Origin of the sequence: Taklimakanibacter albus, from assembly GCF_016595235.1 — a bacterium.
GTDB lineage: Bacteria > Pseudomonadota > Alphaproteobacteria > Rhizobiales > Aestuariivirgaceae > Taklimakanibacter > Taklimakanibacter albus.
The window spans coordinates 1-47,243 of the sequence record NZ_JAENHL010000009.1 but is presented as its reverse complement, the minus strand read 5'-3'; the positions used below and the strand labels follow the sequence as shown (position 1 = coordinate 47,243).

The window sequence follows — 47,243 nt, the reverse complement described above, 5'->3', positions numbered from 1 at the left end:
CAGATTTTGAGTCTTCTAGTTTAGGGGTCATTCTCCTTGAATTTCAGAGGGTTAGTCCGCCACGTGGCGAACGCCACGCCACACTCTATTGGGACGCAGCCAGGCGGTCGGCCGCATCGGTGAGAAGCTTGCAGTCCTGCGCTGTGACGCCGGCACACTGGTCAACGCCAGAGATCCACCCGAGGCCAAGCACCTGGTCCATGCGATACGCCGACCACGAGAACGCCACTGCCATGATGAGCAGCATTCCGAGGATCTTGAGAGGGCTTCGCTTCTGGGGCATTGCCCTTTATGTAGCATTCGGCTAGTCACCCGGCTAGACCCCATGGCGAGCCCCATTGGCGGAATTGGTAGACGCGCTTGACTCAAAATCAAGTGTCCAAAAGGCGTGCTGGTTCGAGTCCGGCATGGGGCACCATCAAACATGGTTGAACCTCGCACGGTAGCGCTGGAAGGTAGCGTCCGCGCAAAGCCTCTCCCACGACGCACCGTAGCTAGCGGCCAGGCGGTATTTCTTAAGGCGGCGGCTCTCCGATACCAGGAGGCGAAACATCAAGCGCTCGCGCATAGCCCAGGCCTGGGGGAAGTACCGATCGGGAAGCTTCGTGTTGAGGGCCATTAGCCGTCGCGCCTCACGAGAGGTATGACCCCGTCGAAGTACTTGTGGACGGGCGCCAGCATGTGTTGGCCGCAGATGTCGCAGTATGTCGGGTCCTTCCCCCACTCGCTGAAGGTGTGCGCCGGCATCGGGTTAACCCACTCGATCTCCACCTCGGGCTCTTCGCCGCTCTTAGTGGGCTCCTTTACGGGCCACGGTATGACGGGTTCTGGCATGTTGCCGAGGAGGGGATGATCGTTGGTGCCGCGTGGGCCGAACATCTCGTTCATCGTGGCGGCGATCTGGTCGAAGTCAAAGGTTCCGTCGAGCACCACCTTTGCGTGGCTCTCATAGGAGACGAACGCTGTGCCCTGGTTCTTGAAGAAGGCTTCGAGAAGCTGCTTGGCGGTGATCACAGGTACCTCCTCGCAGCATCCTCATCATTCGTGCCCACCAAGTCAAGGTAGCCTTGCGTTGTAGTAATGCTCTGGTGCCGCAGGATCCTCTGGAGCATGCTCGTGGGCATCCCGCGAAGCTCAGTGATCTTGGCGAACGTCCGGCGAAGGGCCTTGAGTGTCGCCGTGGGGACATCCGAGAAGCCAAGGTGGGACCGCACGTCATTCCAGGCGCCAGCCAGTTGGCCGTAGCTGATAGGGAACAGGACGTCACAGCTCCTGAGCCGGCGCCTGGCGATGGCCGCAGCGGTCTCGTTGAGGGCGATCCACTTGCGGGCGCCTTCCGTCTTCGTGCCGTCCACCAGCATCTTGGTGTGATTAACCTTGCCGAGGTTCTCAAAGTCATCCTTGCGGGCGCGGAGGGCTTCCTCGACGCGGATCCCGGAGTTGCAGATGAACTCGATGTAGTCCCCGAGGATCATGAGGCCGGCCTCCTTGCGGCAATACGCTAGGGCCTTCTCAAGGTTCTCCAGGTTGAGCCACCACTTCTTGGCCCTCGAAGCTGGAACTCTCTTGATGGTGATCGAGCGGGAGCAGAGCGGCGGCGTCCTTCCGGCTGCTACCTTGAAGATGACTCGCAGTGCCGACAGCTTGGCGTTGATGGTCGAGGCGCTGTTCTTATCGGCGCGGCACTTCGCGACCAAGTCGTCAATGTCCTTCGTGATGAGGTCGTCCAGGTTGCGCTTTCCGCAGGACTGAGTGAGGAAGGTCACCACGTAGTCCACATAGCTGGGGACCTTGGCGGCGTAGCGCTTGCCGGCCCAATGTGTCTTGAGGGCGAGCGTCGCGGCTTCCTTGATGGTGCCGTCTATGGTGTTCGGTATGTCTGTGGCGAGGGAAGTCTTCTTGCTGGAGAGAGGAGTGGGGAGTGGTTTCGCGTCCTTCTTGACGGGCCAATGTCCGAAGGTTTCAACGGCCTTCGTTATCTCTGCCTCTTTGGCGACCGCTTCGGCTTCGTCTCGATACGACTTACGGATGCGCTTGAAGCCTTGCATCGCGTTGGCGTTCTCAACGGTAACCTGAAAGCTATTGTCCCGCCGTCTGATGGGCACGATTAACCACTCCCCAAGTCTCGATCTACTCTAGGCCCACTGTGGCCTTGAAGGTGCTGAGCACCCTCTTACCCTTCGGTGTCAGAAAGGCGGTCTTCTGGCGGCGATCTTGCTGGACTATGTCCGTGTCGATCCACCCTAGTCCCCGCTTATCGGGCGAGAACATGTCTCCCAGGTAGCGGATATGGCGGGAGGTTGATGAATAAGGCAGTCCGATCTTCTCGGCCAACTCGCGGATCGAGATGGGATCTTGTTCTGAGCGCTCTGCTGCATACTCGCCGATCCCGAAGAAAGTCACGAGAACGGCTATAGGCATGTCAGGTGCTTCGTCCCTTAGTTTATGCAAGCCACTGAGTAAGCGTGTCATGTTCGCCTTACCCTCTGACATCTGGAATTCCCCTTGGTTTGTAACCACAAAGTCAATTAAACACGATGTGGTAGCATAGGGGCGGCTTACTCCTCCTGCAAGTAGCGCTCTATTTAAGAGGGCATACCGCGAAGTGAAGCTTGCCGATCCAGGCCAGAAAGTCTCCTCTTCTTGTTGTTTCCACTCCCAGGCAATACTCGGGCCACCATTCTACTCCTACTTCATAGAGGCCGAATATCCTGAGCGTATACATAGTGTCGATCCTACCGTTTGTCTAGTAGTTAAAGATGTGAGAGGGATTTGCTGGTCCCTCCCACACACCATGCGGACGCTTAGGCGCCGGTCGCAGTGCGCTTCTGCTCGCCGTCCTTCTGGTCGCTGGAAACGCCGAAGCCCTGCTTGTCGGCCTCGGACATTTCGGCCAGCTCGGCGTCGGTGCGTTGGGGCTGGTGCGCGACAGAAACATCCGCGAGGACCTTCCCGAAGTCCGCGTCCTTCTCGGCCGCTTCGAGGTCGATCCCGAGGAGTTCGCCGAGGCACTGCATGCGGAAGTCGTTGTCCGCTTCGATCTCCACCTCGGTCTGCTCATCATCGAGCCCCACCCACGTGAGGTCCTGGAAGGCGATGGGGCCGTCCGTGGTGAGGTGCTCGGCGGCCTTCGTCTTGCCGACACGCTGTTCGTACCACCCGATGCGCTCAGCCAGGGAGGCCGCCGCGAGCTTGTCCGCCCATTCGGGCCGGTCGTCCACAGGGGTGACCAACTGGCCCGTCATGGCGTCGATCTCGATGGTGCCCTCTTCGCCGACCTTGTGGATGAGGAGGGTCTTGCCGTCTTTCGGTGTGTGCATTTCTTTCAGTCTCTCATTGAGTGGGTCATTGCGGGGTTGAGAGAGTGGAGTGCACCGAGTGACCCACTAAGCCCCTCGGTGCCTTCCTACACGAGGGCCGGCAGAGTGCCGACCGTCCGTATGCCGATATTTAGTTAAAGTGATTAGTTCGTCAAGTGGTAGGAATTTGCCTTTTGCAACTGGTGACTAACTGACTCTTATGCAAGGGGGCTCAATTCGCCTAGAAAGTCGTGGCGTTTTCAGGGTTTATTGTTGCTCGTCCGTTCCCCCAGACCCCGAACCACCACTTGAGGCCCACCAGGACGATGCCGGCGAGGATGTTCCCGAGACGCGGGAAGGGGAGCCTCATGGCTATTCCCCCGAGTCGTGCTTGCGCACCAGTCCGTCAATCACGCTCTTATGCTTCACGGACCCTGTGATGCTGTACTCGTTCTCCCTACCTGGACGGCAGGGGGCCAGCACAAGGTCCGTGTACTTGTCGACTTGGGCCTTGAGTGCGTTCAGATCACGCACCGTGAAGATGCGCCGATACATTGTGTCTGCCATTATCGTCCCTCCAACTCGCCGACCATCATTGAGTGATCCATCAGGATATTCGTCAAGGCCTCCTTCGAGACCGTCACCGTCTTCGAGGTGGAGCGGGTCTTGGCGTTGGCCGCGTGGAGCGCCTCGAATTGTTCCATGGTGGTCTTCACTCGTTGGTCAATTGGTTTCTTCATGAGGAGGTTCCCCCCGTTGTGCGCGGGATGTCAACAGGCCTCCTGCGGTTGCGTAGGGTCGCATCATCCGGCCCATGCAGGGTGTTCGGATAGCGGTCGCATAGGTCCTTTCTGATCCTCGCGTCGTCCACCTCGAAGAGATCAGCCACCAATGCCGCCGTGACGCTTATGGGACCGTCCGGTAGCCATGAGCAGTCGTCATTGCGCGTGATCCAGAACAAGGCGTCTCGATAGCTGGCGCGTCTCATTGCATGGCCCTCTCTATGCACTGCTCCAAGGTCGCGACCGTCCGATGCGCTGCCTCGACGTAGAAGCTTTCAGCCTGCTCGCCGTTGAGCACGACCGTCCGCCCATCCTTAATGTTGGTGAGCAGGTAGGTGCCCCCAAGCCTGCGGCGCACGATGTAATGGGGCGTCACGTAGAGCATCTGGTTGATCGGGTTGGTGGTGGTGGTGGTGCTCATGATGCGCTGTCCTCTTGTTCGGCCCATGCACGGAAGTTGTCACCTGTGCGGCTGTCGCCCTCGGGCGGGTACTTGTCGATCCCGAAGCCTTCTGTGGGCACGGTGTGCGAGGGTTCGCCGTCGCGGGTGCATTCGTAAAGCCTGAAGTCAGCCGGTCGGTCGCCCCATGTCCTGTCGTCTTGAAAGCAATAGAGGCGCCTGCCGTAGGTGTAATACACGCGGCAATTTCCGCTGTCGGTTTCCTTAAAGCGCATTTGCTTAAGGCCGCTCAATCGGCGTGTCATGATGCGTTGTCCTCGGAAGCGGGGATGAGGGGCAGTATTCCCGCAAGGTTGATCCTGGCGAGTGATATCGAATGCGAGACCACAATGGCTTCCGCATCGGTGCCGCCCTCTTGGGGCACAAGGCTGATCTCATCGAGGTCCGCCCCTTCCGCGTCATAGTCGATGACCATCAAATCGCGGAGCTTCACCAAGCCTGGCTTATCGCTCACCACGGCTTGCACAATGCCGCCCTCCACTACGATGGCGAGGATGGGCAAGGCCTGTTCGACGTGACACAAAGATTTGCACTTTGGGCACTCGCCAGCCGGGAAAGGCTCACCTGGATCAACTCGCTCTGGGAGGCTCAACAAAACGTCAATTCCTAGATCAGCCTCGGAGCTTGGCCCCTTCCAGCCGCAATTAGCGCACTCGCAGATTTGCGTGTTGTCCATTGGGTTGTCCCTTTCGTTCACAATGTGAGTTAGTTCATGATGTGAGAGGAATTAGGCGTGGCTGTCCGTATGAAGGTCGTCAAAGATTTCCTTGATGACGCTGTCCATCGAGACTGCCTGTCCGGTGCACGTGCGCCCCCAGATGCAAAGGCCCTCGAAGTCCGTGTCCACGCGCTGGCCCTTGGCGGCGAGCTTTTCGGCCAGCCATTGGTCCACTATCCAGTGCTCAAAGACTTCCCACTGGTAGGGCTCGATGTCCGCCGCTTCGCATGCCTCTTGCGCGTTGTCGTAAAGCGTTGTGCCGCCGTCCGGCTTGTAGCCGCCCATGGTCCAGCACGTTTCGCCGCTGCTATCCTCGCCCTCCTCGAAGCCCTCTTGCCTTGCGGCCTCCTCAAAGTCTTCAAGGGGCATAGTCAATGCGTTCGCCTTGGCGCACAGTTCCGCCAGCATGTTGGCCGATGTGGAGCGCACCACGTCAATCTCATGTCCGCCACTCGCCAACGTCGAGATGAGCCCGCTGACGCAATGGCCCGCGTTGTTGCGCCAAAACGTGTCGACGGCCGATTGATTGTCACTGGGGCGTGTCATGATGCTTTGTCCCTCTTTATCTTGCGGTTGATGCTTTGGAGATATTCGAGGATCGGCACTACGCGATAACGATCCTTGTTGATGTGCGCGGCAAGCGTGGCGCTGAAGGTCTCGCACATGGCCTTGCCGTCGCTCTTGCGCACAATGACGTAGCTTGCTGGGGGGCCATTGAGTGTGGACATTGCGCTAGGCCACCGTCACATAAAGGATGGGCTCTGAGCGCAAGGCCTCAATCATCGCCTTGACTTCCTCTTGCTGCTCTTGTTGCAATTCCGCAAAGTAGGAGGCATCACTGTCACTCTCCACGCCCCACACTCCAGGGCTGTCGATATGGAAGCTGACGCCATGACCGCCCTTAATGACGTTCACATGAGCCCGACAGACGACGCCCACGTAGCACCACGCCCCGTTGACGAAGTCATCAAGCCGCGCCTTGTGCTGGGCCTGAAAGCCCTCGTCTGGGTCTGGCATGTAGTCGGGCATTGCCGTCTCATCAGGAACCTGAAGGGCCTCGAAGCGGACGGTTACGCCCTGATGTGCTTCCGGCTTGGGATCGAAGCGCGTGAACTGCTCGACATGAATGGCCATGGCTTAAAGTCCTGCCAAAAAGTGAACTGATAACGATGTGAGAGGATTGAGGCGAGGCGAAGCGCCTAAAGGAGCTTGATGAGCGTGGCGAGAATGCCCACGGCGACAATCATCATGCTTCCGAGCCAAATGATAAGCCCTTGAGACTGGCCCTTAAGCGCTGTCTCCAAGTCCTTCCGCGTGACAAGCTCGGCCATAATGAAGTCCCTTGCGGCTTCCGCGTGGGCCTCCGCTTGTGCTTGCTTAATGCCAGCATCACGAAGCCTCTGCGAGTATCCAAGGGTATCAAAAGCAAATGCCATTGTCGAATGTCTCCCCAAGTGAGATTGATCATTAAGTGAGAGGATTACTAGATGCCGTAATGCCGGTGGACTTGATTGCTGGTGTTAGCGAGCCGAACACTGAGCTTGCGCCAGACCTTGGCCGTGGTGTCGTCCTGCCAGTTGTCTTCGATATGATCCGCCTTGTCGTCGCAGACCTCCGCCAGCATGCTCAGAATGTCCGAGACCGTGTGACCGCCATCTAGCAGGGCCTCAAGGTCGCGCTTGTAGGTTTCACGTGTGGACATGGCGCAAGGCCCCCTATTGGTTCGCTTCCGGCGTGGTCAGATCATTGAGAAGGTTCATGAGGTGCCATCTGGCCTGCTCCGAATGGTAAGCGGCATGGGTCTGCCTGTGGCGGGCTTCGGCCCTGAGTGGTAATGCCGCTTGGCCGCTCATTCGCGCCACCTCGTACCACTCAGCGGCATGGCTCTGAAACTGAATGGCGAGCTTGTATCTTTCAAACTTGGTGAGCATGACCGAATGTTCCTGCTGAATGTGTGACTGATCACTTTATGAGAGGATTAGGCCGTCAGATTGCGAGGCTTGAGGATATAGGTATGCTCGACATTAGAGGCGTAGCGCTCGGCGGCCTTCTCAGAGGAGAAGCGAATTGCAGCCATGAAACCATTAGGCGGATCAATGACGACGGTCCATTCGGTATCATGATCAAGCCGCACTGGGTTGCGTCTCTGAGCCTTCCTCTGATGCCAAGTAGCCATCGTGCAATTCCTATCGTTTAGTTGATAGATCACAATATGAGAGGATTTGCGCGGTTTGTCTACTAGGATCGCCACAATGTTTGCGCATGGGAGCTATGCACAAAACGAATAGATGCGTCCGGCTCACTTTATATATTGGCGCTTTCATCACCCCGCACCCAATGGCAGACCTAAGGCCTCAGACCTAATGCCGTGCCCTAATGATCGCGGCACATGATGGCGAGGCCTGGTGGCGAGGGCCTGAGGTTGTGGACATGGTGGCGAGGCCTGCGGCTGTACATGATGGCGGGCCTGAGGTTGGGCCTGTGGTCGTGCCCCCATGCTCTAGCCGCGCGAAGTGACCTAGCAGTGCTCAATGATGTGCCCTCTCAGGGGAGCCCTTTGCGTCTTGCCGCAACTTGAGGGCCAAACTGGCAGCTAGAGCCTAATGTGGCGCACAATCAGATTACAAATCTGTTCGGAACTACAAGGAAATCAATGGGTTAGGCGTGGCGTGGCGGCGCTGGATGTGGCGCTAGGTGCCCGCACCCCCTTGATTAGGCCCTTCCGGCGCACCTTGGGACCCCTATGGGGGGATCGCGACCGCTCGCACGTAAAGGTGACCTCTCAAATGATCGACCCCTAGGGGAGCATCCGGGTCACTTTACGCACTTAGACCAGGTGATCTGTCCTCTCATCTCCATCAGCTCGGGGGAGGCTCATTAGGGCCGGCATCAAGGAGCTACCTTAGGCCTGGACTCCTAGGTCACTTCGAGCACTACAGCTAAGTAAAGACCCTAAGCATGATGGAGATGGGCAGGGAGGACCATCCCTACCTTGAGGACAGTCCTAGAGCCCTACTCTATGTATACCCTATATGGACAACCGGGGGGGACTGGTACAGTGAGGATATTGATCACCCAATGTTATCAGTGCCTTAGGCCACCCCCTCGAAGCCCCGGCCTGAGGCCCCCAGGAGCCCGCCCAACGCCCTGGATCTCGTCGGCCTCCGCGAATAGGGCCTCAAGCTCCTCATCCATGCGGCGCTCCTCAGCGGCCTGTAGGGACTCTTCAGGGGCCACGCCGAGGGCTGGCGCATAGTGTAGGGCACCCACAGAAATCGTCTCCAGGCGGTCCTCGTGGGCCAGGCAGTCCTTCTCATTGGTGATCCGCGACATCTGGTAGAACGCCGAGTAGCTCTGCCTGTCGTTCTCGCCGTCGATCTTCGAGAGGCTCTCGTAGTCCTCGCGGATGGCATCGGTGTTGACCACGAGCTGGTGGGCCTTCACGACAGACGCGAGGGCCGAGATGATGCGCTCCTCCTTCGTGGCACGGCTTGCGGTGACCTCCTCAATGGTGGTGCCGCCGTGGAGCGCCTTCTGGACCGACTTATTGTGCTTCTCCCAGGCGGCCACGAGCTTCGGCCGGAAGAGGGCCGTCCACATGCCGTCACCGAAGTTGCTCTCGATGAGACACCTGTTGACGCGATACTCAACGCACAACTGAGCGAGTGCCTGGAGTGTCGCCGGCCCGAAGCCGTCCAGGAAGCCGCCCGTCTTGTGCAGGAACAGTCGGGCATGCAGCTCGGACATGATTGAGAAGCCCGTCTCGTCGGCGCCACCACCTGAGGGGTCGATGATCATGATGGTCGAGTTGTAGGGCGACATGGTCCGCTTCTCTTCGGACACAGGCCCATAGTAGCCATCGCCGTCCATCCCCAGAACAGGCAGCTCCTTGTGGGCATAGTAGGCGTCGTTGCTCCACGCCAGGCTCTCGGGTCCCTTCTTGGGATCCAAGGACATGACGATGAGGTTGCGTAGCTTGATGGGATACCGATCGCCGTCCGCAAGGCTTGTATCGAGCATGAACTGGAGGGCGAAGCCTGAGCGGCCCCACGACAGTTCGCGCTTGAAGAGATCCTCATCGCTGAAGCGTGTTGGCTCCGTGCTCTTCCCTACAAGCTTGATCTCCGACTGGGCGATCTTCTTGATGAATGGCGCGAGCTTGTCCCCATAGGCGGCAACCTGCTTCTCGTCGGGGTATCTCGCCGGCCAGATGCGGCAAGTGTAACCGCGAGCAATGATCGTGATGTAGATCGAGTTCTCCGTCTGCGGCGTCCCGAGGTACTTGATCTTGCCGCCCGGCTTGATGATCGCATCGAACTCCTTGACGTTGTTCTTCAAGGTGTCACGCATGACGGTCGTCTTGGAGTTGTCGTTCGTCTCGATGTCATCGGGGACGATCTCATCCGCGCGGAAGCCCACGATCTGTCCCGTGATGCCGGCCGCATGGACACTCGGTGACTGATCGGGCAGTGCTGGCCCCACGTCGAACATGACGCTCGACTGCCTCTGGTCCATCCTCGGCGCCAGGTGCTCCAGGAGCGGCCACTGGCGGATGAGCATGAGGCAGAAGTTGGTGAAGGCGATGGAGCGCTTGAGCGAGGCCGAGACCACGAGGATCTTCTTCTGGGGATCGCAGTAGAGCAGCCACAGGACGTAGGCCGCAGTGATCCACGACTTCGCCACACCACGGAACGCCATGATGATTTGGCGATCAGGGCCATGCTGCAGCCAATACGCGATGTTGTACTGGAGGCGAGTCGGCTCCGGGAGGCCGAGATGCTTCCACATCAGGTAGAGGAAGTAGCGGAAGTCCTTGCGGATCTTCGCATCGACCTCCCTGGCGCTCATCCCCGTCAGTGCGGTCTCGGACTTGATGGCGGCCTTAGCGGCGCTTGGAGAGAAGGCTTCAGGTTGGATCACTGGTCTTCTCGCCAGAACTTCTCACAGAGGGTGCACTTGCAGTCGTACCAGTACCGATCGCTGAAGGGGTCGTAGTTCCCTGTGTTTGCCCTCGCGGTACGAGTGTGGCCTGGATGAGAGCACTTATTCTGGATCTCGGCCTTCTGTCTCTCCAGCGCCTTGATCCTGAGGTTGATCTCCTGGACGATCTTCATCAGTACAGCGCAACGATGCCAGTGGCCGTGGTGTTGGTGGAGAGCACCTGGCGGATCCTGATGCGGTACTCGACGCCAGCCTTTGCGGCGATCGTCAGGGTGGTGCCGCGAGCGGTCTTGATCACGATGTTTCCGTCAGCACCCACGAGGAAGCCCTCGGCAACCTCCACGAGTTCATCGGTGTCGCTCTTGGTCACCGCTGCGGCATCGTCGTGTGGGCCGAGCTGGCGCTGTTGGTTGGGCGAGTAGTTGTCAACTGCAATGACAGGCATGGAGGTTCCTTATTCGGTGTCGTCAGGGAGATAGGTGGGGAGGCTTGCCGGCGAGCGCTGTTCGTCTTGCTGCTCCTCCTCATCGCTCTTAACGGGGAGCGCATAGCCGCGATCCTTGAGGATCTTCGCAATGACCGCATGATCCCGGTAGTCGCACTGCCCCAGCTTGAGCTTGAGGAGAATGTCCGCGAGAGAGAGCTTGCTGAGTTCCTTGAGGATGTCGTCTTCGGTCATCCGCAGGATTGTATCGCGTTCCGCCTCAGCCTGGAGGTCGCCCTCGGGATCATTGTGTCCGCTGGGCGGGGGATCGTCTTCTATTTCAGCCATACGCCGGCTCCTATTAATGCGAGGATGATGGACCAGAGGATCTCGAAGAAGTACTTGCCTAGGCCCAGCTTTGCGCTCGTCGCAACGCCGTGTTGCTCAAGGCTAACGAGCCGCGAGTCGTGGTCCTCGAAGCGCACTTCCGTCTTCTTGTCCTGGGAGATCACCACGTCCATCTTGGTCTCCAGCCTTGCGACGGCCACCTTGAGGTCCGCGATCTGGTTGGGAAGCTGGAGGTAGTGGATGATGCGATCTTCGACCGTCACATGCTGGAGGTCAGCCATCACGCCGCTCCGCGATAAGTGTCATAGCGATAGGCCATGAGGTCGACCTCGGCGGTGCGGCTCGTTGTACCCGCTGACTTCCGAAGGACCACACCAAAGCCCGTGGTCTCCGAGGCGATCGGCATGTTGGCGCCCGACTGAGAGCCCGCGAAGGTCCACGTGCGGCCGTCCTGTGAGATGAAGAAGTCGGCGCGGCTCCAGTCGGAGTTGACGAAGATACCCAGCCACACATAGTTGGTGTCCACGGCAACACCCGAAGCGGTCTTGGAGCGGGTCCCACCGCCAGCACAATTCATGGACCAGTTCACGGAGGCCGTGCGGAGATACTCCCAGTAGACGCCGTCGGTGACATCGGAGTCCGTCGCCATGTTGTCATGGAAGCCGAACCTAAGAGCGAACTCCTCGGACACAGTGGACAACAGGGGCACCGCGAGCCGGCCGACCACAAGTCCTGGACCTTGTGCCGGATTGAGCTGGCTCCCTCCGTACAGGCCGTTATGGGTGGCACCAGTATTGGTCGTGCCGGTGTCAAGCTTAAAGGTCCCCTGAGGCTTCTGCGTTGTGTCAGTCGCAAGGTAGGAGTTCAAAGCGGCGCCGCCTGCGGCCCCAGTGCCAGAGAATGAGCCGATCCAGGGGGTGCTGTTAGCCACCATGTCGCCCCAGACGGGGAAGGACTGCGTCCACGAGGCGCTGCCTGTTGGAACCCAGCGACTACCCGCGCGGACAAACGTGAAGATGTCCCCTGGCGCAAGGAAGCGCGGCATCATGTCAGGCATCGAGAACCTGTTAGCCGCCGTCGAGTTGCCGCTCTCGTGAGGAAGAACCACGAGACGCCCCGATGCGCCTGAGGTGCCGTTGATCACATTAAGCCGCCGACAGTTGCCCGGCACGACACCCGTGAGGTTGAAGCTCGCGGTCGGCGTCAAGATGAGCGTCACCTCGGATCCCAGCGCATCGACACCCGAGAGGTTGTTGGTGTCAGCACTCGGAGACGCCGTGACCTCCTGGCCGGCGAGTGCCTCCTGGACATACGCCGTGGTGGCAACGGAGGTGTCCCTGTCGCCGGGGCTTGGGGTTGGCGCCTTGGGGTCGCCCGTGAAGGTCGGCGAGTTGGTGGGAGCCTTAAGGGCGATGGCATTGAGAACGGTCGTGGCGAAGTTCGGGTCGTTGCCAATCGCGGAGGCAAGCTCACTCAGTGTGTCGAGAAGGGCCGGCGAGCTGTTGACCACATCGCTGATCTTCTGGTCCACATAGTTCTTGGGTGCCGCATGGAGGGCCAGTGTGGGGGCACCAGCGAGGGTGAGCGGCCCAAGCATCGCATCCCCAGCCTTGGCGAGAAAGCTCGTGCCAGACACATAGGCGGCTACCCAGGCCGACCCCGTGTAGATCATCATGGCCGCAGACACGGTGTTGAAATACAGGCGGCCGGCAGTCAGAGGATCTCCGTCATTGTCCACCGCAGGATCGCTCGCCTTGGCGCCCAGGTAGCGATCGTCGAAGTTGTCGTATGCCGCGAGGGTAGCATCACGGGCCGCCTCAGCCGCGATCCGAGCAGCCAGCGAATTGCTTGCATCAGCCGCCGTGAGATCCTTGTAGCCGCTGGCCGCAGTGGCACTCGCAGCGGCAAGGTTCTTCGAGGTGTTCGCCGAGCTGGCACTCGCAGCCGCAGCCGCAACGGAGGCCGCAAGCTCATCGAGGATCACACCATCATTGTCCTCCAGGATATCCATGCGGTCCTGGCCCTCCTGCTGGAGGTAGAGGAGCTGTGTGAGGGCGCTGTTGATGCTGGAGGCGTTGTAGTTGCCCGGCTGTAAGACCGCCCGCATCTCCGTGCCGAGGGTCGTGCGTTGACGCTTCACCACAGTGCCGCCACTCATCGTGGGGACGGTGATGGTTGACGGGTCGGCCCACACGGCATCAGCGCCATTAAGAGGCACCCCGCCGATCACCAGGTTGACGTCAGCCTTGAGCTGATACGGGAAGGGAATGGCAATAGTGGTGCTGGGCGCCCCTACGGTGTAGGAACTCCGCGTGTTGTACGACATCAGGTGTCCTTAGTTCTGCTGAAGGTTGAACATGTCGAGCAGCATCCCGAGGGCGCTGTCTTGCGGCTGGGCCGGCTGGTTGCCGGGGTTGCGCTTCAGGCGGGCCGCAGCGATGGTCTCGCGCTTCCTCTTGGTGACAGCATCCCTGAAGATCTTGCTCTCGCGGAGGAGCTGCTTCTTGGCGGCCTCGCGGTATCTCGAAAGCAGCCCCGCAATGGCCCGAGACTTTGTGCCCGCCAAATCGCTCTTGCCATCAGGGGCCTCCTGGTAGCGCTTGTCTTTGAAGAGCTTCGCGAGGGCTTCCCTGATGTTGGGCTGACGGGGACTCGGCTTGAAGGCCAGCTCTTGGATGCGATCGAACGCGGTGCGTCCATCCTCCAGCTCCAGGTCCCGCATGTCGAGGCCCTCCATGAGCTTCGGCGCCATCTGAGTTATCCCGCCGTCCGTCTCGTGGATGATGCGCGTGAGTTCGTCATCGACGCCATCATTGTCGGAGGTGGACCACAAGCCCTTCTGCGCGGTGATAGGCTCGCCGAGGGCATTGCGCTTTGGGGGCAGCGTGTTGGAGTAGCCAGGGGTGTTGTCCAAGACGTGGTCCATCATCGTCCGAGCTTCGCGCATGTACGGATCGGGGTTCACGCCTCGGAGCAGCGACGATGCGGGGAGCATGGCCTCGCCTACATTACCCGCCCACTTACCGAAGCTCTTATCGGGCTCCATCATGCCGCGAAGCGCCGACTGGACGGACATCAGGTAGGTGCGGTTGAGGATGTTCTGGAGGAGCGCAATGCCGGCCGCGCCGAGGACCTCGTTGCCGTTCTCGTACTTGTCAGGATGCTGCGAGATGTCGTGGAAGTCCGCGATGATGCCGAACAGCATGCCCACGGGATCCAGGCGGCCGATCGGCAGGTAGCGCTTCTTACCGTCCTCGCTAGTCCACACGAACGAATAGGGCCGCCACCCGGTGGACTTGAGCTGCTCTTGAAGCTTGGGGTCATTGGGACCACGCCCTGTGAGCATTCCCGACTGAGCGAAGCCCCCCGCAGCTCCCATGATGAGAGCCCCGAGCGACATCTGGCCGATCGCGTGGGCTTGGGCTTCAGGTCCCAGCTTACCGAAGATGCTGTTGCGGAACTCCGTTTGCGCCATGTTGAGGATCGGCGTCATCTTCCACGTGTACCGCAGAGCGTTGATTGGAGTGCGGACGTAGGTGAAGACAGTGCGGAGGAAGGGGTGTGTGGCGACATTCGTCTGGATGGTGTGGCCCAAGGTCTTGCCTTGGAGCGGCTGCGAGAAGGTCGTCGCCTGGGCCTCCCGAAGCGCCGCTATGTCGATCGCCTGGCCGGCCTCATCGAAGGAGTCATCGAGCGACTTGGAGATGTAAGCCTGTGCGGCCTGACCTTTAAGACCCTGATCGGTGGCCTCCTGTGCGGCCCGCGCCTGAATGACAGCACGATAGCGGATAACCTTGACGGTCTCATCCACAGCCCCGAGTGCTCTGGTCGGCTGACCGAGGGCAAGCTTCGAGGCCATCAGCATGTTGTGGAGCACGGAGCTGATGTCCGTGAAGGGCTTGAACATTGTGGCGATGTTGTCCCCTGAAGCCGCTAGATCCTGGAAGGCGCTCTCGTGCGGGGCGATCTTAGAGTCTCCCCGTTTGTAGGCGTCCCAGCCGGCCTCTAGGCCATCCCAGATTGCCCCGTACATGAAGCGGTACTCTTTGAGCGCCTGGTTGCGGATCTGCGACCCTGCCTTGCCCATGGCGAGGGACCCGATGATCTTCTCCGCAGGGCGAGCGTGAAGCAGGTACAGGTTGGAGATACCGTTGACGACATGCGTGGGGTACCACCACAAGGGACCGTTGATGAGCAGGAACTCGGCGCCCTTCTGGAGGCGCTGCCAGTAGCCCGGCGAGAGCGTCTTCGAGATGAGCTTCGGGTTGCCCTGCGAGTGGTAGACCGCCTCAACGAGGGCTTCGGGTCCAAGCGTCTTGAACTTCTCGATGTCTGCCGGCGTGAGCTTGAACTCTTTGCGTTGCCGCCTGAGGCCTCGCCCGAAGTTCGCCGTCATGGCCCGCGCTGAGCCGAGCATCTCGACGCCCAGAGACGTGACCTTTAGAAAGTCCTCCATGGCCTTCGCAGCGTCCCCGCCCCACTGCTCCAACGCGCCGTACTTGATCTTCTGGGCCATCTTGTAGCTGTCGGAGAGGATGGCATTGGACACCGCGTAGGAGGCCTCCATGTCGGCCACCATGCTGTTGGCGTTCTTGCCTTGCTGCTTGAGGAAGCCCATGACGAGCGCCGGGTCCTCATCGAAGAGATCCGCACGGGCCTGCACCATCTTGTTGACGCGGGCATCGGACAGAACATCACCGCCCTTCGCCTTGGTGAGCCGTTTGGCGACAACCTCGGAGAGCTTCTGCACATAGAGCTGCACCTCCGCAGGGCCGCCCACCTTGGTCCACGAGATGAGGCCTCCCGGCGAGATCCCCGAGAAGGTGGAGCCCGTCTGGTCGATCATCTTGGCGCCAGTCGCAGTGTCGGCCGCGTCGAGGATCCGCGTGACTTCGTCGTCCGTGATGTCCTTCGGCGCCGTGATGGGCTTGATGTCGGTCGCTTGGGTGGCGTCTCCCTGGACAACCTTGGGAGCGGCTTGCGGTGCGCCTGCGGGACTCACTGCCGGCGTTTTGCCTACGGGAGCTACGCCAGAGTCCGCCGCTGTGGGAGGCGCTGTGGGGGCTCCTGGGGCCTCCGTAGAGGGTGCCGCTTGCGCCGGCTGCGGGGCCACTCCGCTCTCGTCCTTGATGGTCCACCCTTGGGACTGGCGCTCTGCATCCGTGGGCACAATCTCATCGCCCTCAGTCTTGATGGTCCAGCCTTGCGAGAGGCGCTCCTTGTCGGACGCATAGGTCGCCATCTCGGTGTTAGCCTGGTCGAGGAGCTGGGCACCGGCCGTCACGTTCTTAGTTGTGCCCGTCTTGATGAGCTTCATGCCCTTGAGGCTGAGCGCGAAGATGCCCGCGAAGACCGCATCCATGCCGATGGACTCGACGGCGGACTTGAAGCGGCCCTCGGCGGCGCTGTCCGTGGGGTCGGACTGTAGGTATTCCGTGACGGGGCTGGAGATGGCAGGGAACTGCTCGACCACATCCGCGAGGCGCTGCTCGTGGGGATCGAACACCATGGCGCCGACACCCGCAGCCTTGAGAGACTCGTAGCCCCACTTAAGGGCGCGACTGCCCGTCTTGATCGGCCCGAGGATCTTTCCGGCGCCAGCAAGCCCAGTGACGAACTGAGAGATGCTGCCGGCCGCCGCGTTGATGCCCGAGGTCATCCGCAGAGAGTCGGACTTGTGCTCGATTTCCTTGCGGAGCGGCGACTTGTCCTCGAAGTTCGGCTCGCCCATCACGAAGTCTTTGACCTCAAGCCCCGCTTTGACCATGCCCGCAGCGATCGATTGGCCGATCTGAGAGGGCTTCATGCGGCGAGGATCTTCAGGCAGCGGGGCGTTGGGTCCGAACTCAGCGTCGATCTCGGTCTGGGCCTGTTGCTGCCGACCCACGGCGAGACGATCGGCCGCTTCCGTGAGGAGCTTCTCGTCAGGGTCTACATCATCCGAGAACGTGGGGTTCTGCGGCGAAGGGGAGTCAAGGCGAGGATCAGCCATTAGGGATATTCTTCTCCAGCTTGGCGAGGATGGATTGGCGATCAGCCAGGCCAGTACGACCGCCGTTGAGCTTCTCGGTGTCTTTCACAAAGTCAGGGATGGCGCCGAGCTTCATCCTCTCCGCGACCGCGAGGGCAGACGGCAAGGCCCACTCAGAGAGAGCGAGCGCCGTGGGGTCCGCAATGAAGTCGTAGTTGAGGCGCTTGGACAGGTAGGTGTACCACTCGCGGCCGGTAGCCTGGAGACCACCACGGCCGATGAACTTCCAGCCGTCACCTGAGGCCGCGTCACCATTGCCGAGGCGTCCAGCGTAGACGTTGTTGGCGAGCCGCTCAGGGTTCCGCACATAGCCCTGCGCGTTGCGGGCATTGAACCGTTTGGGCCACACCGCGATGAGCCGCTCGGCCGACTTGTAGTAGAGGCTCTCCTCGAAGCTCGTCAGGCCGCGCGACTCGTGGACGAACTGAGCGAGGAACTGGATGATCTCCTTGCGGTTGGGGAGCCCGAAGTTGGTCCAGACGTATGGCTCAAGCGTCGTGATGTCCTTGAGCACAACAGGGTTGGCCTTCGGCGCCACCGCAAGGATGGCCCGCTCTGGTATCTGCATGGGGTGATGTCCTTTAGTTATCCCAGGAGGTCGGTGGGATCATAAACACGGAGGTGCCATCTTCGCGGGCTAACCCCTCAATGACACCCTCAGGAGAGCTTGGACAGAACACGTGCCACCACACCGTCGCTGTCTCGTTGTACGGAGCGTAGACGACAAACATCATGGCGATCCCAGGTGCTCGTTGATGGCGGCCTTTGCCCACTCAGGCACAGAGCCGAGGTGGTAGTCTTGGCCCCAGGAGGCCTTCTTGCCGCGCACGTCGATGTGAATGGAGTTCTTGTAGATCCCGATGCCCTTGGCCCCCATTCGCGAGAACATGCGGATGAGCCGTATGCGGTCGGCCTTGGGGAGATCCTTCACGTCGATGTCCAGGGCCTTTCCCTTAAGATGCTGGGAGCTTTGGGCACCGCCGCGCTTCCTGTTGCTAACAGGATCACGGGCCGCTGAGTTGATCCGCAGGTTGTAGCCTGTAGCAGCCACCGCGTTCTCCCAGATGCGCTTCACCTTCGGATCCGTCCGCGCCAGTTCCTCAGGAGAGGCTCCCCGGTTGGCATAGTCAACGATGGAGAGCGGTTTGCGCTTGCCTTGGGTCACAGGGTCCAGCTCAGGGGGGCCATCCGAGTTCACATTGCGCGACACGAAGGCTCCCGCATCGGCTTCCTTCAGGTTCTTCCAGGCTTCCTTGATGATGTCCTTGGGATCGAGGCCGCGCTGCTTGGCGAGGTTCTCCAGGAGGGATCGAGTGCCGGGCGTGAGGGTGTTGATGTCAGGCGGGCTGATGCCCATCCCCTCCTTTTCGGCTCTCCACTTCCGAGTCCACGCATCGGTGAACTCCTTGGCTGTCATATTGGCCCGGCCGCCATTATCGATGACTGCGGAGCGCCCCTTCTTCTTGTTGCCCTTATAGACCTTCGTGAGGACATCCACAGCGTTACTGTCGGGGTTGTTCAACAAGGCGCCGGCACCACCAGCTCCCTGCTGGTAGGCCATGTATAGCTCCTCTTCGGTGTAGTCACGGCCGATGATGTTGCGGAGCTGCTTCCCGTGGCTCTGTGCGATCTTACCGGCCCCGTCAGCGGACTGCTCGAAGTTACTGGTGTCCGCAACGCCGAACTCCTTGGCGGTATCTGGCATGATCTGAAAGGGACCCCCGGCGCCCGCCACGGAGTCAGGTGGATCCAAGCGTCCGCCTGCCTCGATCTGGTGGAGGATGGACAGGAAGCCTTCAGGAAGATCGTATTTCTGGGTGATCTGGTCGAGGAGGTTACCGAAGGCCGTGCCCTCAATGCGCTCTTCAGGGGCCGACTGCTCGACTGCTCCCTGCTTCTGCTCGCCCTGTGGCTTGGCGGGCTGCTCCTCAACGGGCGCCTCCTCAGGCTTCTTGCCGAAGGGGTTCTGATCGGTCGGGCCTGTGGGGCTACTGTAGCCGCGCACCTCAGGGTCGGCGTTGATGTTGTCGAGGATCTGCTTGCCGATCTTGTTGATGGCCTCGGAGCGTTCCAGGGCCGACGCATCAGGGTGCGCCTGGTCCCACTGAATGAGTCCCCGCTCGAAGTCCACCACGGCAGCAAGACCATCATCGCTCCACCCCGAGGGATCCAGCATGTTGAGCCCGGTGTCCACGGCGGTGCGCTTGTAGATGGCATCGCGGATGCGCTGCGTGTTGCCGTCCTTCAGGATACCGCCCCCACGCCCTGTGGAGTCTTCAACAGCCTTCGCGAAGTTCCAGGCCTCCTTGAAGCTGCCTGTGAGCACTCCATTGTTCATTGCATCCATGACAACCTTGGTGCCACCACCTTCCGCGATCTTGCGGTAGACCTCTGCGACGGCCCGAGGATCTTCCATGCCGCCAGACTCGTTGATGGCCTTGCGGGCGTTGAGGATGTCGATGCGGAAGTTGCCGTCGAGCTTCGAGCCCTCCTTAAGGACCTCCTCGGGGATCTGCGCATCGGGATCCTTGAAGAGCTGCTCGATGGCCGCGCCCTGAAGCTCCTTCTTGCGCTTCGCATCGGCTCTCTCTTGACGAGTGTACTCCTCGCTCTGTTGCTTGACGGCCAACGCCATGAGCTGCTCCTCGGTTTGTTGCCGCACAGAGCGGAACTGCGGGTCGTCCTTGATGGCGTACTTCTTGCCGGGGAGTGCACGATCGAGGAGCTGCATGATCGCAGGGTCCTGGTGCTCGATGGCCTTAGAGGCAATCATCGCGACCAGCTCCTTGTCGAAGTCATCCGAGCGAACACCCGAAGCTATGGCATCCTGGCGCTGCTTGGTGATGTCCTCCCAGATTTGATCGTAGCTGACGCCCTCCTTGGTCTCGACGCCGAGGGTGTTCAATTCATCGAGCCGCACAGTGGCCGACGCAACGTGGGCCTTCACGCCATCCGAGTAGGTCTTGTCGGCGATGCCCTTGAGGTTGGCGTTGTGCAGGTTCTCGGCTGACACGCGGAGCTGCGGAAGGATGCCGGCGAGGACCTCCTCATCGGTCTCCTTGAGGTTGGTGCTCACATAGTTGGAGAACCACGAGTCAAACGCTGCGGGGTCCGTCGAGTCCTTCCCGTCCCACAGCTCATAGGCAATCGCCATGTCGCCGGCCAGGCGGCGACCCATCGAGTTGCCCTGCGCCTTCTTGTAATTCTTGATGAAGATCGGACTTGCGGATGCCGGAATGCTACCATCGCGGACACCCTCGGCGTAGCCCTTGCTGTTGTTCTGGTAGAAGGCCGTCTCACCCTTGATGGCGTCCGCCTCGGCTTGCTTCTGGCGCTTCTCGGCGAGGAACGACTGGAGGCCCGTATCGAACTTCTCAAGGCCCTCCGCGAGGCCCCACAGGGAGGACTTGGGGGGCTCTGCCACGCGGACGTAGGAGTCTGTGGGTGTGGCTTGAGGCTGGATGCGCTCGTTGAGCTGGATGGTGGGTGAAGGGATACGTGCCATTTACATCTGCCCCGCGTACTGTGCGCCCGCTCCCATGACCCCGAAGACGAGGCCGAGAGGATTAGGCGGTGTGGGCCGCTCCACGGAGTTGATCCGGTTGAGGGTGCGAGTGTTCGTTGCCGACATCTCCCTCGTGAGCTGAGCGGCGGTGATCTTGTAGTTGCGATCGAGCGTCACACGGTTGTAGGAGGCCTTGCGGCCGAGATCGGTGATGATCGACTGGACGGAGATGCCTGCCACGCCAGCCTCGGCGGCCGACACTTGGGCTTCCGCTTTCTTCTCGCCCTCCTCAAGCAGCGAGAGGTGCATCTTCTGGGCGCTTGCCTCCTGCTCCTCGATCGCGCGGTTGGTGATCGCCTGTTGCTCCTCCCGGCCAGACGCAAGGGAGTTGATGTAGTTCTGCTCCCAGGCCGCCTTCTTGTTCTCGAAGTCTTGTTGTTGCGCCATGAAGCCGACGACTTGAGAGCCGACCGCCGCTATGAGGCCGACTGCGGGTCCGCACATGAAACCATCCTAGTGTATTGCTTGAAGGGAAGGCCCCACGGACCAAACGGAACGATGCCCTCAAAGGCAAAGCCCAGCCAGTCGAGCCACTTGTGGTGAACAGGGTTGCGGCAATCACTTACCGCCACGAGCTTGGGGTATCTGTCGTGGAGCTTGCCCAGCTCGGGGTTGATCACGCGGTGCAGCGCAAAGACGCGATCATGGGCAAGAGTGGTGGCGATGAGCCACACGTATCCGATCCCGGCCTCCCCGCTAAGTGACGAGGGAACAACGCCCCACATGGCGAGAACATCACCATCAGGCGTTAAAGCCGTCCGCGCTAAGCCGCCCCATCTCGTAAGGCTCGCCAGACTTTCAGCGAGTGGGGTTCCCGAAGATGCGACCCATTCAAGTCGATCCTCTGGGCGGACTATAGCGAGGAGGCGCGGGACATGCGAACTCTCGGCGGCCACAGCAACAAGGCCGGGCCTGGAGCGAGAGGTCACAACTCGAAGTAAACGGCGAGGCTCATCGCAGCGATCATCAGGACGATGAGGTAGACGCCGAAGGAGGCAATGTACTTAGTGGCGTAGGGCGTCCACACCCTCGTCCACTCAATGGCAAGGTTCGTGAGGTTGTGCGTTGTGCGCCCGTACTCGCCGTCATTGTCTGGGACCTTGCCCTCAAGGCGATCCCAGGCGTTGATCAAAAGGGGGCTCGCCGGATGGAGAAGCCCAAAGCTCGAAGCCTGCATGGCCGCCTTTCGGTTGGCATCCTGCCCGCCGAACCAATTGAAGGGCCACTTAAGGCCGCACAGGAAGAGGCCGGCCAGAAGACAGAGCAACGGCCGGTTGCGATTGAAGATGAACGTCACGTATTATCCTTTCAGAGCCGGGTCCGTGGTGTCGTAGAGCCACAACAGGCCGGTCCATGCGGAGGGGAATGGGCTATCGTTGATGAGGGTGATCCTGGCGCCATCGGCCGGATTGGAGACGCCTTGGACCAAGAACCCAGTGCCTTGCTGGATGCCACCGCTGGACTTCTCGGGGTGTCGGCCCTGGTATTCGCTCTTGTAGGTCCGGCCTCCAGGCACCACGACCTCGATGCGGAAGTACGCTGTGTTCGCATACGCCACACGCAGCTCCTTGATGTCGAGCCGGGTTGGCAAGAGGACATTCCCGTTGTCGTCCTTCACGACGAGCTGCGAGAGTTCCTGCCGAGTGATCACCCGCCAGCCCACGAAGAAGTTGAGCCCCGTGAGGTTGCCCTGGACGGTGACCGTGCTGCCTGACACGGAGAGGACCTTGAAGATGGTGCCGCGAGTGACATCCGCAGTTGCCGTACGAGTGACAACAACGAGCTTCGACGGGTCCGCCACGGCCTCGCTGGGCGCGAAGGGCATCACGAAGGTGGTCCTGTTGGTGCCGGCATTGTAGGTGATGCTGGTCACCCCCACCCAGCCGCTTCCAGGGGAGGCGCCGCCGTAGCACCGCATGTCAAGCTGCGTGGTGTAGTCGGACTCGCCGGGGTCACGAGAGGTGAACGCCAAGTCCATGTACTCCAGGGAGAAGCCACCAGGTCTCTGCACCCCGAGGAAGATCTTGGTCTCCGACACCGCGACCCACACGATGTTGGAGCTGCTCGGGAAGGTCCACTTGTTCCACGCTGATTGGACCCGCTCTTCGTTCTCCCCAAAGAGCCACGCATAGTTGAACAGGACGTTGGGAAGCCCCAAGCTGCCGGCAAAGAGCATGGACAGACTGTCGCCGCCCACCAGGTGCCTCACACCATTCGGGATGAGCCGGGGGACATGCGCCGTGATGGGGACAGCCCCAAGGATCCTCTCCTGACGGATGAGGAGATCGCGGATCATCGCGAAGTTGAGCTGCTCCGTCGCGAAGTAGAGACTGTCGGCCACTGCCACGGGTGCAGCCTTGTGGGAGAACTCGTAGTTCTTCGCCGGCTTGGCCGATACGGTGTCTTCCTTGAAGCCCTGGTCGGTGGAGTCGATGCGGAATTGCACACCAGGCGCCCACACCATGGACAGCTCGCCAGCCTGGATGAAGCGCTCAAGGATCGAAGGCTTCTTGTAGGCGATGTCGAGATCAACGGGTGCAGTCGCGAGCTTCGTCTTCGCGGTGTCCGCAAAGAAGGTGAACGCATTGGAGGTCTTCGACCAAACCTGCGAGGCGGCCGTAAGGATACCGAACCTGGCGTTGTCGTAGGTGAGATCCTTGAGGAGCTTGCCCACGAAGCTGGGCTCAGGGGAGGTCTTGTCGCCGTCGCCCGAGATGCGCTTGGACCACGTGGGGCGGCTCCATGTGAACGTGTTGAGCCCCGTGTTGAGCAACTGGTGGGGCATCGTGGCGGCGTCGAGGCTGAGCTTGAGGCCGGGCTTGGGACATTCCACCCACGATCCTGACCGGCCGCTGCCCTCGAACTTCACATAGTAATCGTCGTCCACGTCCGTCTTGTTGCCGCGAACCTTGACGATCACGCCATCGAAGCAGTTGTTGGGGAGATCCGCGAAGGCCTGCACGGCGCCCTGGATGCCCGTCATGTTGTTGCCGCCATTACCGTCAGCGACATCGAGGGTGAACGGATTGGCATCGCCTCGAGCTATTCTGAGGACGTTGCCGTTGAGCTGTACCGTGAAGCCCAGCGAGGTGAGGGTGTATCCGGGCGTAGTTACGATGCTGTTCTTGCGGGCGTCAGGTCCACCAGCGGCCCAGCCAGGATCGCCATTGTAGGTCCCGCCGATGATGCCCCCGCTTGAGCCGCTCGCAGTGTTGCCCGTGAGGGCGCGGTAGAAGCTGGCAGCTATCTGGTCTGTGGTGATGGCATTATCATCATCCGGTGGCGTGGACGCCTGTGTGGCGGTCCTGTAGCTCCAGCGGCGCTTGGTGCCCCCGTAGTCGATGCCGAGGGTGTATTCCATCTGGTAGTTGCCAGCGCGGATGTACACGAGGCACTCATTGACGGCATCGGGCGCCACATCACCGCTGTTCATCGCGGGGGCAATCGTCTTGTTGCCGATGAGGGTTGTGTCCTCGATCGATACGGCAGCGAAGCTGTCAGCCACCTTCCCGGTGGGAGCATCGAGGTACGTCTTCGCGGCCGAGAACGTCACGGTGGCCTCAACGCCAGTCAGCACGTTGAAGACCTTGAGGTCGCCATCGAGCACGATCACCACGTACTTCTCATCAGCGCTGCGGTCGATGAAGTAGAAGAAGGCGTCGGAGTAATCAGCCGAGGCGAGGAACTTGGTGAGGATCGAGCCGGGCCGGTCCCTCACGCCATCCACGGGTGAGTTGACACAATTCTCCTGGTCCTCACACTGCGAGTCTCGGCGATGATGGATGGCTTGCTGGCTGATGCCCTGGATGATGCTCGCGACGGGATACGGTTTAGTCGCCAACTAGCGCCTCCCCATCTTCGCAAAGTGCGGGTTCACGTTGTAGCTGTCGAAGTCCTCGATGTCGGAGTCGTGCTGTTCGAGCAGGGTGAGGGCCTTGAGTTCGTCTTCGCGGGTGAACTGCCAGGCCTCGCCGCTGGTGATGATCTTGCCCCCTGTGGCCCTTCGAGCCGCGACAACGGCGATGTAGTTGCGGGCGACTTGAGGTATCTCCTCCCAGGCGAGCATGACGTAGATCTCGACAATGATCTCCTTGCCGATCACAAAGCTGTTGGCCTCGCGGTCGTAGAGCTTGGCGCCCCGCTGAATGAGCGGCTTGCCGTAATCGGTGCAAATGGTGTCGACCTTGAGCGTGTTCGCCGGCAGAAGCACGTGGCCATCGACGTTGGGTGCCAGCTTCACGTTGATATTGCGATTGAAGTTCCAGCCGCTTGAAAGAACGTTCCTCGCGGTGTCCATCAGCTCACCATGGGCCTTGGCGCCATCCGGCGTCTCATCGAGAGCCATGTTGGTGGTCAAGGGGGCAATGCCACAGGATCGCAGGATGAGGTTGACGGCTTCCATCTCCGTCATCATCGCCGAGTAGGACGGGAGGTCGGGCATGATGTGAAAAGGTCCTAAGGAATGAAACGAGAGGGAGAGCCGTTAAGCCCTCCCTCCAGGCTCAGGTGCCAGGGCCAGGTGCTAGCGCCAGGCGGCCACCTGAAGTTGGTTACCGCGTGACAGTCGCCAGCTCGAAGGAGCACTCGCAGCGCAGCTTGTCGTGGCCGCTGAACTTCGAGGCGATCAAGAGGGTGCCGAGGCGGTCCTCCTGTTCCTTCATCACCACACGAAGACCACGACGGTTCAACGTGCCGACCGCCATGGGGTTCGAGATGAACCCAACGGTGTTCACGAAGTTGCCCTGGAACTTGGCGTTGCCAGTCGTGATGTTGGTCTTCGGGATGTGGTTGGTGCCCTTGGTCGCAATGCCGGCGACAAGGCCGACCTTCGCGTTGCCACGATCGCCCTGGCCCGTGGTGACCTCGGCGTCGATGCCCGTATAGCGGGAGAGCAGAAGGTACTGCGCCCACGGGAGGAACGCCTTGATGTCGCCGCCGCCGATGTCATAGGTCTTGATGTACTCGACGGCCTTGAAGTAGGCCGTTTCGAGCTGCGCCGGGTCGGTCGCCATGTTGGCGTGGAACGCATAGGACGGCACGGGGCCGCCCTGATAGTCCGGCACGGTGACGCGGGAAGCCAGCACGTGCATGATCGCAACGCGCTTGTCGAAGGTGGTAGACAGGGACTCACCCAACTGCCGGGCATAGGGCGCCTGGATGTCGTAGTGGGCCATAAGTTCGTCCACCTCGGCGACGAACGCGGAGTCAACCAGCATCTTGTCAAGGCTGATGATCTTCTCGTTGTGCTCCACGGTGCCGCCCGTGATGAGTTCGCCGGGGGTGTGCTCCGTGGCATCACGCTTGCGGCCGATGATCGGGAAGCTGTCCGCCTTGCCGCGCTGGATGGTGCGCGTATAGGTGTGCGACTCGAAGTCGTTGGTCTCGGCCCAGGCCTCAAGGACCATCTGGCCGAACTCCGTCAGGAACAACTCGCGGTCGTCGGTGCCGGACTGGCCCTTCTTACCGGGTTGCGAACGGCTGTCGGTATATGCAGACATGCGTGTTCAATTCTCCAATATGTTGATTAGTTCACGATGTGAGAGGATTGGCGCCTGTTAAGACGCAGCGAGTTCGCCGCTCACCAGCCACTCATTGAGGCCGATCTTCACGGCCCAGGTCGTCGCGTACTGCCCCAGGCTCTTGAGGGTCGGGAGGCCCTTGCGCAGCGTGACGCCGCCGATAGCGGTCCAGGTGATCTGGCCGGCGCCATACTGAAGGACCGTGATCTTGGTGCCGATCGGGAACTCCACGTCCGCCTGAAGCGGAACATTGAGGACCGTCGCAGAGCCGTGGGTGTGAACGAGAAGGCTGTCCGCATCGTCTGCGACGAGCGTATACGGCGTTCCCGCAATGGATTTCACCTGGCGATAGCTATCAGCCTCGTCGCCAATGAAGATGGTGCGTTTATCGACCATCGTTACTCCTTGTTGTGGTTGAGCTACCGGGTTGCTCGAAGGTGCCTACTTAGGGGCGCCCTTCCAGTTGCCTTGCGGCTTCCGCGCATCGTCCCCGGTAGATTGAGACGTGGCGTTCTTCCCTCGGATCTCCTCGATGGCCTCATCGGGCACGTCATCGGGTGCCGAGGCGATGGTGGAGACGAGGTTGGCAATGCGACCAGGCGCCATGAACTTGATGGCATTCTTAACGCCGAAGGTGGCCGCGAAGATGATGCTCCAGCCGGCCATGTACCAGCCGGGGGCGTCGGGGTTGAAAGCCTTGAGATACTCAAAGCCTTCGATGATGTAGGGTCGGAGGGGCGGGATGAAGAGACCCACCAGGGGGATGCTCCACAAGATCAGGAGCCACTCGTCTTTCCACGAGGCTTGCGCGGCATCGGCCCACTTAAGGTCCCACTCCACGTCTGCCTTGACCTTGTAGAGGGCCAGCTCTGAGCGGGCCTGCATCTCCTTGACCTTGTAGTCCAGCTCGGCCTCGGCCAACTGTGCCTTCTTCTGCACGTAGCCGGACACAAGGTCCTTGCCCCATCCGAACACCTGGCTGACCGCCGAGATGACCGCGAGAACGGGGAACGCCATGCGCTACTTCCAGTGCTTCTGCGAGCGCTTCAGCTTCTCGCGGACCCGGTTGTGCTCCTGCTGGCGCTTGCCGGCATCGCGGATGTCCTTGATCTTCTTCTGGTCGGCCTTCCAGTCGTCCTTCGTCTTGTAGATGTCACCCCCAGCACCGCCGCCACGGTTCGGCTTGTCGGAGCTGTTGAAGGTCTTGCCGCCCTTGGTGTTAGACTTCTGGTAGCGGGTGATGACGAGTTCAAGGGCCTCCTCGATCGCTGCAGAGTCGCTGCCCTTGAGTGTGGCGTTGAAGCGGGCTTGCTGCTCCTTCGAGTAGCCGCCCTCACGCCCCCACTTCACGGCAGCATCGAGCAGCTCCTTGCCGCCGACCTTTGCGATGGTGCCCGTCCAGAACGCCTTGCGCTGCTCAACGAGGGCCGCCTCGATGGCCTTAACGTCTTCCTTGGGCCAGCCCTTCGAGGCCAGATAGTCATAGGTGCCGTCATCGAGCTGCCCGACGCCATCCTTGATGTTGCGATCGAACTCCGAGGACAGGACATCCATGTTGAACTTCCCGTCTTTCTGATAACGGGTGTCCCACTTAGCTACGTCCTTGGCGTCGAACTTGCCGAGGGGCTTAGTGGCTGGATCTTGTGCCGCCTCCTTATCACCTTCCCCGTCTCCGTCAGCATCGTCACCTTCACCGTCCTGTCCCTCCGATCCCTCTTCGAGATCACCGCCACTATCCTCTTCGGTGTCCTCAGGCCTTTCATCGGGGACTTCCTTCTTGTCCTTCTTCAGGCCGGCATCGACGCCAAGGCCAGCCTCATCGTTGGTCTCGGCGACGGCATCGGGGTTCTCCGGGTCGCCCATCGAGAGGGAGACGCTTGAGTCGGTGCCAATCGCGGTCTCGACATCGAGCGGACCACTCTTTTTAGTTGCCATTTGGCATTACTCCATTCTGTTGAGCTTGTTGTTGCAGGAGGGCTTCCTTGCCCCCCTCGGCCATCGTGCCGGCGACCTTCTCGATGACACCAGGTGCAGCCTGTGCGGCGATGCCCGTCTGGAGTTTCGATTGGTCGTTCGCCTGGATGTCTTTGTCTTCGAGGATAAGGCCTGCGGTCTGGACACCTTCGGATGCGGCCAAGCGGCGGGCATACTCGATGTCGCTCATGACGCGGGCAGCACCTTCTGGGCCGAGATCCTCAACGAGAGCACGACGCAGACGACGCAGAGACGCGCCTTCATGGCTGCGACTCAAGGCATCCACGCCCGTGACGATCTCCGTGCGGACCACATCGGCGCCTGCGATCTTCTCGAAGTCCGGGAGATCCGGCTCCTCCTTCTTGTGGAGGGCGAGGAACTTCATGACCACGTGGCGCTGGATCGTCTGGGCAATCACCGAGTGGAGACCACCCATGGCCTCGTCCAGCTCGCCCGTGAGCTGTACCCACTCCTCGGCCGTGACACGCTCGGCATCACGCTGCACGGAGGAGACCATGAGGTACGCCCTTGCGAGGCGGCGCTCAGCCTTAGCCGTGGTGTTGTCCACGAAGGCGAAGTCACTGCCCTTGTCCACGCGGAGCACTGTGACGTCATTGACTAGGTCACCCGTGACCCACTTGAGGTTACGCGCCTTGATGAGATCCGCCAGCTTGGTCGAGCCGCCCGGCTTCACACCGAAGAGGGTCCACGCAGCCGCCGCCATGCCGTCTTGAAGGGCCGCGTAGCCGTTCTCCACGATGTAATGGTCGCCACGATACTCCTCGGCGTAGGAGCGGCCCCAGTCTTCCCCGTACTGGGGGATCAACCAGCCGGCGTAGATCTGCGGGAGGTCGTCCTGGTCTTCCTTTGAGCCGGGGATGATCTCCCCCTCATACTCGGACCACTCGATGTAGCGCGGCGCATCCTTGCTGCCCACAGTCTTGCAGACACGGTGAGTCGTGATCTCGCACTCCCACGGTGCCTTACCCTCGAAGTCGATCTTGCGCTCCTCACGCATCCGATCGGCGAACTCCTTGGGGAGATCCTCCAAGAGAAGCGTCTCCTCAAGGATAACGAAGAGCTGCTCGCCGCGTTTGTTCCGCTTGACCACGTAGGTGTCCATGCGGTGCACAACCGGATCGCCAATCTTCTCGTGCTCCCACGCTGCGTTGCCGCCAGCTTCGAGCTGCTTCATGTAGGTGACGTAGGCCATGCGGACCCGCGTTGCTTCCATGCGCCGCTTGTGTGTGACCTCCAGGGAGGCGAGGGCCACATTGAGCTTTGAGAGAAGGACTTGCTTGTCGTCCTCCGAGAGGCCGTCATTCTCCTTCTTGAGCTTGTACTCTTCGAGCTCAAACCGCATGGCCGGCCGATTGGGCGGGAACGCAACGTACATCAGCTTGGAGGCAAGCGTGTTGATGCACTGTGCGCCGACTGACTGGTTGTTCTCGCCGATCTGGTCGCCAGACTGGTAGCCTTCGGGCGGGAACAGGGAGGGGATGGTGATCGTTGCCATCTCCCTGGCGGTGCTGAGCACGGCGTCACGCTTGGTCTTAAGCCGGCCGTAGAGCGCCGCTGCGGGTTCGCCGAGGCTGTACTCGCCGCGATCCTTGTGGTCGTAGTCCATTGGGCTACATCTTCAAGCCGGCGCCGGGCTGGGCCGACACGCTGTTGTCCGCACGGCGATACTGCGGCTTGCCACCAGGGCCGAAGTTCTGCTCGTCTTCCTTCTCGCGGGTGGCCGTGATCTCGGCTTCCTCGGGCGGCTTCTCCGGGAGCGGCGGCGGGGGCTTCAGGGTGACAGGCTTGGGGGCTTTACCAAAGCACATGCTTACATCCTCGGCTCGTGGCTATCGCGGCCAGAGTTACGGCTCGAAGATGGGGCATTGAGCCCTGAGCCTCTGGAAACGGCGCCGGGTTGGGCGGACGAAGGCGAAGCGTAAGAGCTTTCCTTCTGGGTGTAGACTTTGTCGGTGACGCCGTTGGTCTCCGTCTCGTAGGTCATCTGAGCGGGCGGCTGCTTGGGGGGATCGGGGGCTTTGCCAAAGCACATCAGTCGGGGTAATCCTCTTCGTCTTCAGGCTCATCGAGTTCATGCGCAGCGCTTCTCTGCGTCGCCATCTCTCGGGCCAATTGTTCGGTGAGTTCCGCCTTGCCGGCGTAGTGCATGTGCTCCTCAAGGCTCTCATCGCGTCTCTTGCAACGCGGCGGATAGAGCTTCTGGAGATGCTCCACGAGGCCCTGCGGGATGTCGGGCCATCTGGTGAGGTCACGGGGCATCGGTCGGAGCCTTCCACCAGTCCTCGTTGCCCTTCGTCTTCTCGATGAGCATCTCCAGCATGCGCTTGGCCTTGAGGAGATCTTCGAGCCCGTTCTTCGCGTCGTAGCGCATCACGTACTTGACGATCTTGCCCACGAGGATGACTGGCCCGAAGTTCTCCACGAGGAACCGGATGGGCTCGATCTTGAAGCGGGCATAGTGGCCCGGCATGATGGCGTTCTTCTTGTAGGTTGCCGCGAGGGCGTCCCTTGAGGCCGTGGTCTCTTCGATGTGCCGCTTCTCGGCCCGCCGAAGGTCCTCTGGCTGGATGTAGTTCATATTGATCCTTGATGCTTCGGCGGCTTGAAGCTGCCACTCGTTGTCTGTCTCGATGTAGCGCACGGCTACTCTTCCTTGGGCATGAGCCCCTTGTCGCGTTGGAGCCAGTTGAGGATGGCGCGAGGCGCGTGTTCATCGCCCTTTACCTCCTTGGCGCGGGAGCCACAGAGTCGGATCGCAAGGTCTTCAATCCTCGCGTCGAGCTTCCGGGCCTCTTCGAGTGTCTGCGTCCGGCCGTACTTCTGGTAAGGCTTCGAGCGCTTCACGAGGATGTTGTAGTTCTCGTAGTCGCGCCACAGGGCCAGAGCGGTGTCATTGAGCCAGCTCGCAGAGAAGAGACCTTGAGCCGGCTTGTAGACGATCGAGAGGGGCAGCGGAGAGTCGGTGATCGCGATGTCCGCCTTCCCCACGAGCCGCCGCAGACGGTGATCCTGGAGGGCTAGGACCAAGAGCTGGTTGTCGTTGAGCAACTTGATGCGCTCCTCGTAGACCAGGTCCTTGGCAACCTCAGTGACAAGCTCGACGCGATACCCTGAGAGCTTCATGAGGTTGAACAGGCCGGCCGCCGTGGTGCTCTTCCCGGCTCCTGGTCCCGCCCATAGGTTGATGACGAGCAGGTTGGGTCCCTTAGGCTTGAACAACATGTTGGCCTCCTGCCAACGCATTAGGGGGCTCCCAGAGCTTGATCTTGCCGTCGTCCGCCAGGTCACCGTGCCGAAGGATCCTAGCCATGCGAGCGTTCTTGAGAGCCACGCCCTCATCGAGCCCCTCCTTGCGATAGTGGGAGACGATGCAGGCCCACACATCCTCAGTCGGCTCAGCGACCCACTTGGTGGTCTTCTGCCCCTTGTTCTTGCCGCGAGTGATCACGCCTTCCTCGGGCTTGAGGATGACCGGGTTGTCGATGATCCGTGCGGCTCGCTCAGGGCCAATACCGGGACACCCGTAGTATCCGTCGATGCGGTCCCCTGCGAGGGCCTGGATCATGTGCATCCGGTTGGCCTGCTCCAAGGTCGTCGTGGTGATGATGGGCTTGCCGTTGCCGTCCATGTCCTTGAGCTTGTGGTAGCGCCCCGGGAAGCTCAGGAAGTCCTTGTCGCGGCCCACGACGATGGCGCTCGGGTCCTCCGTTGCGGCGATGCCCAGGCAGTCGTCAGCTTCAAGGCCCGGCACGTGGGTGGCCTTGTAACGGTCACGGAGGTATTGCTTCATGCGGCCGAGGAGCATGGGCCGCACGGACGTCTTGCGGTTGTCCTTGTAGGTCGGCTCGACGTGCATCCGCCAGTTGGCCTCGGGGTCGCTCAGGTAGACCCACATGACCTCGGACTGGAGCCGCCTCTTGAGGAGGAACAGCATATTGTCGACGGCCACCTGGCCTTCCATGATGTTGGCGAAGGGCCAGACGTACCCGAAGTCGTCCTCGTAGGTCTTCTGCACGGCCGACGCGGCGACGAACGCTATGACATCGCCGTCAACGTAGAGCGTCGGGGCGGTCTTGTGGTCGATCTCGCCGGCCGTCACAGCGAGCACCACGGCTTGAAGTTAAGCACGAGGGCCTTGTTGTAGAATTCCGCTTCAGCCTCCCGCAGGAGGTAGTCCTCCTCGATCTTGCCGGCGTGGTAGTCCCAGTTGGTGATCGCGAAGACCTCGAACCAGTAGCGGCCCGTGTAGTAGATGAGCTTGGCGGTGCTCCAGAAGGGAAGCGCTGGGGCAAGTGCCCAGATGCGATCGGCATCAGGGTTGTTCACGAAGCCGGCGAAGAAGGTGATCAGGAAGCAGATGCCCGTGAAGATAGCCAGGCAGTAGGCCGCCACAAGCAGCACCGCGAAGGTCGGTCCGAGGCCCAGCGTGGCGATGGCATAAAAGAGGAGCGCCCCGGTGCCCACAAGGGCCAGGGTCCCGAAGGTTTTCATGTGGTGATTACTCCGAAGAGTTGTTGCGTAAAGCGATGAGCCCCTCGGCGGTCACGTGCCAGAGGCGGCTGTAAGAGCGTCCATCAGGAGCGATGTTGCTGATCCACCCAAGGGACGCTGCGAGGGCGATGGATGGGGAGTGCTGTCGCGCATAGTTCGATTGGATAGAGATCGGCGCGAGGCAGGCCGTGAGGACTATCTCCCAGATTACTACAGGAACAGCTCCCCGGTAGCCGACGCCAGACACAGCACGAGAACGACCAAGAGGGCCGCCACTGCCACCATCGTGTCGTCGTCTAGTGGGTTTCGGCCCATGTGCGTCCTGTCTTGTGCTCTGAGGCGAGGGGGCAGAGGACTTTGAGGATCTCGCCGGCTTTCTCGATGGCTTCCCTTGAGGCTTTGCCGATGACAGGCCCAAGGCCCGCCTTATGTTCGATCTGGAGTTCATCGTGCACCCATGCGACTTGCTTGAAGTCCACGCCAGGCACGAGACCTTGGGCCTTCAGGTTGCGATGCGTGAGCACCATCCACAGCTTGCAGATGATGGCACCGTCGGATTGGAGCTGAGAGTTGAGCGCCGCGTGTTCCTTGCGCACAAAGATCTTGCGGCCATCCAGCCCTTCGAGCCACTTCTGGCGCTTGGCGGTGGCCGTGATGGCGAGCTTCAAGGGCATAAGGCCCTCAATGCCCGACTCGAACTTCTTCTTGACGCGGGAGCCCTTGGCGATGAGCGCACAGGTCATGTCGTCAGGACGCACATACTTCTCGCCGTCTCGGCGCTGCATGTACCGCAAGTAGCCGTTAAGCTCCTTCGAGGTGAGCAGCTCGGGCAGCTCTTCGGGTGTGACGCCAACGTCGATGCCGATCGGAAGCGGCCCTGAGCCGTAGAGCGTCTTGTAGGTGGTCGTCTTGGTGTCCTTACGGCTCAGCCCGGTTAGCTTCGAGTTTTCCTCATGAATGTCGAGGCTGGGATCAGACACGCGCTTGGTGAATGCCCCTTTGTCGAAGGGATGAAGGCGATGCCCCAGGTCCCGCAGCTCAAGTCCGCTAGCGTCGGTGCCGGTAAGCTCGTTGCCCTCATCCACGGTAAAGAGATCTCGGGACTCCCAGCCGTAGCCACCGTCAACGCCCTTGATGGGCTCCTTGGAGACAACCTTCCCGTTCGCATCTTTGACCTCATTGAGTTCAACGCTGGCGACGTTCCCCAGGTTCGGGTCCTTGTGGGCGCCACGCATTGTGATGGTGCCGAGGGGATCGCACCTGCCGTGGATCCGTCCTGTCGCCTCATTCACCAGCCCAAGGTACGACTTGTTGCCGATCGAGACGGTCCCGCGAGTCTTGGCAATGACGAAGTAATTCTGGAGCATCTTCTTCACGCCAGGCGGAAGGATGTGCTCAGGGATCTCCGCGACGACGCCTTCATCAAGTGTCGGCTTGCCAGTCTTCGGGGAGAACTTCGTGGGCCGCCATCCGTACTCGGCGACCAGGCGCTCACCAAGGTGGTCCTTAGAGCTGGCATTGAAGCTCATGCGCTTGATGCGAACGAAGGGGGCTTCCGGTGTGTATTCGGCAACTGGAGGCCCAACATAAGGCTTCAGCTCTTTGCCGGTCTTCTCGCTCTTCCTCGGGATCGTCACATCAGGCAGATGCGTTAGCTTCTCCTTCATGGCCCGAGGCGCACGGCGGCCGACCTTGGGATCATCGAGAGGTTGCCACCACGCAGGGAACGCACGGCCGAGAGCTTCCTCAATGTCCGCCTGAGCGTTGCCAAGGTCCTTGGCGAGCCGTATGGCTTTCGGCTTGTCGAGCTTGAAGCCCGTGTCTTCCTGCTCCCGCATCAGCTCGGCCACGCGGTGCTCCAGGTCCACACAGAACTCGGACCAGATGAAGCCATCTTCAGGCGGGTTCTTTGGGTCCCACCCGAGGCGCTTCCTCGCGAGCAGCCACAGGGCCTTGTTCACCTTCACGTCTGAGACGCAGCGCTCGCCCATGTAGTCGGTGTACTTGGTCCAGTCCGTGATGTCGGCACCAACCTTGTGGATCCCGAGGCGATAGCCCCAGGCCTCGATGGACTGCCGCTTGAGGAGCTTGCCGGGCATCTTATGATTGAGGAACAGCTTGTAGTCGCGGTCCATGAGGGTCTCGGCCGGCCACACCATCCGGCAGATGATGAGGGTGTCGAGGATCTTGGGGGCCTTCCACCACGGGTTAAGGTGCTTGATGGCCCGGTGGTCGTAGTCGGCGCCGTTGTGGGCGATCGTCAGCTCACCCTCATCCTGGAGGAACTCAATGCCCTCCTTGATGCGGTCGGGCGGGAAGAACCAGGCGTCGTCACTGTAGGCGTCCTCCACGGCGAGGCAGTGGAGCTTGGTCATGGCGGGGATATTGCGGGTGGCCTTCAGGAGGCCGTTGCCCTCAACGTCATACACCAGGGTGCGTTTGCCCATCAGTCGGTGGCGAGCTTAATGCGGCCTGGTTGGAAGACGGCTCGATTGACAGCCATGAAGCCCTGCTCGATTTGAGTACGGCCTATCGCGAGCCACCGCTGGTCGATCGAGGGGTCATCCTTCATAGCGTCGAGCTGCCTGAGAACAACTTCCTCGACCTGCTTGTTGGCGTTCACGACGTTTACCCTGTCGGAGGACTGCGGCTTATAGCCGGCGACAGGAAGTCCGCTGTGTGTGCTCATCTGCTTGCCAGCCAGTAGAGGATTACGAAGAGGGCGACGAACACGAGCGCCACTGCGGCCGGCCCATAGAGGGGCAAGAGGACAAGCCACCAGGACCACGCGATGGTGCCTGTGAGCTTCAGGTAGATGAACAGGAGGCCAAGCAACCCGAAGATCGGGAAGCCCACGGTGATGTTCTTCAAGGCTATTCTCCCTTGAGAAGGTGACGCGCTTGGATGCGCAAATGGGTGGCTTGCTGGATGTTGCCCTGGCGCATCGCCGTATCGGCTCGATGCTTCAGGACTTGGACCTCACGGAATGTCTCGGGGTCCGGCTGCGCGAAGGCGTCCACTAGACGCGGTCCATCCAGTCGCGAAGCTCGCCGATGAAGTAGATCACCGCAAGGACAGGCAAGGTGATCGGCCAGAAGGCGGCTCCCACGATGGTAGGCACCTGGCGAAGACGGTTGCCATGCGCCGAGAGAAGCAGCCCGTAGAAGCCAATGGCTCCGACCACCCAAAGCCACACCAGGGCGATGACGAGAAGTGTTATCATGTTAGTGAACCTTGAAGTTCTTCCTGCGGACGGCAGCGTCGATGCCGCTCTTCACGCGCTGCATCCAGTTCATGGCCTCCATGTGCACCTGGGCGAGCGGCTTCTTGCTCAGGTCATCGAGTGGCGAGTCATTCGTGTACTCGGGGAGGGACTGGTAGTTGATGGAGTAGTGGAGGAGAGCATCGTAGCCGCGCCGCAACATGTCGATGAAGGCGTAGGCCAGATTAAGCTTGGTGCTCAGCTCCGTGTTTGTCTTCTGGAGGCTCCCTATAAGGGCGTCCTTCTTATCGTTGGTCTCCAAGTTGGTATGCCTCAATATTCGGCGGGGCCAAATGTCGTACCTCCGCTTGCTATTTCGTTGAGTCTTCCCGTGGCTTCATCGAACCTCAGGGTTGTGGCTATGCCGGTCTTGCCTTGACGGCGGTTCTTCAGGATCCTGATGACGACATCGTTGGCCGCCTGGGGGTCCTCGGCTTGCTGGTTGCGCTCCATGCCGATCACCACGTTGGCGAACTGCCCGATCGAGTTGGAGCCGCGAGCCTGCTTGAGGGAGATCTGGCCGCCTTCCTCGTGGCTGGTGCCTTCAGGCCGCGTGAGGTGGTGCGAGATGACGATCGGGACGCTGAGTTCCTTGGAGGCCTTCGCGAGGACCATAGTCACCCAGTCGATCGCGCGGCGCTCATCCCGATCTTCCATGCCGGCGATGATGAAGCTCAGGGGATCGACCACCACGAGCCGGCACCCGAGGGCCTTCACCAGGTAGTAGATGTACCCGATGATGGCCTTCATGCCCCACTCGGCCGTCTCCGGATCGAACATCCAGAACTTGCCGGAAGAGAACAGCTCCTTGTGCAGGGCCGCGCGTTCTTCCTTCGGTGTCGGCGTGATGGTGAGCCGCTTGGAGGCGTGAACACTCATGATGCCCAACATGACATCCGCACGGACGTCCTCGAAGCCAAGGTGGCCGATCACCACGCCTTGCTTGAGGAGCGTGTACTCGATGTGGAAGAGGCCTGTGGTCTTGCCGACACCCGCGCCGGCCAGGAGGTAGATGACCGTGGCGTCTTGGATCCCCATGGTCGCGGCATTGAGTCCGGCCCAAGGCCAGTCGTAGCCTCGGAGAGCAACCTCATCGGCGGTCACGTCCTCAAGGCAGTCCGCAGCGTTGACGATGCCCTTGGGCTTCCACGTCTCGGCCGAATAGATCGCCTCCTCGATCTCCCCTGGCTTGTTGGCCTGGAGACAGCCTGAGGCGTCCTTGCGGGTCTCATTGACCTTGGCGAGCTTTACCTTGCCGACCTGGAAGAGCTGGGCGCACTCCGTGGCCGCCTTCTGGCCCGACTCGTCGTTGTCGAAGAAGAGGACGATCTCGCTGAAGCGGTCAACCCACCTGTAGTTGGCCTTGAGGTGCTTGGCGGCGGCGCCATCTCCTCCACCAACAGACACCGAGGCGCACTTGAAGTTCATCACCTGGGCAACCGACATGGCGTCTATCTCGCCAGTGGTCACGACCAGGCGCTTGTCGAACCTCTCGCCGAATACTTGCTGTCCGAACAGCTTGCAGGGCGTCGTTGAGCCGCCAATCGTGGGAAACGTCTTGTCGGCCTTGCGTATCTTCTGAACGCAAAGCTCGCCGTCTTGGCTGTAATAGGGGGCCACATGGACAATCTCGCCGGCATCCTTATGGAGGAAATAGCCGTAGCGGCGCAGGGTTTCGGCCTTGAGCTTGCGTTTTGGGAGGTCCTCAAAGCTTCCCGTGGGGATGAGATCGGCCCTGCGTGGTAATGTCGAGAGTTCGAGTCTCTCGTCGTCTGCGCCGTGGGGACTAGCCTTGTGGTACGCGCACCCGGCCGACCAGCAATGCTCATGCCCATCATCGTAGATCTTCAGGTTATCGGGGCTTCCACATTGGGGGCACGGCGCTTTGATGGCACTCAAAGCTTGGCCTTCGCGTATTGCCCGGCGGCCACGTTCTCGGCGGCAACCTCCTGCTCATTCGGGAAGCCGTTCTTGCGGGCATCGAGATCCACCACGCAGTAGCGCGGGATGTTGAGGAGCCGAGGGGCGTAGCCCGGTGCAGCATCCGCAGGGACAGTCTTCACGCCCTTCTCATCGATCGAGACGACACGCTTGGCATCGAGCCACATCGCTGAGCTGACGCGCTTCGGGTGCCACAGGATGTCGCCCACGATGATCTCGACGCCACGGAGGTCCTTGAAGCTAGGCATTGGTGGGCTCCTTGATGACGATCTCGACGGGGACAAGCTCGTAATCGCTATGCGGACACTGTTTGCCGCCCCCGTAGGTGTGTCCCTCGGTCCACCGCTTCTTGCTCTTAGTGGTCCAGCCGACTACGTTAGCCTCGCTAAGTTCTCGGGTATGGCCTCCGCCGAGGGCCACATACTCGCCATCACGCGCAAGGCACTCATCGTGGGCTTCCTTCTTGTCAGCCAGAAACGTGGCCTCGGGTTTGTCCTTGTAGAAGGACGGCGAGTCTCTCACTAAGTCGAACCACCAGTCGCTAGCTTTCGCTGCACTGGGGCCGTTGTAGCGGACGACGAAGCGATCACTCATCGCGCATAAGCCCTTCCGTGCCGAAGAGGTCCTCATTGTCAGCATCCTCTACGGCGGACTCTAGCCACGAGGCCACCAGAAGCAGGAACTCAGCGTTGTCCTTGTTGGCGTCCACAAAGCTTTGGACGTTCGCAAGGACGCCCGCGATGTAGCGCTTGACGGCCTCTTCGTTCATGTCATCGACACGCATCAAGCCTTCTCCTTCTTGGAGTACTTCTCCTTGACGGCCTTGTTGGCCTCGCTGCCGCCATCGCCACCCAGGCGGTAGCTCATGTAGGAGCGGCCGAAGTGATCCGTCTTCCAGGTGCCCGTGATGTGCTGACCGAGGCCACGAAGCTCCTGGATGCGCTTGGTGAGAGACCCAATGCCCATCGTTGTGAGCGCCACCACGGGGGTCAACGTGCGGCCGGTCATCAGGTACTCAAGGATCATCCGCTTCTGGCCCCTGATGTTGTCGGGGATGTTGGTGGCCTTGTCTCTCAACGCCTTGTCGAGGGCCTTGAGGTGCTTGATGTTGGTCATGGAATGATCCCGTACTTGCGATACATGGTGAAGTCGTCGCGGAGCTGCTCAATGTCCAAGTCCGGGCAGGAGCACTCACGCTTGCGGAACCTCTGGACCTCCGTGTGGGCGATGATCTTGATGTCAGGCCAGGTGCGCATCAGCATGTTCATCACGCCGAAGAGAGCCTTGCGTTGATCGAACGTGAAGGCACCTCCCTCAAGCCAGCCATCCATGTGGGCGCCACCGACGAGGCACAGCCCAATGCTATCGAAGTTGTGGCCGGGCGTGTGGGAGCCCCATACGGTCCAGTCGCGGGTCTGCGTCACGGTGCCGTCACGGTCGAGGATGGCGTGGTAGCCAACGTCCATGAGGCCCAGCTCTCGGCCCTTGTTCCGCAGGTAGTCCGTGATGTTCTCGACGTTCGGCCCCGTGTGCGAGTCGTGGAGGATGATGCGGCGCGTGATGTCTCGGGGGCGGAACTTGATGCGCGAGAAGAGGGTCTCGTTGTTCATGTGATGGCCTCTGTGAGACACACGCGGACTTCGCGCCAGGCTCGAACGCTGTGAGACTTAGGAAGCGAGATAAAGCGCCTCACGTAGATCTTGGCGTCGTTGAGATGAGGGGTTGTCGCGCACTGTTCGTAGTTCGAGTACGAGACGTACTGGTCGTTGTGCATCTCGGCCACCCAGAGCCGGCGAGGCTTCTTCATCGCTTCAATACCTCTTCGGGTTTCTTCTTCGGCCCCGGCTCAAGGATCCAAGCCTCGGGGATCAGCTTCGTGGCCCACTTAAAGCCATGCTTGTCGCACCACTGCGCGTAGCTCGTCGGGCTTCCCTTGTAGATTGGGTCCGTGGGGCGCTGGAACACGAAGCGGATGTCCAGCTCGGGGTGCTGCAACTTGATGAACAAGTGCTTGGCGCGGTCCTCTGGCTCCAGCTTGCCCTTGGTCTCCACGATGATGCCATTGGGCAACGGGAAGTCGGGCGTGTAGCGGCGCTTGATCTCGGGCACAGTGTAGGGGATCTTGATGGACTCGAAGGCCACCTTGATGCCCTTCGCTTCGAGGAACTTGGCGTTCTTCTCCTCCAAGCCGCTCCGGTAGCCGTGCGCAAGGCCACGAGCCTCTTGTCGGTCCTTCGCGCCCTTCACTCTTGTCCACCATGCGCCGCCCCGCCTCCAAGACTGGCGAGATACGGCCATGCGCTAGGTGGCCAACTGGACGAGAACCCAGATGCCGGCGCCGATGCCCAACACCCAGCCTAGTGCGTTGAGGAAACCCGCAGCGCATCCGATCGTGAGAAACTTAATAGTCTCCATCGTTGGTGCCTCCCTCGGTGGCATTGCCGAAGCCTTGGGAAGCTCCATCATCGCCCTGCACATAGCCGCCCTCGATGGCACCGAAGCCCTTGGACGTGCGCTGAGCCTTCTTGATGAGCTGCACCTTGGCGAAGTCCAGGCGACACCCGGCCTGCTTGAGACCAGTCATCTTGGTGGGGCGCGGCTTGTAGAGGATGCGGATCTCATCGCCGTTGAAGATCTTCACGCCCTTGATCGGCTTGTCGGCCGCATCGTGGACAACGATCTCGATCTCCTTACGCTCACCGGCCTTGGTCTCGATGATGTGGTTCTGCTTGAAGTTGAACCAGGTGCGGCCAGTCTCGTTACCGTCTTTGTCCACCTCGGCCTCAAACGGGTAGTAGACCGAGTACTTCTTCCGTTCGCCGGGCGTCATATCCTTGGTCACCTCGGCGTGGCCGGCTTCGGCCGCCGCTGCGATCTCCTTCTTGAAGGACTCAGCGAGTTCACCGGAAAGGGCGAGCGCCGTGTGGAAGAGGCCGTCCGCGTTGTACTTGGTGTCGGCCTCGTGGATCCACGGGAAGTCGGCAGCTTCGCCGCGCGGGGAAATCTTGTAGGTCACTCGGAGCCTCCCTGGAAAGGAGCAGCCACTTCGACGCAGCCTGAGGGCGGCTCATCGAGAAGGCGCATTGAGTTGCCCGTGCTGTTCTGTAAGAGGAACGTCACGATGAAGGTGAAGAGGAAGACTGCGAGCAGGAACAGCCAGTTCTCGCGAATGTAGTCCCAGTATTCCCGCATGGGGATCACTCCTTGGGTTGAGGACGGTTCTTGTTGGTGAGGACCAACCCGGCGAAGTCTCGCAACGAGTCGATCTGTGCGTTGCCCTTGTGGTGGAAGGGCTCGTCGCGCAGCATCTTCATCCCGATGGAGTGGATCTCCTGGGGGTCGAGCTGGAGGCGGTTACAGAAAGCGGCAAACAGGATGGCGACTCCGGCGATCTGCTCGAAGTTCGGCCGCTCCTGGATCGGGAAGAGAGCGCCATGTGCAACCTCGGCGGCGATGTCGCGTGGAAGCGAATAGAGGCGGTCCTTGTCGATAAGCGGCATGCGGCTCTCCGTTTGAGAATAGGTGCCTCGGTGCCGAACCCTTGGGGGATGCGGGGAGGAGCGGGAGGGCTCGAACACCGAGGACTTTGAGATGACCCATCTGGAGCCACGCGAGGGGACGGAACGTGGTCGGTGTGTGTCATCTACAGTGAGGGAATTGCGCTCACTTAGTGATTAGATCACTTTATGAGAGCATTTAGGCAAAGAAGTAGGTGCTCTCGCGGACGCCCTCTAGGTCCAGGCTTCCCTTCGGCGGTACCTCAGGCAGGTCCTTGTCGGATCTCGCAACGTCAGCGCAAGCCGTGCGGAACTCCGTCAAGGGACACTCTTTATATGTCTCGATGAAACAATCCCGAAGAGCGTCGTGCACAGTCCACATGTCGGCCGCGAGAGCCCCGAAGCTGTCGTGGATGGTTGTGATGTAGCGGACACCTTGCTCTCGAACCCGTAGGATCGTGCTCATGAGGGCCGAGGCATCAAGCGAGTGCACGAAGTTCGGAGAGATCGCCGTGAGGACGTCCGCGTTGTTAAGCTCTGCGGTTGTCTTCCAGTTCGCGATCTGGAGGCGCTTCCCATCAAGAAGTGTATCCAGCCGCATCATCTTCCGCTTCCCGTAGAAGTGCCTGACGTAGAAGCCGATTGGTGTGCGCCAGTAGAGAGCCCTCTTGTGGCCCCGCGAGGCAACACGGGCACACTGCTTGATCCACGTCATGACCTCCTGGGGGCGCAGCAAGTAGCCGCCCACAACGTCCCACATGATGTGCGCCAGCCACTTGGCGTGGGCGAAGCGTTCTTCCTTCGGGATGAAGTTCTCGTGGGGATCGTTCTCTTTGATCCACTTCAAGGTGTACGTGGTGTAGGCATTGCGAGTGCCGCCATAGGGCAGGATCATGACGGGCCGCTTAGTGACGGACCTTGGGAGCCGCCCGTTGCACATCCGCATCCAGGTCTTCGCGATGGGATCATCAAGCTTCCCAATCTGGGCTTGCACGAGGTCGGCCACCTCCTGGTAGATGTCTCGGGGGACATCGCCGGGGATTAGGTTCACCGAGGCGCCACCCACGGAGTCCCTGAGCATGGCCGAGAGATGCTGGATGCCGTTGCAGGTACCATCGACGCGGATGGGAAGCGATGAGACGAAGCCATCGCCGTGCTTCCAGTAGTCCACTATCTCGAAGATAGCCGCGAGGGCTTGCCACGGGTTGTCGCAGGTCATCCACGAGCGATCATCAAAAGGATCGGCCGCGATGCGCTCCCACTTGGGGCGATACTCTTCGACCCACTCAAGGCGCTCCTCGTTGCTAACCTTGTCGTTGCCCCAACTGTTGGCGAGCTGGATCCCGAGCCAGCCATTAGTGCCGGCCTCCTTGGAGATCTTCTTGCCCTCCGCGAAGGTGAGCAAGCCTCGCGCCAGGTCGTTGCCTTGAGGCTGGAGCGCAACGGGGATCGGGTAGAGGCGCCCCCGGAAGTCGAGCATGTGGGGGAAGTATATCTTGTCCTCGGCCGCGAGTTGGGCCGCGAGGTTGAGGTTGCGCCGGGCAGTGGCCGCCTTGGATATACGCTTGGCGTTGTTGCCGTGGACGACTGACGCCTCCTTCTTCCACCTCTTCAGAGACTCGGGGTTGGTGTCCTGGTCGGCATAGCGTGGAGGAAGCTGCTCCTTGCCCTTCTTCGGGATGCTCAGCTTGTCGGTGCCAATGTCGAGGTCGAAGACACGCTGGGCCACCGCGAGGATCCGCTTGTTGATCTTCCACGGGACAGACTGGAGGTGGTTCACGGCCTTATAGACGTTCGGCATGGAGAGCGCCTCGAAGTCCGCAATAGCCATCCCTCGCTCCTCCTCCTGCGAGGTCTTGAAGCTGATCAGGAAGGGCCGTCTTATGATGTTCGTGTAATAACCGCCATCACGCGGGCCATTCCACTTCTTGGGCGGCATGATGGTAGGCAGGTAGAGGGGCGTCGAGATCTCGGCGACCTCAAGTGCATCAGAGATCCACTCGATAGCCTCATTCTTCAGGGCAAGCACCATGGGCGGGCTCTTCGTGCTCTTGAACTTGCGGTCCACCATCTCGGGGCGTACCTCGAATTGCTTGGTGTAGCGCACGAGGATATCCACGCAGGCCAGCCCAAGGTGCTTGCGGTGATCATCGGGCCAGTCCGCCCAGTCAACGTATTGCCGGCCCTTCTTGTTGAAGAGGTTGATGTTGACCCGACGCCTGTGGATCGGAGTGGATCGCCTCCGTGTCATGTTCTCTTGGAGGCCCCCGAAGCCTTCGTCCTCGGAGTCTTCCCAGGCACGTATCATCGCCTCGTACTCGATGTTCTGCCCGATGTCGGCCGCTACGGAGATGAGCAACAGACGGTTGGCCGCGATACGGTCGAGCACGGTGCGGCACGTGATGTACGCCAGGATCTCGGGCGGAAGGGCGTCCACGTAGTTGAGGGCAACGGGCTTGGCTCCACGCTTCTTCTTTGTGGCCTCGATCCACTCGGTGACGCCTTTGGTGATCGGCTCAATCCACTCCTGCATGAGGCGCCTGTAAGGCTTGAGGCGCGTGAGTTCGTCTTTGGTGCGGGCATCGTTCAAGCGCTCCCGGAAACGCTCAGCCCCGGCTTGGAGCATGTAGCGTTCGAGCTCAACTTGACGATCCCACAGAGGATGGGTCGTCGGGTCAAATGGCATATTGGTGTTAGGCTCCTGCGCGGCCTTTGTGGTAATCGGCAACGGTGCACTCGCCGCGTGGCTCTAGCTTGACGTCCTTAAAGAATATCTGGCTGCGCACCTGGATGCCGTCCTCCTCGAAGCTCACCCATCGGACGGGTGCATGGGCCACGGTCGTGTTGAGACACGCAAGGAAGACCGCTTCGGTGACATCAGCGTCCGCCGCGAGGGCACCAAGAGCGAACTCGCTGGCGGCCCCAATGGCGTAGTGCTCTGCGGGATCTTCACGAAGCACCACACCATCGGAGAAGAGGTACGGCAGGTGAGGCTCGGTCTGGCGCACGATGATGCCCGTGAAGTCCTTGAACCTCGTGAAGCGCTCATCGTATTCGAGGCCCGTGCGGATGTCCTCGAAGGAGTTTCTCGCCTCGATCTGCTTGAAGAACAGCGTGAAGGCCGGATCATCGCCGGCAGCACCATAGAGGATGACCTCCTCGGTGGGCTGCTCGGTGCCCTTGAGGATCTTCACGACCTTGCGGCCCAGCTTGATGGCGCCCTTCGAGTGAAGCATGTTGCCCCACCACGACCCGCTGTCGGCCGCGAGGATACCGTCCTTGTAGATTACTAACGACATGTGATCAGCCTTTCAGAACGCAGACTGTGATGAGGCCGTGGGATCTGTAGGTCTCGGTGTAGGTCCGCTCGATGCGGTCCTTGGCAACCTCGCAAGCGAGCTTCTCGTCAAACTCAATGTGATCGACCGCCTTGCCGGACTGGTAGCCTTCCAGCCCCAGTAGGATGATGAGGATGTACTTCATGGCGCTCAGTCCTCCTCGCCTTCGAGGATCATCTCGCAGAGACCCCCGATCATGAAGACAAAGAGTGTGCTGAGGAAAAGCATCATCATGTAAAAGCCGAAGTACGCGATAATGCTACCTGCACCGCCCTTCGAGAGAGACCAGTCGTAGACAAACAGGACTGCCACGAAGATAGCGTAGTAGGCGCCCCAGCGGATGAGGCGATCAGCCCCGAACTTCTTGACGATCTTGGAGGACATGGCTTCTAGTAACCTTTCTGTCTGCGACGACGAGCGCACTCACGGGCGCCTTGATGGGGCATGTACTTGGAGCGGCTGTGGCGTTGAGGCGTGTCTTCAGGCCAGGCGCCGAGGGCCTGCCACAGGGGCTTGAAGACGTGTGGAGACGGCGGGCACATCACTTCTTGAGCCCCATGTCCGACTCATAGCTGTCGATGAGGGACTGGAGGAACGGAAGGCGCCGCGAGATCCAGAACTTGAGGGCCATCTTCTCCATGAGCGCGATCATCATGTCCATGATCGTGTCCTTCTTGAAGTCGGGCGGCCTCTTACTGTTCATCTCCGTATTGTGGTCGGCAAACCACGTGTCACTCTCAGGAATGTCCGCGATGCGCTTCCACAGGTTGGCATCGGCCATGGCCTTGCGGTCCTCGTGGAGCTTGCCATCGAGGTCGCGGAACACGGTGAGCTGCTCGGCGCCGCTGGTGTTGTTCGATGTGAAAGTCATTGGGTCTTCCTCTTTCTGGGTTTGGTGAAGGTGACGTCGATGTCCCGCCCCGTGGCACTCTTGAGCCAGCGCTTGGCGGCGAACTTGACGCGGTTCGGGTAGTCTTTCGTGAGGTGGTATCCGGTGCCGGCCTTGAGAGCCTCGACGTCCACTAGGTGCGCGTGGGCGTGGGTCTCCCAAAGGAGCGGGATCTCGATGAGGCGCTTGCAGATGGCGTCGAAGGCCTCGTCAGAGATGACCGCAGTGTCGTGCTCGTAGTAGAGGTACGAGGACATCAGGTAGACGGACACGAGGGTAAGGGGCTTCGCGTCTTTAACTGCGATGTCCTCCTCCACCATCACCGCACCCTCTTGAAGATGGCTTTGAGGTGCGTGTGGTCGATGACGTTGATGTTGAACGTCTGCTTGGCCCATTGCTTGAAGTAGGGCAGCGTGTAGGTCTCGAAGTAGACGGGGATGAACCGCTCGCCCAGAAGCGCGTGAAGGCGCTCGGGGGTTAGCGCGAAGTAGTCCTCACGCCACTCACTCTCCCAGTTGTCGCGGTGCTGCTCTTTGAGGAGGAGATGGACGAAGCTCTTCTGGCTCTTGCGGATGAACCCGAAGCGCTCCTCGTGGGCAACCATCCGCTTCCACGCGAGAGGAAACTTCACGTCAACCGTGTAGCCTCGGCGCTCATCGTCTTCGATCTCTTTGTTGGTTTGCCCCCAGTACATGTCGCGGATGACCACGTACTCAGCATTGCGGATTGCCTGGTTGTGCGGGGCTCCATAGTCGGCCGAGGCTACCACCTCGTGGAGCACCGAGGAGAAGACGACCACACGCGGCCCCTCGATACTCAACCAGTCAGCCTGCGCTTTGTGCCAATCGCTCGCGTACTTGATGACTCCGCGACCATCCTGCCTCGCGTTGAGTATCTGCACGTGGTCATTGTCGTAGCCGACCACTGGGTGGCCGAGCGGTGTGCTCGCAGCGATCTCGCGTGTGAGGACCCCATCGGCACACCCGAAGTCCAGCCATGCGTTGCGTCCCCACAGCGCCGGATGTTCAAGGAACCACTTCTTGTCGTCCAGCGAGCGGGCCATTAGTCCGTTTCTGATAATAGATGACTTTATGAGAGGATTTTCGGAAGGCTTCACGATTGCGCCTCCATCTCCAAGGCCTTCTGCTTGGCTCTCGCCAGGTGGGCCATGATGTCGTCGTGGGTGGTCTTCTTGCGATCGTTGAAGTCTACGTAGGTGTTGCATTCGGTTACGCCTGGTGGTGCTGCCTCATCAAGGCTGCGGTCCGCCAGATCGCCGAGTTGGCCACCAGACTTCAGAAAGGCGCCCAAGACACACCAGCATGTTGCAGCCGGGCTGTCGGCCAGCACGGGACGGCCACGGAAATCTCTGGCGGCGGCGCCCTTGGTCCACCGCTTCGGGTCACGCAGGAGGTCTTCCATCTTCGCGATGATCTCGCTTGGTTTCGTGCTCATGGCGGGCCTACCAGTCGATCGCCGGATCGCGGCTCTCAAGGACGCTGAGCTTCAGGCCCGACCGATCGTCCACGAGCACGGTAACGGTCTGGAAGTCCCCCTCATCGGTGAGCCTCAAGCGCCTCTTGGCCCGTCTCAGGGCAGGATCGCCACGCCACGCCGAATGTGAGTTAGATGAAGATACGGTAGGATATGGTTTTTGCGAGAACATCGATGGTAGTTCCTCTAATTGCGCTCATATAGTAAATAGATAACTTTATGAGAGTAGTCGGGCCAGATTTTGAGTCT

The 47,243-nt window shown here is 60.5% G+C and carries 61 protein-coding genes and 1 tRNA gene; 1 reads left to right on the top strand and 61 read right to left on the bottom strand.

Features of this window, described 5'->3' with window-relative positions; all coding sequences use genetic code 11:
* Positions 1 to 332 precede the first annotated feature (332 nt).
* Positions 333 to 418, top strand: a tRNA-Leu gene (locus JHL16_RS34845).
* Between the two features lie 200 nt (positions 419 to 618).
* Here the strand turns inward: JHL16_RS34845 and JHL16_RS34840 are convergent.
* From JHL16_RS34840 to JHL16_RS34540, 61 genes are all read right to left on the bottom strand, one after another.
* Positions 619 to 1,014: a hypothetical protein gene (locus JHL16_RS34840; RefSeq protein ID WP_200189822.1), complete on the bottom strand. Its 396-nt coding sequence runs from the start codon at positions 1,012 to 1,014 to the stop codon at positions 619 to 621.
* Entirely contained in the window at positions 1,011 to 2,105 is a 1,095-nt protein-coding gene (locus JHL16_RS34835; RefSeq protein WP_200189820.1) for a tyrosine-type recombinase/integrase, read from the bottom strand. The genes JHL16_RS34840 and JHL16_RS34835 overlap by 4 nt, the downstream gene beginning before the upstream one ends.
* Positions 2,106 to 2,130: 25 nt before the next feature.
* Positions 2,131 to 2,472, bottom strand: coding sequence for a MarR family winged helix-turn-helix transcriptional regulator (locus JHL16_RS34830; RefSeq protein ID WP_200189818.1), 342 nt, complete (start codon positions 2,470 to 2,472; stop codon positions 2,131 to 2,133).
* A 332-nt stretch (positions 2,473 to 2,804) separates the two neighbouring features.
* A complete protein-coding gene (locus JHL16_RS34825) occupies positions 2,805 to 3,320 on the bottom strand; it encodes a hypothetical protein (RefSeq protein WP_200189816.1) in 516 nt (171 codons plus the stop codon).
* 545 nt (positions 3,321 to 3,865) lie between these two features.
* Positions 3,866 to 4,039 carry a hypothetical protein gene (locus JHL16_RS34820; protein WP_200189814.1) on the bottom strand — a complete coding sequence of 58 codons (174 nt, stop codon included), beginning with the start codon at positions 4,037 to 4,039 and terminating at the stop codon, positions 3,866 to 3,868.
* A gap of 244 nt (positions 4,040 to 4,283) precedes the next feature.
* A complete protein-coding gene (locus JHL16_RS34815) occupies positions 4,284 to 4,502 on the bottom strand; it encodes a hypothetical protein (protein ID WP_200189812.1) in 219 nt (72 codons plus the stop codon).
* Positions 4,499 to 4,786 (bottom strand): hypothetical protein, encoded by a 288-nt coding sequence (locus JHL16_RS34810; RefSeq protein WP_200189810.1) that lies wholly within the window; start codon positions 4,784 to 4,786, stop codon positions 4,499 to 4,501. Before JHL16_RS34810 ends, JHL16_RS34815 begins: the two co-directional genes overlap by 4 nt.
* Entirely contained in the window at positions 4,783 to 5,217 is a 435-nt protein-coding gene (locus tag JHL16_RS34805) for a hypothetical protein (RefSeq protein WP_200189808.1), read from the bottom strand. Before JHL16_RS34805 ends, JHL16_RS34810 begins: the two co-directional genes overlap by 4 nt.
* A gap of 51 nt (positions 5,218 to 5,268) precedes the next feature.
* Positions 5,269 to 5,805: a hypothetical protein gene (locus tag JHL16_RS34800; protein WP_200189807.1), complete on the bottom strand. Its 537-nt coding sequence runs from the start codon at positions 5,803 to 5,805 to the stop codon at positions 5,269 to 5,271.
* Positions 5,802 to 5,987 carry a hypothetical protein gene (locus JHL16_RS34795; protein WP_200189805.1) on the bottom strand — a complete coding sequence of 62 codons (186 nt, stop codon included), beginning with the start codon at positions 5,985 to 5,987 and terminating at the stop codon, positions 5,802 to 5,804. Before JHL16_RS34795 ends, JHL16_RS34800 begins: the two co-directional genes overlap by 4 nt.
* Before the next feature lie 4 nt (positions 5,988 to 5,991).
* Positions 5,992 to 6,393, bottom strand: a complete 402-nt coding sequence (locus JHL16_RS34790) for a hypothetical protein (RefSeq protein WP_200189803.1) — start codon at positions 6,391 to 6,393, stop codon at positions 5,992 to 5,994.
* A 65-nt stretch (positions 6,394 to 6,458) separates the two neighbouring features.
* Positions 6,459 to 6,695, bottom strand: coding sequence for a hypothetical protein (locus JHL16_RS34785; protein WP_200189801.1), 237 nt, complete (start codon positions 6,693 to 6,695; stop codon positions 6,459 to 6,461).
* A gap of 47 nt (positions 6,696 to 6,742) precedes the next feature.
* Positions 6,743 to 6,961, bottom strand: a complete 219-nt coding sequence (locus tag JHL16_RS34780; RefSeq protein WP_200189799.1) for a hypothetical protein — start codon at positions 6,959 to 6,961, stop codon at positions 6,743 to 6,745.
* Between the two features lie 13 nt (positions 6,962 to 6,974).
* Complete coding sequence (locus tag JHL16_RS34775; protein ID WP_200189797.1) at positions 6,975 to 7,190, bottom strand: hypothetical protein; 216 nt, start codon at positions 7,188 to 7,190, stop codon at positions 6,975 to 6,977.
* 1,153 nt (positions 7,191 to 8,343) lie between these two features.
* Complete coding sequence (gene terL, locus JHL16_RS34770) at positions 8,344 to 10,179, bottom strand: phage terminase large subunit (protein WP_200189795.1); 1,836 nt, start codon at positions 10,177 to 10,179, stop codon at positions 8,344 to 8,346.
* A gap of 193 nt (positions 10,180 to 10,372) precedes the next feature.
* Positions 10,373 to 10,645: a spike base protein, RCAP_Rcc01079 family gene (locus JHL16_RS34765; protein ID WP_200189788.1), complete on the bottom strand. Its 273-nt coding sequence runs from the start codon at positions 10,643 to 10,645 to the stop codon at positions 10,373 to 10,375.
* Between the two features lie 9 nt (positions 10,646 to 10,654).
* Positions 10,655 to 10,972, bottom strand: a complete 318-nt coding sequence (locus JHL16_RS34760; protein WP_200189786.1) for a hypothetical protein — start codon at positions 10,970 to 10,972, stop codon at positions 10,655 to 10,657.
* Complete coding sequence (locus JHL16_RS34755; RefSeq protein WP_200189784.1) at positions 10,960 to 11,253, bottom strand: hypothetical protein; 294 nt, start codon at positions 11,251 to 11,253, stop codon at positions 10,960 to 10,962. The genes JHL16_RS34760 and JHL16_RS34755 overlap by 13 nt, the downstream gene beginning before the upstream one ends.
* Positions 11,253 to 13,298, bottom strand: a complete 2,046-nt coding sequence (locus JHL16_RS34750; RefSeq protein ID WP_200189782.1) for a hypothetical protein — start codon at positions 13,296 to 13,298, stop codon at positions 11,253 to 11,255. The genes JHL16_RS34755 and JHL16_RS34750 overlap by 1 nt, the downstream gene beginning before the upstream one ends.
* 9 nt (positions 13,299 to 13,307) lie before the next feature.
* Positions 13,308 to 16,964, bottom strand: coding sequence for a RodZ family helix-turn-helix domain-containing protein (locus JHL16_RS34745; RefSeq protein ID WP_200189780.1), 3,657 nt, complete (start codon positions 16,962 to 16,964; stop codon positions 13,308 to 13,310).
* Positions 16,957 to 17,571: a glycoside hydrolase family 19 protein gene (locus tag JHL16_RS34740; RefSeq protein WP_200189778.1), complete on the bottom strand. Its 615-nt coding sequence runs from the start codon at positions 17,569 to 17,571 to the stop codon at positions 16,957 to 16,959. Before JHL16_RS34740 ends, JHL16_RS34745 begins: the two co-directional genes overlap by 8 nt.
* Positions 17,572 to 17,733: 162 nt before the next feature.
* Positions 17,734 to 20,508, bottom strand: coding sequence for a D-Ala-D-Ala carboxypeptidase family metallohydrolase (locus tag JHL16_RS34735; protein WP_200189776.1), 2,775 nt, complete (start codon positions 20,506 to 20,508; stop codon positions 17,734 to 17,736).
* Entirely contained in the window at positions 20,509 to 21,012 is a 504-nt protein-coding gene (locus JHL16_RS34730) for a virion core protein, T7 gp14 family (protein WP_200189774.1), read from the bottom strand. It abuts the gene before it with no gap.
* A complete protein-coding gene (locus JHL16_RS34725; protein ID WP_200189772.1) occupies positions 20,985 to 21,242 on the bottom strand; it encodes a hypothetical protein in 258 nt (85 codons plus the stop codon). Before JHL16_RS34725 ends, JHL16_RS34730 begins: the two co-directional genes overlap by 28 nt.
* Positions 21,243 to 21,493: 251 nt before the next feature.
* Complete coding sequence (locus JHL16_RS34720) at positions 21,494 to 21,865, bottom strand: hypothetical protein (RefSeq protein ID WP_200189770.1); 372 nt, start codon at positions 21,863 to 21,865, stop codon at positions 21,494 to 21,496.
* Between the two features lie 3 nt (positions 21,866 to 21,868).
* Positions 21,869 to 24,409, bottom strand: coding sequence for a phage nozzle protein (locus JHL16_RS34715; protein WP_200189768.1), 2,541 nt, complete (start codon positions 24,407 to 24,409; stop codon positions 21,869 to 21,871).
* On the bottom strand, positions 24,410 to 25,009 hold the full coding sequence (locus tag JHL16_RS34710) for a hypothetical protein (RefSeq protein ID WP_200189766.1): 600 nt from the start codon (positions 25,007 to 25,009) through the stop codon (positions 24,410 to 24,412). It abuts the gene before it with no gap.
* 109 nt (positions 25,010 to 25,118) lie between these two features.
* Positions 25,119 to 26,066: a major capsid protein gene (locus JHL16_RS34705; RefSeq protein ID WP_200189765.1), complete on the bottom strand. Its 948-nt coding sequence runs from the start codon at positions 26,064 to 26,066 to the stop codon at positions 25,119 to 25,121.
* Between the two features lie 57 nt (positions 26,067 to 26,123).
* The gene (locus tag JHL16_RS34700) at positions 26,124 to 26,483 is read right to left on the bottom strand and encodes a hypothetical protein (RefSeq protein ID WP_200189763.1); all 360 of its coding nucleotides are present in this window, start codon (positions 26,481 to 26,483) and stop codon (positions 26,124 to 26,126) included.
* Between the two features lie 45 nt (positions 26,484 to 26,528).
* Positions 26,529 to 27,104, bottom strand: a complete 576-nt coding sequence (locus JHL16_RS34695; protein ID WP_200189761.1) for a hypothetical protein — start codon at positions 27,102 to 27,104, stop codon at positions 26,529 to 26,531.
* Between the two features lie 3 nt (positions 27,105 to 27,107).
* The gene (locus tag JHL16_RS34690; RefSeq protein WP_200189759.1) at positions 27,108 to 28,022 is read right to left on the bottom strand and encodes a hypothetical protein; all 915 of its coding nucleotides are present in this window, start codon (positions 28,020 to 28,022) and stop codon (positions 27,108 to 27,110) included.
* Positions 28,012 to 29,688 (bottom strand): portal protein, encoded by a 1,677-nt coding sequence (locus JHL16_RS34685; protein ID WP_200189751.1) that lies wholly within the window; start codon positions 29,686 to 29,688, stop codon positions 28,012 to 28,014. The genes JHL16_RS34690 and JHL16_RS34685 overlap by 11 nt, the downstream gene beginning before the upstream one ends.
* 4 nt (positions 29,689 to 29,692) lie before the next feature.
* Complete coding sequence (locus JHL16_RS34680) at positions 29,693 to 29,890, bottom strand: hypothetical protein (protein ID WP_200189749.1); 198 nt, start codon at positions 29,888 to 29,890, stop codon at positions 29,693 to 29,695.
* Positions 29,891 to 30,113: 223 nt separating this feature from the next.
* On the bottom strand, positions 30,114 to 30,341 hold the full coding sequence (locus JHL16_RS34675) for a hypothetical protein (RefSeq protein ID WP_200189747.1): 228 nt from the start codon (positions 30,339 to 30,341) through the stop codon (positions 30,114 to 30,116).
* Positions 30,331 to 30,723, bottom strand: a complete 393-nt coding sequence (locus JHL16_RS35485; RefSeq protein WP_200189745.1) for a DUF3310 domain-containing protein — start codon at positions 30,721 to 30,723, stop codon at positions 30,331 to 30,333. The genes JHL16_RS34675 and JHL16_RS35485 overlap by 11 nt, the downstream gene beginning before the upstream one ends.
* A gap of 2 nt (positions 30,724 to 30,725) precedes the next feature.
* On the bottom strand, positions 30,726 to 31,304 hold the full coding sequence (locus JHL16_RS34665; protein WP_200189743.1) for an AAA family ATPase: 579 nt from the start codon (positions 31,302 to 31,304) through the stop codon (positions 30,726 to 30,728).
* Positions 31,288 to 32,181, bottom strand: a complete 894-nt coding sequence (locus tag JHL16_RS34660) for a hypothetical protein (RefSeq protein ID WP_200189741.1) — start codon at positions 32,179 to 32,181, stop codon at positions 31,288 to 31,290. The genes JHL16_RS34665 and JHL16_RS34660 overlap by 17 nt, the downstream gene beginning before the upstream one ends.
* Positions 32,178 to 32,573, bottom strand: a complete 396-nt coding sequence (locus tag JHL16_RS34655) for a hypothetical protein (protein WP_200189738.1) — start codon at positions 32,571 to 32,573, stop codon at positions 32,178 to 32,180. Before JHL16_RS34655 ends, JHL16_RS34660 begins: the two co-directional genes overlap by 4 nt.
* A 296-nt stretch (positions 32,574 to 32,869) precedes the next feature.
* Complete coding sequence (locus JHL16_RS34650) at positions 32,870 to 35,020, bottom strand: DNA polymerase (protein ID WP_200189736.1); 2,151 nt, start codon at positions 35,018 to 35,020, stop codon at positions 32,870 to 32,872.
* Complete coding sequence (locus tag JHL16_RS34645; RefSeq protein ID WP_200189734.1) at positions 35,020 to 35,262, bottom strand: Acb2/Tad1 domain-containing protein; 243 nt, start codon at positions 35,260 to 35,262, stop codon at positions 35,020 to 35,022. The genes JHL16_RS34650 and JHL16_RS34645 overlap by 1 nt, the downstream gene beginning before the upstream one ends.
* Positions 35,259 to 35,444 carry a hypothetical protein gene (locus JHL16_RS34640; protein WP_200189732.1) on the bottom strand — a complete coding sequence of 62 codons (186 nt, stop codon included), beginning with the start codon at positions 35,442 to 35,444 and terminating at the stop codon, positions 35,259 to 35,261. Before JHL16_RS34640 ends, JHL16_RS34645 begins: the two co-directional genes overlap by 4 nt.
* Before the next feature lie 148 nt (positions 35,445 to 35,592).
* Positions 35,593 to 35,796, bottom strand: coding sequence for a hypothetical protein (locus tag JHL16_RS34635; protein WP_200189730.1), 204 nt, complete (start codon positions 35,794 to 35,796; stop codon positions 35,593 to 35,595).
* A gap of 1 nt (position 35,797) precedes the next feature.
* Positions 35,798 to 36,097, bottom strand: a complete 300-nt coding sequence (locus JHL16_RS34630) for a hypothetical protein (RefSeq protein ID WP_200189728.1) — start codon at positions 36,095 to 36,097, stop codon at positions 35,798 to 35,800.
* An 11-nt stretch (positions 36,098 to 36,108) separates the two neighbouring features.
* On the bottom strand, positions 36,109 to 37,734 hold the full coding sequence (locus tag JHL16_RS34625; RefSeq protein WP_200189727.1) for a DnaB-like helicase C-terminal domain-containing protein: 1,626 nt from the start codon (positions 37,732 to 37,734) through the stop codon (positions 36,109 to 36,111).
* On the bottom strand, positions 37,731 to 38,024 hold the full coding sequence (locus JHL16_RS34620; protein WP_200189726.1) for a hypothetical protein: 294 nt from the start codon (positions 38,022 to 38,024) through the stop codon (positions 37,731 to 37,733). The genes JHL16_RS34625 and JHL16_RS34620 overlap by 4 nt, the downstream gene beginning before the upstream one ends.
* Entirely contained in the window at positions 38,017 to 38,370 is a 354-nt protein-coding gene (locus tag JHL16_RS34615; protein ID WP_200189725.1) for a hypothetical protein, read from the bottom strand. The genes JHL16_RS34620 and JHL16_RS34615 overlap by 8 nt, the downstream gene beginning before the upstream one ends.
* The gene (locus JHL16_RS34610; RefSeq protein WP_200189724.1) at positions 38,363 to 38,560 is read right to left on the bottom strand and encodes a hypothetical protein; all 198 of its coding nucleotides are present in this window, start codon (positions 38,558 to 38,560) and stop codon (positions 38,363 to 38,365) included. Before JHL16_RS34610 ends, JHL16_RS34615 begins: the two co-directional genes overlap by 8 nt.
* On the bottom strand, positions 38,560 to 38,892 hold the full coding sequence (locus tag JHL16_RS34605) for a helix-turn-helix domain-containing protein (RefSeq protein ID WP_200189723.1): 333 nt from the start codon (positions 38,890 to 38,892) through the stop codon (positions 38,560 to 38,562). The genes JHL16_RS34610 and JHL16_RS34605 overlap by 1 nt, the downstream gene beginning before the upstream one ends.
* On the bottom strand, positions 38,889 to 39,386 hold the full coding sequence (locus JHL16_RS34600; protein WP_200189722.1) for an N-acetylmuramoyl-L-alanine amidase: 498 nt from the start codon (positions 39,384 to 39,386) through the stop codon (positions 38,889 to 38,891). The genes JHL16_RS34605 and JHL16_RS34600 overlap by 4 nt, the downstream gene beginning before the upstream one ends.
* A gap of 193 nt (positions 39,387 to 39,579) precedes the next feature.
* Positions 39,580 to 40,023, bottom strand: a complete 444-nt coding sequence (locus JHL16_RS34595) for a hypothetical protein (protein ID WP_200189719.1) — start codon at positions 40,021 to 40,023, stop codon at positions 39,580 to 39,582.
* A 154-nt stretch (positions 40,024 to 40,177) separates the two neighbouring features.
* Positions 40,178 to 40,792 (bottom strand): hypothetical protein, encoded by a 615-nt coding sequence (locus JHL16_RS34590; protein WP_200189718.1) that lies wholly within the window; start codon positions 40,790 to 40,792, stop codon positions 40,178 to 40,180.
* A complete protein-coding gene (locus JHL16_RS34585; RefSeq protein WP_200189717.1) occupies positions 40,789 to 40,968 on the bottom strand; it encodes a hypothetical protein in 180 nt (59 codons plus the stop codon). The genes JHL16_RS34590 and JHL16_RS34585 overlap by 4 nt, the downstream gene beginning before the upstream one ends.
* A 5-nt stretch (positions 40,969 to 40,973) precedes the next feature.
* Positions 40,974 to 41,276: a hypothetical protein gene (locus JHL16_RS34580; RefSeq protein ID WP_200189715.1), complete on the bottom strand. Its 303-nt coding sequence runs from the start codon at positions 41,274 to 41,276 to the stop codon at positions 40,974 to 40,976.
* Positions 41,277 to 41,472: 196 nt separating this feature from the next.
* Positions 41,473 to 43,959, bottom strand: a complete 2,487-nt coding sequence (locus tag JHL16_RS34575; protein ID WP_200189714.1) for a DNA-directed RNA polymerase — start codon at positions 43,957 to 43,959, stop codon at positions 41,473 to 41,475.
* Positions 43,960 to 43,966: 7 nt separating this feature from the next.
* On the bottom strand, positions 43,967 to 44,572 hold the full coding sequence (locus tag JHL16_RS34570) for a hypothetical protein (RefSeq protein WP_200189713.1): 606 nt from the start codon (positions 44,570 to 44,572) through the stop codon (positions 43,967 to 43,969).
* A 4-nt stretch (positions 44,573 to 44,576) separates the two neighbouring features.
* Complete coding sequence (locus JHL16_RS34565) at positions 44,577 to 44,756, bottom strand: hypothetical protein (protein WP_200189712.1); 180 nt, start codon at positions 44,754 to 44,756, stop codon at positions 44,577 to 44,579.
* Between the two features lie 5 nt (positions 44,757 to 44,761).
* Positions 44,762 to 44,995: a hypothetical protein gene (locus tag JHL16_RS34560; protein ID WP_200189711.1), complete on the bottom strand. Its 234-nt coding sequence runs from the start codon at positions 44,993 to 44,995 to the stop codon at positions 44,762 to 44,764.
* A 157-nt stretch (positions 44,996 to 45,152) separates the two neighbouring features.
* Positions 45,153 to 45,482, bottom strand: a complete 330-nt coding sequence (locus JHL16_RS34555; RefSeq protein ID WP_200189709.1) for a hypothetical protein — start codon at positions 45,480 to 45,482, stop codon at positions 45,153 to 45,155.
* The gene (locus JHL16_RS34550) at positions 45,479 to 45,820 is read right to left on the bottom strand and encodes a DNA ligase LigA-related protein (RefSeq protein ID WP_200189708.1); all 342 of its coding nucleotides are present in this window, start codon (positions 45,818 to 45,820) and stop codon (positions 45,479 to 45,481) included. Before JHL16_RS34550 ends, JHL16_RS34555 begins: the two co-directional genes overlap by 4 nt.
* The gene (locus JHL16_RS34545) at positions 45,820 to 46,563 is read right to left on the bottom strand and encodes a class I SAM-dependent methyltransferase (protein WP_200189707.1); all 744 of its coding nucleotides are present in this window, start codon (positions 46,561 to 46,563) and stop codon (positions 45,820 to 45,822) included. Before JHL16_RS34545 ends, JHL16_RS34550 begins: the two co-directional genes overlap by 1 nt.
* Before the next feature lie 50 nt (positions 46,564 to 46,613).
* A complete protein-coding gene (locus JHL16_RS34540; protein WP_200189706.1) occupies positions 46,614 to 46,955 on the bottom strand; it encodes a DUF6197 family protein in 342 nt (113 codons plus the stop codon).
* Positions 46,956 to 47,243: the final 288 nt, after the last annotated feature.

Coding starts and splice junctions, on each gene's coding strand:
- JHL16_RS34830 (WP_200189818.1), bottom strand. CDS start 2,472: ATGACACGCTTACTCAGTGGCTTGCATAAACTAAGGGACGAAGCACCT.
- JHL16_RS34825 (WP_200189816.1), bottom strand. CDS start 3,320: ATGCACACACCGAAAGACGGCAAGACCCTCCTCATCCACAAGGTCGGC.
- JHL16_RS34820 (WP_200189814.1), bottom strand. CDS start 4,039: ATGAAGAAACCAATTGACCAACGAGTGAAGACCACCATGGAACAATTC.
- JHL16_RS34815 (WP_200189812.1), bottom strand. CDS start 4,502: ATGAGCACCACCACCACCACCAACCCGATCAACCAGATGCTCTACGTG.
- JHL16_RS34810 (WP_200189810.1), bottom strand. CDS start 4,786: ATGACACGCCGATTGAGCGGCCTTAAGCAAATGCGCTTTAAGGAAACC.
- JHL16_RS34805 (WP_200189808.1), bottom strand. CDS start 5,217: ATGGACAACACGCAAATCTGCGAGTGCGCTAATTGCGGCTGGAAGGGG.
- JHL16_RS34800 (WP_200189807.1), bottom strand. CDS start 5,805: ATGACACGCCCCAGTGACAATCAATCGGCCGTCGACACGTTTTGGCGC.
- JHL16_RS34795 (WP_200189805.1), bottom strand. CDS start 5,987: ATGTCCACACTCAATGGCCCCCCAGCAAGCTACGTCATTGTGCGCAAG.
- JHL16_RS34790 (WP_200189803.1), bottom strand. CDS start 6,393: ATGGCCATTCATGTCGAGCAGTTCACGCGCTTCGATCCCAAGCCGGAA.
- JHL16_RS34785 (WP_200189801.1), bottom strand. CDS start 6,695: ATGGCATTTGCTTTTGATACCCTTGGATACTCGCAGAGGCTTCGTGAT.
- JHL16_RS34780 (WP_200189799.1), bottom strand. CDS start 6,961: ATGTCCACACGTGAAACCTACAAGCGCGACCTTGAGGCCCTGCTAGAT.
- JHL16_RS34775 (WP_200189797.1), bottom strand. CDS start 7,190: ATGCTCACCAAGTTTGAAAGATACAAGCTCGCCATTCAGTTTCAGAGC.
- JHL16_RS34765 (WP_200189788.1), bottom strand. CDS start 10,645: ATGCCTGTCATTGCAGTTGACAACTACTCGCCCAACCAACAGCGCCAG.
- JHL16_RS34760 (WP_200189786.1), bottom strand. CDS start 10,972: ATGGCTGAAATAGAAGACGATCCCCCGCCCAGCGGACACAATGATCCC.
- JHL16_RS34755 (WP_200189784.1), bottom strand. CDS start 11,253: ATGGCTGACCTCCAGCATGTGACGGTCGAAGATCGCATCATCCACTAC.
- JHL16_RS34750 (WP_200189782.1), bottom strand. CDS start 13,298: ATGTCGTACAACACGCGGAGTTCCTACACCGTAGGGGCGCCCAGCACC.
- JHL16_RS34745 (WP_200189780.1), bottom strand. CDS start 16,964: ATGGCTGATCCTCGCCTTGACTCCCCTTCGCCGCAGAACCCCACGTTC.
- JHL16_RS34740 (WP_200189778.1), bottom strand. CDS start 17,571: ATGCAGATACCAGAGCGGGCCATCCTTGCGGTGGCGCCGAAGGCCAAC.
- JHL16_RS34735 (WP_200189776.1), bottom strand. CDS start 20,508: ATGGCACGTATCCCTTCACCCACCATCCAGCTCAACGAGCGCATCCAG.
- JHL16_RS34730 (WP_200189774.1), bottom strand. CDS start 21,012: ATGTGCGGACCCGCAGTCGGCCTCATAGCGGCGGTCGGCTCTCAAGTC.
- JHL16_RS34710 (WP_200189766.1), bottom strand. CDS start 25,009: ATGCCCGACCTCCCGTCCTACTCGGCGATGATGACGGAGATGGAAGCC.
- JHL16_RS34705 (WP_200189765.1), bottom strand. CDS start 26,066: ATGTCTGCATATACCGACAGCCGTTCGCAACCCGGTAAGAAGGGCCAG.
- JHL16_RS34700 (WP_200189763.1), bottom strand. CDS start 26,483: ATGGTCGATAAACGCACCATCTTCATTGGCGACGAGGCTGATAGCTAT.
- JHL16_RS34695 (WP_200189761.1), bottom strand. CDS start 27,104: ATGGCGTTCCCCGTTCTCGCGGTCATCTCGGCGGTCAGCCAGGTGTTC.
- JHL16_RS34690 (WP_200189759.1), bottom strand. CDS start 28,022: ATGGCAACTAAAAAGAGTGGTCCGCTCGATGTCGAGACCGCGATTGGC.
- JHL16_RS34685 (WP_200189751.1), bottom strand. CDS start 29,688: ATGGACTACGACCACAAGGATCGCGGCGAGTACAGCCTCGGCGAACCC.
- JHL16_RS34680 (WP_200189749.1), bottom strand. CDS start 29,890: ATGTGCTTTGGTAAAGCCCCCAAGCCTGTCACCCTGAAGCCCCCGCCG.
- JHL16_RS34675 (WP_200189747.1), bottom strand. CDS start 30,341: ATGCCCCGTGACCTCACCAGATGGCCCGACATCCCGCAGGGCCTCGTG.
- JHL16_RS34665 (WP_200189743.1), bottom strand. CDS start 31,304: ATGTTGTTCAAGCCTAAGGGACCCAACCTGCTCGTCATCAACCTATGG.
- JHL16_RS34655 (WP_200189738.1), bottom strand. CDS start 32,573: ATGAAAACCTTCGGGACCCTGGCCCTTGTGGGCACCGGGGCGCTCCTC.
- JHL16_RS34650 (WP_200189736.1), bottom strand. CDS start 35,020: ATGGGCAAACGCACCCTGGTGTATGACGTTGAGGGCAACGGCCTCCTG.
- JHL16_RS34645 (WP_200189734.1), bottom strand. CDS start 35,262: ATGAGCACACACAGCGGACTTCCTGTCGCCGGCTATAAGCCGCAGTCC.
- JHL16_RS34635 (WP_200189730.1), bottom strand. CDS start 35,796: ATGATAACACTTCTCGTCATCGCCCTGGTGTGGCTTTGGGTGGTCGGA.
- JHL16_RS34620 (WP_200189726.1), bottom strand. CDS start 38,024: ATGCCTAGCTTCAAGGACCTCCGTGGCGTCGAGATCATCGTGGGCGAC.
- JHL16_RS34615 (WP_200189725.1), bottom strand. CDS start 38,370: ATGAGTGATCGCTTCGTCGTCCGCTACAACGGCCCCAGTGCAGCGAAA.
- JHL16_RS34610 (WP_200189724.1), bottom strand. CDS start 38,560: ATGCGTGTCGATGACATGAACGAAGAGGCCGTCAAGCGCTACATCGCG.
- JHL16_RS34605 (WP_200189723.1), bottom strand. CDS start 38,892: ATGACCAACATCAAGCACCTCAAGGCCCTCGACAAGGCGTTGAGAGAC.
- JHL16_RS34600 (WP_200189722.1), bottom strand. CDS start 39,386: ATGAACAACGAGACCCTCTTCTCGCGCATCAAGTTCCGCCCCCGAGAC.
- JHL16_RS34585 (WP_200189717.1), bottom strand. CDS start 40,968: ATGCGGGAATACTGGGACTACATTCGCGAGAACTGGCTGTTCCTGCTC.
- JHL16_RS34580 (WP_200189715.1), bottom strand. CDS start 41,276: ATGCCGCTTATCGACAAGGACCGCCTCTATTCGCTTCCACGCGACATC.
- JHL16_RS34575 (WP_200189714.1), bottom strand. CDS start 43,959: ATGCCATTTGACCCGACGACCCATCCTCTGTGGGATCGTCAAGTTGAG.
- JHL16_RS34570 (WP_200189713.1), bottom strand. CDS start 44,572: ATGTCGTTAGTAATCTACAAGGACGGTATCCTCGCGGCCGACAGCGGG.
- JHL16_RS34565 (WP_200189712.1), bottom strand. CDS start 44,756: ATGAAGTACATCCTCATCATCCTACTGGGGCTGGAAGGCTACCAGTCC.
- JHL16_RS34560 (WP_200189711.1), bottom strand. CDS start 44,995: ATGTCCTCCAAGATCGTCAAGAAGTTCGGGGCTGATCGCCTCATCCGC.
- JHL16_RS34555 (WP_200189709.1), bottom strand. CDS start 45,482: ATGACTTTCACATCGAACAACACCAGCGGCGCCGAGCAGCTCACCGTG.
- JHL16_RS34550 (WP_200189708.1), bottom strand. CDS start 45,820: ATGGTGGAGGAGGACATCGCAGTTAAAGACGCGAAGCCCCTTACCCTC.
- JHL16_RS34545 (WP_200189707.1), bottom strand. CDS start 46,563: ATGGCCCGCTCGCTGGACGACAAGAAGTGGTTCCTTGAACATCCGGCG.
- JHL16_RS34540 (WP_200189706.1), bottom strand. CDS start 46,955: ATGAGCACGAAACCAAGCGAGATCATCGCGAAGATGGAAGACCTCCTG.